General features: G+C 58.0%; 47 protein-coding genes, 1 pseudogene and 1 other annotated feature (1 of these 49 running past the window's edge). Of the genes and pseudogenes, 17 read left to right on the top strand and 31 right to left on the bottom strand.

The features are described from left to right. Positions 1 to 1,699, top strand: partial view of a ribosomal protection-like ABC-F family protein gene (gene abc-f / locus ACI5FR_RS29635; protein WP_405461206.1) — the 3' portion only. It extends 338 nt beyond the left edge of the window; the window shows 1,699 of its 2,037 coding nt (coding positions 339–2,037); its start codon lies off the left edge, out of view; it ends in the stop codon at positions 1,697 to 1,699. 317 nt (positions 1,700 to 2,016) lie between these two features. On the opposite strand, the gene ACI5FR_RS29630 is transcribed toward abc-f, so the two are convergent. From ACI5FR_RS29630 to ACI5FR_RS29600, 7 genes are all read right to left on the bottom strand, one after another. Then, positions 2,017 to 4,473 (bottom strand): hypothetical protein, encoded by a 2,457-nt coding sequence (locus tag ACI5FR_RS29630; RefSeq protein WP_405461205.1) that lies wholly within the window; start codon positions 4,471 to 4,473, stop codon positions 2,017 to 2,019. A 460-nt stretch (positions 4,474 to 4,933) separates the two neighbouring features. After that, complete coding sequence (locus tag ACI5FR_RS29625; protein ID WP_405461203.1) at positions 4,934 to 7,198, bottom strand: helix-turn-helix domain-containing protein; 2,265 nt, start codon at positions 7,196 to 7,198, stop codon at positions 4,934 to 4,936. A 149-nt stretch (positions 7,199 to 7,347) separates the two neighbouring features. After that, entirely contained in the window at positions 7,348 to 8,895 is a 1,548-nt protein-coding gene (locus ACI5FR_RS29620; protein ID WP_405461202.1) for an extracellular solute-binding protein, read from the bottom strand. A 66-nt stretch (positions 8,896 to 8,961) separates the two neighbouring features. Continuing rightward, a complete protein-coding gene (locus tag ACI5FR_RS29615) occupies positions 8,962 to 9,834 on the bottom strand; it encodes a carbohydrate ABC transporter permease (protein ID WP_405461200.1) in 873 nt (290 codons plus the stop codon). A 1-nt stretch (position 9,835) separates the two neighbouring features. Beyond that, entirely contained in the window at positions 9,836 to 10,705 is an 870-nt protein-coding gene (locus tag ACI5FR_RS29610) for an ABC transporter permease (RefSeq protein WP_405461234.1), read from the bottom strand. A 242-nt stretch (positions 10,706 to 10,947) separates the two neighbouring features. Further along, a complete protein-coding gene (locus ACI5FR_RS29605; RefSeq protein WP_405461198.1) occupies positions 10,948 to 12,966 on the bottom strand; it encodes an MGH1-like glycoside hydrolase domain-containing protein in 2,019 nt (672 codons plus the stop codon). Between the two features lie 250 nt (positions 12,967 to 13,216). Then, a complete protein-coding gene (locus tag ACI5FR_RS29600) occupies positions 13,217 to 14,809 on the bottom strand; it encodes a 2-isopropylmalate synthase (RefSeq protein ID WP_405461196.1) in 1,593 nt (530 codons plus the stop codon). A gap of 77 nt (positions 14,810 to 14,886) precedes the next feature. Beyond that, positions 14,887 to 15,171 (bottom strand) — a binding site (T-box leader). A 494-nt stretch (positions 15,172 to 15,665) separates the two neighbouring features. On the opposite strand from ACI5FR_RS29600, the gene ACI5FR_RS29595 reads away from it, so the two are divergent. Further along, positions 15,666 to 17,069: an extracellular solute-binding protein gene (locus ACI5FR_RS29595; protein ID WP_405461194.1), complete on the top strand. Its 1,404-nt coding sequence runs from the start codon at positions 15,666 to 15,668 to the stop codon at positions 17,067 to 17,069. A 25-nt stretch (positions 17,070 to 17,094) separates the two neighbouring features. Here ACI5FR_RS29595 and tsaD read toward each other — a convergent pair whose 3' ends face one another. The 4 genes from tsaD to tsaE are packed head-to-tail and all read right to left on the bottom strand — an operon-like array spanning position 17,095 to position 19,936. Beyond that, positions 17,095 to 18,144, bottom strand: a complete 1,050-nt coding sequence (gene tsaD / locus ACI5FR_RS29590) for a tRNA (adenosine(37)-N6)-threonylcarbamoyltransferase complex transferase subunit TsaD (protein ID WP_405461193.1) — start codon at positions 18,142 to 18,144, stop codon at positions 17,095 to 17,097. Continuing rightward, on the bottom strand, positions 18,125 to 18,592 hold the full coding sequence (gene rimI / locus ACI5FR_RS29585; RefSeq protein ID WP_405461232.1) for a ribosomal protein S18-alanine N-acetyltransferase: 468 nt from the start codon (positions 18,590 to 18,592) through the stop codon (positions 18,125 to 18,127). Before rimI ends, tsaD begins: the two co-directional genes overlap by 20 nt. 34 nt (positions 18,593 to 18,626) lie before the next feature. After that, positions 18,627 to 19,460 carry a tRNA (adenosine(37)-N6)-threonylcarbamoyltransferase complex dimerization subunit type 1 TsaB gene (gene tsaB / locus ACI5FR_RS29580; RefSeq protein WP_405461192.1) on the bottom strand — a complete coding sequence of 278 codons (834 nt, stop codon included), beginning with the start codon at positions 19,458 to 19,460 and terminating at the stop codon, positions 18,627 to 18,629. Beyond that, entirely contained in the window at positions 19,457 to 19,936 is a 480-nt protein-coding gene (gene tsaE / locus ACI5FR_RS29575) for a tRNA (adenosine(37)-N6)-threonylcarbamoyltransferase complex ATPase subunit type 1 TsaE (protein WP_405461191.1), read from the bottom strand. The genes tsaB and tsaE overlap by 4 nt, the downstream gene beginning before the upstream one ends. A 176-nt stretch (positions 19,937 to 20,112) precedes the next feature. On the opposite strand from tsaE, the gene ACI5FR_RS29570 reads away from it, so the two are divergent. Genes ACI5FR_RS29570 through ACI5FR_RS29560 form a run of 3 tightly spaced genes read left to right on the top strand, consistent with a single transcriptional unit; the run spans position 20,113 to position 21,735 of the window. After that, positions 20,113 to 20,556 (top strand): DUF6526 family protein, encoded by a 444-nt coding sequence (locus tag ACI5FR_RS29570; protein ID WP_405461189.1) that lies wholly within the window; start codon positions 20,113 to 20,115, stop codon positions 20,554 to 20,556. Next, positions 20,504 to 20,992: a hypothetical protein gene (locus tag ACI5FR_RS29565; RefSeq protein ID WP_405461188.1), complete on the top strand. Its 489-nt coding sequence runs from the start codon at positions 20,504 to 20,506 to the stop codon at positions 20,990 to 20,992. The genes ACI5FR_RS29570 and ACI5FR_RS29565 overlap by 53 nt, the downstream gene beginning before the upstream one ends. 32 nt (positions 20,993 to 21,024) lie before the next feature. Continuing rightward, on the top strand, positions 21,025 to 21,735 hold the full coding sequence (locus ACI5FR_RS29560) for an AIM24 family protein (RefSeq protein WP_405461186.1): 711 nt from the start codon (positions 21,025 to 21,027) through the stop codon (positions 21,733 to 21,735). Between the two features lie 66 nt (positions 21,736 to 21,801). On the opposite strand, the gene ACI5FR_RS29555 is transcribed toward ACI5FR_RS29560, so the two are convergent. Both ACI5FR_RS29555 and ACI5FR_RS29550 read right to left on the bottom strand, forming a co-directional pair. Further along, complete coding sequence (locus ACI5FR_RS29555; RefSeq protein WP_405461185.1) at positions 21,802 to 21,981, bottom strand: H-type small acid-soluble spore protein; 180 nt, start codon at positions 21,979 to 21,981, stop codon at positions 21,802 to 21,804. A gap of 35 nt (positions 21,982 to 22,016) precedes the next feature. Continuing rightward, complete coding sequence (locus tag ACI5FR_RS29550) at positions 22,017 to 22,199, bottom strand: hypothetical protein (protein WP_405461183.1); 183 nt, start codon at positions 22,197 to 22,199, stop codon at positions 22,017 to 22,019. Between the two features lie 162 nt (positions 22,200 to 22,361). On the opposite strand from ACI5FR_RS29550, the gene ku reads away from it, so the two are divergent. Beyond that, positions 22,362 to 23,216, top strand: coding sequence for a non-homologous end joining protein Ku (gene ku / locus ACI5FR_RS29545; protein WP_405461181.1), 855 nt, complete (start codon positions 22,362 to 22,364; stop codon positions 23,214 to 23,216). Between the two features lie 45 nt (positions 23,217 to 23,261). Here ku and ACI5FR_RS29540 read toward each other — a convergent pair whose 3' ends face one another. The 8 genes from ACI5FR_RS29540 to ACI5FR_RS29505 form a co-directional block, all read right to left on the bottom strand. Continuing rightward, a complete protein-coding gene (locus ACI5FR_RS29540) occupies positions 23,262 to 24,206 on the bottom strand; it encodes an ATP-dependent DNA ligase (protein ID WP_405461230.1) in 945 nt (314 codons plus the stop codon). Continuing rightward, positions 24,203 to 25,105 carry an NAD(P)-dependent oxidoreductase gene (locus ACI5FR_RS29535; protein WP_405461179.1) on the bottom strand — a complete coding sequence of 301 codons (903 nt, stop codon included), beginning with the start codon at positions 25,103 to 25,105 and terminating at the stop codon, positions 24,203 to 24,205. Before ACI5FR_RS29535 ends, ACI5FR_RS29540 begins: the two co-directional genes overlap by 4 nt. Positions 25,106 to 25,177: 72 nt before the next feature. Further along, positions 25,178 to 26,548 (bottom strand): hypothetical protein, encoded by a 1,371-nt coding sequence (locus ACI5FR_RS29530; protein WP_405461178.1) that lies wholly within the window; start codon positions 26,546 to 26,548, stop codon positions 25,178 to 25,180. 86 nt (positions 26,549 to 26,634) lie between these two features. Continuing rightward, positions 26,635 to 28,053, bottom strand: coding sequence for a HAMP domain-containing sensor histidine kinase (locus ACI5FR_RS29525; protein ID WP_405461176.1), 1,419 nt, complete (start codon positions 28,051 to 28,053; stop codon positions 26,635 to 26,637). Further along, entirely contained in the window at positions 28,046 to 28,729 is a 684-nt protein-coding gene (locus ACI5FR_RS29520; protein WP_405461174.1) for a response regulator transcription factor, read from the bottom strand. The genes ACI5FR_RS29525 and ACI5FR_RS29520 overlap by 8 nt, the downstream gene beginning before the upstream one ends. Before the next feature lie 62 nt (positions 28,730 to 28,791). Beyond that, positions 28,792 to 29,457 (bottom strand): phosphatase PAP2 family protein, encoded by a 666-nt coding sequence (locus tag ACI5FR_RS29515; RefSeq protein WP_405461173.1) that lies wholly within the window; start codon positions 29,455 to 29,457, stop codon positions 28,792 to 28,794. A 15-nt stretch (positions 29,458 to 29,472) separates the two neighbouring features. Beyond that, entirely contained in the window at positions 29,473 to 30,060 is a 588-nt protein-coding gene (locus tag ACI5FR_RS29510) for a class I SAM-dependent methyltransferase (protein ID WP_405461171.1), read from the bottom strand. A gap of 148 nt (positions 30,061 to 30,208) precedes the next feature. Continuing rightward, on the bottom strand, positions 30,209 to 31,534 hold the full coding sequence (locus ACI5FR_RS29505; RefSeq protein WP_405461170.1) for a UDP-glucose dehydrogenase family protein: 1,326 nt from the start codon (positions 31,532 to 31,534) through the stop codon (positions 30,209 to 30,211). A 160-nt stretch (positions 31,535 to 31,694) separates the two neighbouring features. Between ACI5FR_RS29505 and ligD the strand changes: the two genes are divergently transcribed. Beyond that, positions 31,695 to 32,585, top strand: coding sequence for a non-homologous end-joining DNA ligase (gene ligD / locus ACI5FR_RS29500; RefSeq protein ID WP_405461168.1), 891 nt, complete (start codon positions 31,695 to 31,697; stop codon positions 32,583 to 32,585). A 275-nt stretch (positions 32,586 to 32,860) separates the two neighbouring features. Here the strand turns inward: ligD and ACI5FR_RS29495 are convergent, their stop codons facing one another. From ACI5FR_RS29495 to ACI5FR_RS29485, 3 genes and pseudogenes are all read right to left on the bottom strand, one after another. Then, positions 32,861 to 33,235, bottom strand: a complete 375-nt coding sequence (locus ACI5FR_RS29495; RefSeq protein WP_405461228.1) for a methyl-accepting chemotaxis protein — start codon at positions 33,233 to 33,235, stop codon at positions 32,861 to 32,863. A gap of 174 nt (positions 33,236 to 33,409) precedes the next feature. Continuing rightward, positions 33,410 to 33,868, bottom strand: a pseudogene (locus ACI5FR_RS29490) (protoglobin domain-containing protein); the annotation flags it as partial. 60 nt (positions 33,869 to 33,928) lie between these two features. After that, on the bottom strand, positions 33,929 to 34,873 hold the full coding sequence (locus tag ACI5FR_RS29485; protein WP_405461167.1) for a CPBP family intramembrane glutamic endopeptidase: 945 nt from the start codon (positions 34,871 to 34,873) through the stop codon (positions 33,929 to 33,931). 215 nt (positions 34,874 to 35,088) lie between these two features. On the opposite strand from ACI5FR_RS29485, the gene ACI5FR_RS29480 reads away from it, so the two are divergent. The 4 genes from ACI5FR_RS29480 to ACI5FR_RS29465 all read left to right on the top strand — a co-directional run bounded on the left by ACI5FR_RS29480 (position 35,089) and on the right by ACI5FR_RS29465 (position 40,980). Continuing rightward, positions 35,089 to 36,177, top strand: coding sequence for an RNA-guided endonuclease InsQ/TnpB family protein (locus ACI5FR_RS29480; protein ID WP_405461166.1), 1,089 nt, complete (start codon positions 35,089 to 35,091; stop codon positions 36,175 to 36,177). 247 nt (positions 36,178 to 36,424) lie between these two features. After that, positions 36,425 to 36,718 (top strand): hypothetical protein, encoded by a 294-nt coding sequence (locus tag ACI5FR_RS29475; RefSeq protein WP_405461164.1) that lies wholly within the window; start codon positions 36,425 to 36,427, stop codon positions 36,716 to 36,718. 80 nt (positions 36,719 to 36,798) lie between these two features. Continuing rightward, positions 36,799 to 39,150 (top strand): AraC family transcriptional regulator, encoded by a 2,352-nt coding sequence (locus tag ACI5FR_RS29470; protein WP_405461162.1) that lies wholly within the window; start codon positions 36,799 to 36,801, stop codon positions 39,148 to 39,150. 201 nt (positions 39,151 to 39,351) lie between these two features. Next, complete coding sequence (locus ACI5FR_RS29465; RefSeq protein WP_405461161.1) at positions 39,352 to 40,980, top strand: type 2 periplasmic-binding domain-containing protein; 1,629 nt, start codon at positions 39,352 to 39,354, stop codon at positions 40,978 to 40,980. A gap of 101 nt (positions 40,981 to 41,081) precedes the next feature. Here ACI5FR_RS29465 and ACI5FR_RS29460 read toward each other — a convergent pair whose 3' ends face one another. Both ACI5FR_RS29460 and ACI5FR_RS29455 read right to left on the bottom strand, forming a co-directional pair. Next, on the bottom strand, positions 41,082 to 42,302 hold the full coding sequence (locus tag ACI5FR_RS29460; RefSeq protein WP_405461159.1) for a class I SAM-dependent methyltransferase: 1,221 nt from the start codon (positions 42,300 to 42,302) through the stop codon (positions 41,082 to 41,084). Between the two features lie 90 nt (positions 42,303 to 42,392). Then, a complete protein-coding gene (locus tag ACI5FR_RS29455; protein WP_405461157.1) occupies positions 42,393 to 42,716 on the bottom strand; it encodes a DUF4870 domain-containing protein in 324 nt (107 codons plus the stop codon). 200 nt (positions 42,717 to 42,916) lie between these two features. On the opposite strand from ACI5FR_RS29455, the gene ACI5FR_RS29450 reads away from it, so the two are divergent. The 3 genes from ACI5FR_RS29450 to ACI5FR_RS29440 are packed head-to-tail and all read left to right on the top strand — an operon-like array spanning position 42,917 to position 45,571. Further along, entirely contained in the window at positions 42,917 to 43,996 is a 1,080-nt protein-coding gene (locus ACI5FR_RS29450) for an ABC transporter substrate-binding protein (protein WP_405461155.1), read from the top strand. Between the two features lie 13 nt (positions 43,997 to 44,009). Further along, complete coding sequence (locus tag ACI5FR_RS29445) at positions 44,010 to 44,825, top strand: ABC transporter permease (RefSeq protein ID WP_405461153.1); 816 nt, start codon at positions 44,010 to 44,012, stop codon at positions 44,823 to 44,825. Continuing rightward, positions 44,825 to 45,571: an ABC transporter ATP-binding protein gene (locus ACI5FR_RS29440; protein ID WP_405461152.1), complete on the top strand. Its 747-nt coding sequence runs from the start codon at positions 44,825 to 44,827 to the stop codon at positions 45,569 to 45,571. The genes ACI5FR_RS29445 and ACI5FR_RS29440 overlap by 1 nt, the downstream gene beginning before the upstream one ends. A gap of 78 nt (positions 45,572 to 45,649) precedes the next feature. Here ACI5FR_RS29440 and ACI5FR_RS29435 read toward each other — a convergent pair whose 3' ends face one another. After that, on the bottom strand, positions 45,650 to 50,299 hold the full coding sequence (locus ACI5FR_RS29435) for a glycoside hydrolase domain-containing protein (RefSeq protein WP_405461150.1): 4,650 nt from the start codon (positions 50,297 to 50,299) through the stop codon (positions 45,650 to 45,652). Between the two features lie 546 nt (positions 50,300 to 50,845). After that, positions 50,846 to 51,208, bottom strand: a complete 363-nt coding sequence (locus ACI5FR_RS29430; protein ID WP_405461149.1) for a hypothetical protein — start codon at positions 51,206 to 51,208, stop codon at positions 50,846 to 50,848. A gap of 68 nt (positions 51,209 to 51,276) precedes the next feature. On the opposite strand from ACI5FR_RS29430, the gene ACI5FR_RS29425 reads away from it, so the two are divergent. Next, positions 51,277 to 52,023 carry an EcsC family protein gene (locus ACI5FR_RS29425; protein ID WP_405461147.1) on the top strand — a complete coding sequence of 249 codons (747 nt, stop codon included), beginning with the start codon at positions 51,277 to 51,279 and terminating at the stop codon, positions 52,021 to 52,023. A 108-nt stretch (positions 52,024 to 52,131) separates the two neighbouring features. Then, complete coding sequence (locus tag ACI5FR_RS29420; protein WP_405461145.1) at positions 52,132 to 52,734, top strand: thymidine kinase; 603 nt, start codon at positions 52,132 to 52,134, stop codon at positions 52,732 to 52,734. A gap of 158 nt (positions 52,735 to 52,892) precedes the next feature. On the opposite strand, the gene ACI5FR_RS29415 is transcribed toward ACI5FR_RS29420, so the two are convergent. The 3 genes from ACI5FR_RS29415 to tdh form a co-directional block, all read right to left on the bottom strand. Then, on the bottom strand, positions 52,893 to 53,897 hold the full coding sequence (locus ACI5FR_RS29415; protein ID WP_405461143.1) for a ketoacyl-ACP synthase III: 1,005 nt from the start codon (positions 53,895 to 53,897) through the stop codon (positions 52,893 to 52,895). Positions 53,898 to 54,478: 581 nt separating this feature from the next. Next, complete coding sequence (locus ACI5FR_RS29410) at positions 54,479 to 55,651, bottom strand: glycine C-acetyltransferase (RefSeq protein ID WP_405461141.1); 1,173 nt, start codon at positions 55,649 to 55,651, stop codon at positions 54,479 to 54,481. Then, on the bottom strand, positions 55,629 to 56,729 hold the full coding sequence (tdh, locus tag ACI5FR_RS29405; protein ID WP_405461139.1) for an L-threonine 3-dehydrogenase: 1,101 nt from the start codon (positions 56,727 to 56,729) through the stop codon (positions 55,629 to 55,631). The genes ACI5FR_RS29410 and tdh overlap by 23 nt, the downstream gene beginning before the upstream one ends. A gap of 216 nt (positions 56,730 to 56,945) precedes the next feature. Between tdh and ACI5FR_RS29400 the strand changes: the two genes are divergently transcribed. After that, positions 56,946 to 57,512, top strand: a complete 567-nt coding sequence (locus ACI5FR_RS29400; protein WP_405461137.1) for a helix-turn-helix domain-containing protein — start codon at positions 56,946 to 56,948, stop codon at positions 57,510 to 57,512. Positions 57,513 to 57,671: the final 159 nt, after the last annotated feature.

Below are 57,671 nucleotides of genomic sequence, written 5' to 3'. Positions count from 1 at the left end.
GGCGGACGCCAAAAAATACGAGGACGTCATGCACCGCTACAGCAGGCTCTCGGAGCAGTTCCGGGAAAAGCGCGGTTATGAAATCGAAGCCCGTGTACGCGGCATCCTGCATGGGATGGGCTTCGGGGGCTTCCCGCCGGAGACGCGGATCGATACGCTGAGCGGGGGGCAGAAGACGAGACTGGCACTCGCCAAGCTGCTACTCCAGGAGCCTGAGCTGCTCATCCTTGACGAGCCTACGAACCACCTGGATATCGAAACGCTCACTTGGCTCGAGGGCTATCTGCGCAATTACCCGGGCGGCATTCTGGTCGTGTCCCATGACCGGTATTTCCTGGACGCGCTCGTTACGGGGATCTATGAAATCGAGCGTAACGTCTGCAAGCGGTACACCGGCAACTACACGCGGTACGTGGAGCTCAAGGCGGCCGATTACGAAATCGCCATGAAGCACTACGAGAAGCAGCAGGAAGAAATCGCGCGGATGGAAGTGTTCATCCAGAAAAATATCGTCCGGGCTACGACGACCAAGCGGGCGCAAAGCCGGCGCAAGGCGCTCGAGCGGATGGACCGGCTGGACAAGCCGCAGGGCGAGCTGAAGAAAGCGTCGTTCCGCTTCGAGGCCGGCCGTTCGTCCGGTAAGGAAGTGCTGCATGTCAAAGAGCTGGCCGTCTCGTTCGAGGAGAAAACGCAGCCTCTGTTCCGGCATGTGTCGTTCGAGCTGCGCCGCGGGGAGACCGTCGCCTTAATCGGCCCGAACGGCGTCGGCAAATCGACGCTGCTCAAGACGCTGATCGGCGATCGGCAGCCGGATGCCGGCACGCTGCTGTGGGGCACCCATGTGGATATGGCCTACTACGATCAAGAGCAAGCCGGCCTGAATCCCCGGCATACGGTGCTGGACGAGCTATGGAACGCGTATCCCCACATGGAGGAGGCGCGGATCCGGACCGTGCTCGGCAACTTCCTGTTCAGCGGCGAAGATGTGTTCAAGCCGATCGACGCGCTTAGCGGCGGGGAGAAAGCCCGCGTGTCGCTCGCCAAGCTCATGCTGCAGCAAGCGAACCTGCTCATCCTAGACGAGCCCACGAACCATCTGGACTTGTTCAGCAAGGAAGTGCTGGAGTCGGCTTTGATGGACTACGACGGGACGCTGCTGTTTATTTCCCATGACCGGTATTTCTTGAACAAAATCGCCGAACGCATCATTGAGCTGTCTCCGGACGGCGTTACGAATTACCTGGGCAATTATGACGACTATTTGGAGAAAAAACAGGAGCTGGCGGAGATCGAGGCGGACCGGCAAGGGGCCGGGAAGGCAAACGGTGTAGGCGGAGGTGCCTCGGTTGGCGGGGTTGGAGGAACGGCGGGAAAAGCGGGACAGGCGGGCGCTGGGGCTGTTGGTGCAGGGAAATCCGGGGAAGGTGGAGCAGGCAGCGGAAACGCTCTGAGCGGCAGCGCCGGACTGGCGGCCGACAAGCAGCAGAAGCGTGAGGAACGCAGCCGCCAGCGCAAGCTCGAGCAGTTGGAGGCGGACATCGCCGTGCTCGAAGGCGAAGTCGCGGCACTGGAGGCCGAGCTGCTTCAGCCGGACGTATACAACGACTACATCGCCGTGCAGGAGCGCAACCAGGCGATCGAGGAGAAGAAAGCTGCGCTGGCGCCCCTTTACGAGCAGTGGGAGGCGCTGTTGGAGTAGTGGGGCTGGCTCGGTGGTGGTGGCGGGGGCGAAATAGATGACAATATTTCATCTAATTTGTGATTCAGAGCGGATTCAAGGTAAATAGATGAAAAAATTTCCTTTATTCGCTCTGAGAGGCTATATTCGGGATCGTATTTAATGAATAACTGCAAATTTTTCATCTATTGGCATTGGAATGCTGATGTCTAAGGCCATAGATGAAAAAAGATCATGAATTGAAAAACCTACCGTTTGTTTCGCCGAAGTGGACCTGAGAAGAGGAGCACTTTTGCGAGGTAACGGTAGGTTTTGCCGTTTACTGGGCCTGGTGACGGCTACTCGTCCTGAAGCTTCAGCAGCAGCAGCGGGATGGCGGCGTAGATGATCATCGTCCCGCCGGCTACGATTCCCGAATCGTTAAGGACTAGCGCTGCGATTGCCCCGATCGTAATGGCGGAGCAGCCGTCCATTAAGTAGGGATGGCTGCTCCGCCATCTCTCCTTCTCGCGCGGCCTCAATACGGCGGCCAGCATGACCAGCAGCCCGGCGAGCAGCACCTTGCTCCACGCAGAGACGCCGAGCAGGTGCAGGTTCATGCGCAGCTTGCGACTGATCATCGCTTCGATCAGGTCGAAGCGTCCCGTGCGCAGCCACTCCATGGCGTTGCCGATATGGCTCGCCCGGCCCGCAGGGGGCGGCATGACGGCGTTCAGCAACCACAGCCCGATCAGGGCTAGGGCGACGAGCGACGCCGTCAGGAGCGCTGAGCGCAGCCAGGCGCGGCCGGGCGCGGGGCGGCGCAGCCGCCGAGCGCGGGATGCGGCGCGGAGCGCGGGGCCCGCGGGCGACGGGCGCAGCAGGCGCGGCAGCGAGCGGCGGAGCGCATGGCCGAAGGCGACGGCGCCGGCGATCGCCCCGCCGGCCTCCGAGCCCAGCGCCGGCGCCGCGAGATAGAGCGCGACGCCGGCGTACGCGACCACGGCCGCCGCCGCCGCGACGCGGCTCGCGCGACGCTCGCGCCACAGGCGGGCCGCAACCGCTCGCGGGGCGAGCGGTTGCGGCAGCGCCTGCGACGCCTCGGGCGTCGCCGCGCTCGCGCTCGGCGCGCCGGGCGAGCCCGCCGGCGCCGGCAAGGCCGAGGCCGGTGCCCTACGCGCGGCGGCGCTCAATAACTGCAGGCCGGCCGACACGGCCAGCACAGTCGCCCCGAGCAACACGCCCATATACTCGTTGCCCATCCCATAAAACCGCGCGCCTACGACAGGATCGTAGCCGAGCAAGGAGCGCTTCATGCCCTCCGCGCCCGTCAGGCCATCCACCAGCAGCGCTGCCGCCGTCAGGGCGGCCAGAACGACGGCCGCCCGAAGCGGATACCGCGCACCGGCTAAGCTGCCAATTGCCACAAGCGCGAAGAACGCAGCGACAAGCACAGACGGCTCCAGCAGGCGCACGTGCACCGCCCAGCCGAGCACAAGCATCGCAAGAGGAGCCGCGAGGAGCGACAAGAGCAGCAGGCACAGCAGTCCCTTCAGCCGCCGTCCTCCCTCCCGCGGCGTCCAGACGGCCAGCAGCAGCGAGGCGAGCAGCACGATCGCCTCATAACCCGCAAAAGGCAGCAGCAGCTGCGGACGCAGCACGTACACGCTGCGAATGCCGCGAAGCTCCTGCCGCAGCGTCAGCCATGCCCCATCGCTTGCCTCCGCCACCTCAAGCGGCCGCCCCAGCATCTCTGGAGGAATCCCCATACCGTAACGGCTGAGCAGTGAAGCGGACACATCATACAAAGTCACAATTCCCGGCCGGCGGGTAGAGGTGGACTCCAAAAGCCCGCTATTCATCCCCAGCTCGTAATAGAGAAGCGGCAGCAGCGTTCCGGGTTGCTTCACCCCGTTAACTTTGCCGGCCGACATGATCCACAGCCCTTCCCCACTGGCCGAATGCTCCACAATTTCCCCGACAAATGCATCCAGCTCCCGCCAAACGACAAGCTTTTGCTCCTCATAGCGCGCCTCGGTTAACTGGAGACGCTCGGCCTCGAGCCGGCTCCAATCGCCCCACTCAATCGCCACGACCGCATCCGCCGGAGCGACCCTCCACCAGGCCGCTAGCTTCGTGCCGTCCATGCGCACGCCGAAAGGCCAATCCGCAGCCGGGACGAGAACCTCCGAACCAACATTCCCATGCTCCACACGGCCCATCCGGTCCGATAGGACAAGCGCCGCGTAGCGGGAACGGCTATCCGTATCCGCGTTGCCATACAAGAACCGGGCCGATTGCGCCCGCTCCAGCGATTCTCCTAGCAGCCCAGGCACAGCTGCGAAGCCCAGCCGCCCCGTCACCCGCTCCGTCCGGGCAAACTCGGGTACGATGACTTCCTCCTCCCCCGAACCCTCCACTCCCCGAAGGCGCGCATACAAGCGATCCGCCCGCACTCCGGCCTTCTCTTCGTTGCGATTCAGTCCGTACGCGCCTTTGTCGCTGCCGGCAGGCGCTCCAGCGCCGAGCGAGGCGTATAGATCCTCGACACCATTCCCGAGCGTACGCGCCGAGACCGCCCCCACGCCCCCAGATTGCAGCAGCCGGTGCATGTTCGGGAATAACGCCGGATCCTGATCAACCGCCTCCAACAGCGAGTAATCCAGCTCGGGAACGAGCAGCAGCATTTGCTTGCGGGCCCGGAGCTCCCATGCGGACGGGGTCGATGACGCATCCGCAATCCCGATCGTCCCCCAGGCAAGAAGGGAAAATACGACTACCAGCAAAGTACCCCGCTGCATCTGTTTGAGCTTCATAGGTGCATTCAACCTCCCGCCTACAGCCCACCCCAACGAATCCGCTTCCAGGGACAGTTCATGTTCCTGTTAGATTATCCGCATTTTCCCTTTTCTATCACGAAACCATGGCTTTATTATCCACAACCTTATCCACCGGCCGTGCATAGCTGAAGGGACGGGCTGGACTATGGATCAGCACCTTTCCACACAACCATCCACAGTATCCACAAACACGGCTGAAAAACATATCCCATTTGCAAAAGCTTAACAATGTGTCGACTACAGGGGGATTGCCGCGTTTATACACAATATCCACACCCCCTGTGGATAACATTTATCCACACGCTACGTAACGTTGCAGATTCCTCCATCCGTTTAAGTGGATGCGCCGGAGAAATAGCAACAGGCTTCACGCGAACCATTACCCATACAAAGCAAAAGACACCTGCTCGGTGTCTCTCCATGAATGCTCCGCCGCCTAAGACGGCTTGTTCCAATAGTTCTCCCTGTATTGACCCGGCGTCGTTCCCTCCAGCTTGCGGAAGGAGCGAATGAAATTCGCGGGCGAAGTATACTTCAGCTTTTCCGCAATCTCGGAGACTTTCATATCGGTCTCCACCAACCAGCGTTTGGCCATTGTCATGCGATAGTCCGATAAGTAGTCGCTGAAATTGACGCCGGTTTCCTTCCGGAACACTTTGGTCAAGTAATTCGGACTGTAATTCATACGGCGGGCGCACATCTCCAGCGTAAGATCGGTATCGAACCCAGTCTCGATCATATGAATGATCTGGCTGGAAATGCTTTGATACTGCTGCTCCTGCTTGTGCTCCAGATGCTGCAGGAACGGGGACAGGACCACATTCAGGAACCACTGTTCCACTTCTTTCACCGTTTTCAATTGAAAGAGCTGCGTAAACAGCGATTGCTCGTCGGCAAACACCTGATGAGGCGCAACACCGGCACCCTTAACAGCCTGAAGAATCTGCATGAGTAGGCGCACAAAGGACATGAACAGATCCTCATGGGTTCGCTCGTCTGCCGAAATCGCAGCAATGAATTGATTCAAGAACCGGGTGGCCTGTTCCCGATCCGCGAGCTTCAAGGCGTCGAGCAGCTGCCGCTCGATCGCATCGGGATAGTTCAGCTGCACGCTTTGCTCCGGCTGCACATCTTCGATGAAGAGGATGGACTCGTCTCCGAGCTTCATCCGGTACTTGAGTGCCTCCAACGCTTCTCGATAGGCGGGACGGATTTGTTTAATGTCACTAAACACGCGGCTGAACCCAATGCTCACTTTCAATTCCAGATACTGGCGGATCATCTGCATAATTCGATGGGCCGTCGAGTCGAGAAGGGTCTTGAACCGCTGGGCGTCGGTTTCGGTCCCCCCGAGCAAGGTAACCTGGGAATCCCCCATCACGACCGGGAGCAGTCTTTGCTCCATCGCAATCAGCTCGGCCACGATGTTATGGATGGCGAACAGCAGCAGATCGCGGTCCTGCTCTTCGAAGCGAGTGCCCATCAAGGTATCGATCTGGATCGTCATGACGCACATATGGCTCCAGGTCGTCGGGTACCCGAAGATCGCCAGCTTCTCCTGGATCTCCTGCTTCGCCATATCGCTCTGGAACAGCTTGAAGACAAAATACTCCCCCATTTGGCGGGATTGCCCCTGAGCCTCCTGCAGCAGTCGCGACTCCCGCTGCAGCAAGCCGCTAAACCGCTCGTTCAAAAATTCAAATTCATCGCGGCCCCTATCCGTGCCGACCGTTTCAGGCGAATTCAAAACCACCTCATACAATCTCCGGATGGGTTTATACATTTTCCTGGAACCCAAATAAGCAAACAGAAGGGCGATCACTAAAATCCCGATACAAATGTAAACGGTAAACCACCCGATAGCCTGGGATTCCTTACTCAGTTCATCGATCGACACCACCGACAAATAGATCCACCCGTTATAGACCGACCTCCTATAACTAATCCCTACGCGCTCCCGCTCCGAATGGGCCGTGTAAAAGCCCATCTCCGCCTCGGAAAAGGACGCGCTTCGACCGATGGACAGCTCGCGAAACGGTTTGCCCAGAAGGCCGCCTTCATTGCCGGCAAATACAACCTGATTCTGGTCCAGCACCAGGACATTTCCCATTGCGGTAGCCTTGCCGATCAGCTTATTAACCTCATAAATCGGGATCGTCATGATCAGCAGTCCGGTCGGATTGGCGGAATAGGCGGGAATTTTCTTAATCAGCTGGATACTCGTCGAACTCGTGGACCAGAAGGACGTGCTGGGATTCTTCACCCATTCCGCGTATCGTTCCATAGCCTGGGCATCCAGCGTCGACAAGCCGGTAGCGCCGATGGACCATTGGTAGTCCAGACTGATCAATTCCATGCTCATCGTGCCGAGCTCGTTGCTCTGAAGCTTAATCATTAAGGCGAGCAGGTTCTGCACCGATTGAACGTATCCGTCCGTCCCCTTCAGCTCCCCTCTGAGAGCATTGATCACAGCCGGCTGATTCATATATTGAATAGCGGAGTAATCAATTAAGCGCAGCAGCTGCTCGATCTGGGATTCCGACTGCTGCAGCATCTGTTGATTGCTCTCATAGACCTTGGTCTGCACTGCATCGGATGCCCGATAATAGGAAAATACGCCCAGCACCATAACCGGAAACGTTCCTAGGAGAAGGGTGAACCAGATGAGCTTGGTTAAAAATGTCCACGGGCGCAATTTCATAAGATAAGCCTCCGCTGATCGAGTACAAACCCCGGCTCGACCGTGTTCATCGTTTCCTTACTTGTACCTGCAACTACTCGGGAATGTCAAGATTTGCGGCACCTTCTTCCTTTACATTCCAGGAAGGAGGCGCCGCAAATCGGCAGGCTTTATTTTTTCTGGGCGTTGTTGTATTCGGCCGTAAATTCTTCAATCATCTTGTCGCCGCCTTTTTTACGCCACTCTTCCGTTACCTTGACGAAGCCGGCTTCATCGATATCTCCCATGATAAATTTGACGCGAGCATCGTTGACCAGTTTATCCAGCTCCGCTCCCAACTGCGTTTTCGTCGGGGACAGAAACGGCTCAATGACGCTTGGTACCGCATTAACCACCCCGTCGTTATACAGCTTCTTCACCTTCTTCGCCATATCGGACTCCGTCGGCCAGGCCAAGGTGGACGGAGCGATGCGCAGCTGCCCCAGATCGCCCACCTGATTCGTGAACATCTGCTCGTTCGTGAACACCGGATTGCCGTTCTCCGTTTTGTAGTGCACGCCCTCCACGCCCCACGCGAACGTTTTCAGCACATCTTCCTTCAGCGTATTCTCGAAATAACCTAAGATTCCCTTGAGGTCCGCTTCGGTCTTGACGCTGGATTTCGGGAACATGAACACCCCGGAGTAGCCGGAATTCGCGGGCAGCTTGACTCCCTTCGGCCCTTCCAGTCCGATCACGAAATCGATCTTGGCGTTCGGATTCAATTTGTACAAATCCGCGTGCTTATTGGTCGCGTCGTCGATGCTGGACAAATAGATGCCGGCTTTGCCCTGATTGATGGCTTCATGGAGCTTCGTTCCTTTGAGGGCTCCGAAGTCCTGATTGATCAGCTTTTCGTCATACATCTTTTTGAGCAGCTTGAGCGCGTCCATATATTCTTTGGTCATGAAATCCGGGATGACCTTCCCGTCCTGCACGCCCCACTGATTAAACCCGCCCATCGCGGTGACGAGGACAGCGCCCGCATCGTTAATCACGTTATCGTCCGTCATGGACAGCCCGTAGGTGTCGTTTTTGCCGTTCTTATCCGGATCGTTTAATGTAAAGGCTTTCGCCACGTTGTAGAAGTCGTCTACCGTTTTGGGCTGCTTCAGCCCTAGATTGTCCAGCCAATCTTGACGGAAGATGATGCCCTTGCGTGCGAACGGACGGTCCCGATAAATTCCGTATATTTTGCCGTCTACGGAAATATTGTTGGCGATCTTATCGTTCCAATACTTCTTGATGTTGGGGAAATCCTTGAGGTACGGACCGATTTCCCAGAAAGCGCCGGCACGAATCGCATTGATAATCGCCGAGTTCTTGGTATCGAGGACCACCACGGCCTGAGGGAGATTGCCCGAAGCGATCGTTACGTTCAGCTTATCGTTATAGGAGGAGCCGGGAACGAAGGTAACCTCGAGCTTGCTGTTCGTTTGTTCTTGAATCAACTTGAAGGCGGGGTTGGAATCATCCGTCGCCGGCGGCTGTTGCCCATAGAAGGGCGAGATCATACTGAATTTGACTTGCTTTGGCGCCGGACTTCCGGTTGCTGTCGCTCCGCCCTCCGGGCTCGCGCTGCTATTGCTGGGAGTTTCTCCTCCGCAAGCGGCTAATAAGGACGCGGTCATGGCCGCCGTGCAGATGACGGCAAACCTTTTTTTGAACGTTTTTTGCATACAACACCCTCCGTTTATATGAGTTATTATGTGAAAGACAGAAAACCGTAACCCTCCCTTGGCCTTCTATCCTTTTACCGAACCGAGCAAAACCCCTTTGGCGAAATGCTTCTGCAGGAACGGATACAAGAGCAGAATCGGGACCGCCGCCACTACGATAACCGCATACTTGATGCTTTGAGGCGGGACCGACATTTCCGCCACCGTACCGGCATCGGTGAAGCCTCCTGACGACAGAAGCACAATTTGCCGCAGCCAGACCTGAATCGGCCACATTTTCGTATCGTTCAAATACAGAATGGCGGTAAAATACGAGTTCCAATGCCCTACCGCATAGAAGAGCGCGAACGTGGCCATAGCCGGCAAGGATAAAGGAATCACGATTTTGTACAATATCTGCAGATCGTTGCAGCCGTCGATTTTGGCCGATTCCTCCAGACCGTCGGGAAGCTGCTGGAAGAAGTTTTTCAGCAAGATCAAATTAAACGCGCTGATGGCCGAAGGAATCCAGAGAGACCAGTACGTATCCAGCAGCCCCAGGTTTTTGACGACCAGGTATGTCGGAATCATCCCGCCGCTGAAGAGCATCGTAATGACGATCATCAGCATGATTTTCCCCCGGCCGCGGAGCGTTTTCCGCGCCAAAGGGTACGCCATCAGCGTGGTAACCGCGAGATTGATCAGCGTGCCTACAACGGTAATGAACACGGTGATCCCTAAGCTGCTGGAAATGATTTTGGTCGAAAAAAGAAACCGATAGGCGTCGAGCGAGAATTTGGTAGGAAAGAGGACGATTTTGCGGACCAGCAGCTCCTCGGACGACACAAGCGATCCCGACAAGACAAAGATGAACGGCAGAACGGTAATGACCGCTACGAGTAACAGCACCAGGCCATTGGCTGCGTCGAACGCTCTACTGCCCCATGTACGCTGCCTCATGCTAATAAACCCCCTCTTCGCCAAATTTCTTCGCCAGTTGATTCGCGGCTATGACCAGGATCAGGCTCACAAGAGATTTGAATAGCCCTACGGCGGTACTGTAGCTGAACTGCGCATTGACAAGACCGGACGTATATACGTACGTATCGAATACTTCCGCCACATCCCGATTCCCGGAATTGAGCATCAGGAAGATTTGTTCAAAGCCGGTGTCCAGAAAGCTGCCCAGCCTCAAAATCAGCAAAAGCACGATTGTCGCCCGAATGGCTGGTAGTGTTACATGCCACAGCTGGTGCCAACGGTTGGCTCCGTCGATACGGGCCGCTTCATATTGCTGCTGATCCACGCCCGCCAGTGCCGCTAGGAAAATGATCGTCCCCCAGCCGGTTTCTTTCCAGATCACCTGTGACGTGATCATCGAGCGGAACCAATCCTTGCTGAGCAAGAAATTGATTTTATTTGCTCCCACGAAAGCCAGCGCTTCATTGACGACACCGCCCTCGGTCGTAAACAGGGTATACGTCAGCCCCGCCACGACGACCCACGATATAAAGTGCGGGATGTAGATAATCGTTTGCACCGATCTTTTGAAAAATTCCGCCCGCACCTCATTGAGCATAAGCGCTAAGATGATGGGCAGCGGGAAGAAAAAGAGCAAATTGTATAAGGCCAGCACCAGTGTGTTGCGGAACAGCTTCCAGAAATCCGGATTCGAGAAGAAACGCTCGAAGTGCTGCAGGCCGACCCAATGGCTTTTCATGATCCCCGCGAAGGGCTGATAATCTTGAAAGGCGATGACTACGCCGAGCATGGGCAAATATTTGAACAAGAGAAAAAATAAGACACCGGGGATCAGCATGGCATACAGCATTTTTTCTTTATTGATGTCCCGCAGGAGCTTCTTCAGATACCCCTCTTGAACGGTGCTTGTTATTGAAGGTGTGGATGTTCCATCTCGCTTCTTCCAAGCCGTAGTTCTGTCCATCTGTCCATCACATCCTCCAACCATCTTCGTTAGCCCTCATGTTACTAGTCGGATTGCGTTTCCGTCGATATTCATTTCATTGGTTGTTTCGAAGGAACAATCATTTTCTGCCATGGCTCTGTCATCTTCTACACAACTTGATAGGAAACCGGCGCTCCCTTGTATACGGTCATTCCGTCGCAAACAATCTCGCAGTGGTGCGGTTTCATATGAACATCGATCCTTCGTCCCCGGAACATGTAGCCGGTGATCGAGACGTTCCCCGCAAGCGGCGGCTGCGGGAATACGATGAGCGTTCCGTCGAGCTGCGGCTTGATTCCGGCCATCCCGAATACGAGAGCTTCCGTCCCCGTGAGGCCCGCTACGATATTGCCCCTTTTGTGGCTCGGCACGGCAGGGCGGTCGCAATAGTGCTCTTGAGGGAAGTACGGCAAATGCCGGCCCATCCAGAACAGCCGCTTCAGGACGTTCCACGCCAGATCGGGCTGACCCTGCTCCCATAAAGTGAGGGCGAGAGTCGGACTCTCTCCCGTATAGCTGCCTCCGCCGGACCAGTCCGGATCGTTCAGTTCGTAATGGAGGGAATCTTCCGCCGAAATGCTGCTTACGCCGTAGGGAGCCAGAAACGCTCCGTCACGCAAATGCTTCAGGAGGGTGGTAGACATGTCCGGATTGCACACCCCCATTCTCAGCGTGTCGAAAGCCTGAATCGTATACACCCGCTCCACGTGCCCGTTCGGGTACCGGCAAATGAACCATCCGTTTTCCTCATCCCATAGGTGCTCCCGAATCGCTTCTCGGATCCGGCCGGCTTTATCCCGCCATGTTCCGGCCTCGTCCAGTTCGAGTCGTTCCGCCATATCGGCCAAACGGTCGTAACACCAGGCTCTTTCGGCGTTCGGGCTCGACACCACATGCTCATGGGCGGCGCTTCTCATTTCCAGCAGGTTGTGCTGCTTGCCGTAATCGAGTAATTCGTTCCACGCCGGCAGCCGCTCTTCGTCGGCCAGCAGCAGCTTTTTCATCAGCTCGTAAAATTCGAGTCCATCGCCGTATTGCGTCACATTGCACCAGATCAAATTGAAAAAGGACCACAGGCTGTACGAATAAGGTACATCCTTGCCCAGACCGCTGGGCGCAAATCTCGAATGACGCTCGATGCCGCTGTCCGCCATCAGCTGCGCCAGCTCCATCGTCTTGTCGCTTCCCAGCATCAAGCCGAGCATCCGTCCTGCATACCCGCCGGCGTCCCACGGATAACAGCAAATGCCGGCACCCTCCATCCCGGCCACGACCGGAAACGGCTGCATCGCGAAATCGGGATGGTCCCACAGGCAGATCAGACCGCTGATGAGCGAGCGCCGGTAGTAATCCTCCAGGCCGGGAATGTCGCTGGTCAGTCTAGGAACCGACTTGCATGTACGCTCAATACGTTGCTGCCATACCTTATTGGTCCGCTGCTCCCAGTCCGCAAGACTACCGCCGTCGAGCGTTGCGGATTCTCCGGCGGGCGTCAGCAGGAGGGCCAAGCGATACACCGCCTCTTGCCCAGGCGCCAAGCTGGCCGGCTGAACCCCCTCTTGCAGCAGCGTCATCCGAACCTGATTGTTCTCCCAGATCCCCGAACCGGTTTCTTGCGTCTGAGAGCCTAGGGGAGGATGGCCGAAATCCCAGTCGTCGAGCGATTGGATCGCGGGATGTCCGGGCGTGACCTGCGGCTCGATCCGCAGCTGTATGCCGCGATCCGTCCGATTGACCACCCTTACGGTTAGCACGAACCCGGCCCGATCCGCCAGCGGAACAAGGGCGCTTCGTACGGAGAGCGAAATCAACCGCTCCTCCACGAAATAGTGGTAGGTTCCGGTTCGCTCGATCCGATCCGGCCGCCATTCGGCTCCCGCATATAATAACCCGCAATCCCCTTTTCCTCGGTTCCCGGTATCGCTCACGGGATGCCCGTCCGCCTCGAATTGAAGCAGCACTTGAACGTCCTGCGCTGCAAACGGCGGCGAGAACAAGCCGCTGACGCCTGCTACCGTATTCGCCAGAGGCGCTGCGGTACTATATCCGCTGCACACCCAAATGTGATTGGCTGGAGCCACGCTGGCCCGCAAATCGAAAGCAAACTCATTCAATTGATAGCTCATGGTATCACCTGTCCTTTGTACTCCTATCTTAAGGACCGGTCTCCGTTTCCGTCGATATTCATGGTGTGGGTTGTTTCGGCCGAACAATCATTATCTGCCTTAAAGTTGTCATTTGCTCCACAAAAGAAAAAAGCACCCTCTCAGGTGCTTCAGATCGTTGACAACCTCCGTGCGAATCTCAAAGGGAACGAGAATCCTCTATTTCTTCGTCTCGTTCCCTTGACTACGTTTCTAGATCCTCTAATACACTTCAGCTGACCGCCCCAGCTCCTGATTGAGCCTCCACATCTGCCTGCACGGAGCGCGCCGCTTGATTGCAAGCCGAGATGCTGGCGTGGGCCACGGCCATCACTACATCTTGATCGATCGCGGAGCCCCGATAAGGGCGCCCATCTACGGCGATCTCCACCGCTGCCTCGGCCTTGGCCCGCTCCCCGTGCGCCATCGATTGCAGCTCCAGGTCGATGAACTCCATGTCGAACGGCATGGCAGATTTGATACACTGGATCAACGCCTCGATCGCCCCGTCGCCGGTTGCCGAATGAGACTGAACAGCGCCCGTGATTTGATCGGCGATCGTAACGGAAGCGACCCGGTTCTTCAGGCTGCTCGTCACGACTTGCACATCCTGGAGGACGAACCGCTCCAGCGTCTGGTTGATCGTACTGCCCACGATCCGGAGCAATTCGTCATCGGTGACGTGCTTCTTCTCGTCGGCGATCGCCTTGAAGCGGGTGAACAGCTCCTCCAGCTGCCCGTCCTGCAGCGCCACCCCGAACTCGGCCACGCGATGCTGCAGCGCATGACGGCCGGAATGCTTGCCCAGGATGATCATGTTGCGCGGAATACCGAGCGCCTCCGGGTCCATGATCTCGAACGTGTTGCGGTTCTTCAGCAACCCGTCCTGATGAATGCCCGACTCGTGCTGGAACGCGTTGCGGCCGACGATCGGCTTGTTGTACGCGATCGGGAAATGCATCGCCCGGCTGACCATCCGGGACGTCTCGTACAGCTCCGGCAGCACGATACCCGTCTCCACGCCGAGTGCTTCCTTCCGCGTCTCGATCGCCATCACCAGCTCCTCGAGCGAGCAGTTGCCGGCGCGCTCGCCGACGCCGTTGATCGTCACCTCGACTTGCGATACCCCGGCCTGAATCGCCGCGATGCTGTTCGCGACGGCCATCCCCAGGTCGTTGTGGCAATGAGCGCTGTACGCCACAGTATCCCCGCCCCGCACATTCTCACGAACCCGGCGGAACATGCGGCCGTACTCATCCGGCAGCGCGTACCCCATCGTGTCCGGGATATTGATGATCGTGGCGCCCTCGGCGATCACGGCCTCCACCAGCTCGAACAGGAACTCCTCCCCGGTGCGCGAGGCGTCCATCGGTGAGAACTCGATCCGCTCCACATGCTGCTTCGCATAGGCGACCATCTCCCGGGCCATCTGCACGACCTGCTGCTGCGACTTGCGCAGCTGATGCTCGAGCAAAATTTGCGACGAGGAGATGAACAGGTGCAGCCGACGGAAGCCGGCGTCCTCGGTCGCCCGGATCGCCGCGTCGATGTCCGGCCGGAGCGCCCGGGCGAAGCCGACGATCTCGACGCCTTGCAGCTCGCGGGAGATTTGCTGCACGGCCGCGAAATCCCCGGGGCTCGAGATCGGGAAGCCCGGCTCGATCGCATCGATGCCGAGGCGGGCGAGCTGGCGGGCCAGGACGATTTTCTCGCTCGAATGCAGCGAGGCGCCTGGCGATTGCTCGCCGTCACGAAGCGTCGTATCGAAAATCGTAATTTTTCGTTTGCCTGTGGAAGCTGTAGAAGTAGTCGAATGGGTTGTCATGGGAATGCCCTCCTGATTAGGTTGAGTATCTTACGTTCAACGTGCGGAGAGACGCCAAAAAGCCTGCCGTCTCCTGGATAAGAGACGACAGGCGTGCTGTCGCGGTACCACTCTCGTTGACCCGGATAGCCGGGCCCGCTCTGTCGCGCCGCCGAACCATGCGGATGCTGCAGGTCGGATCGACGCGAACCCGGTATCGGGGGTTGGCCGTGAAGACTTGAAGCCCGCTGCGCATCCAGCAGCTGCCGTTATCGTCTTCCCGCTCCCGGGCGAGTTCCGGAGAGGCTCCCTGCTGCGTCGCACCGACCCGCAGCTCTCTGGCAAGGAGCTCCCCCCATACTATTCCCGTTCATCACGTTGTTTTATAGGATTCATAAATAAAAAAAGCCCATCGTCTCATCAAGAGACGACAGGCTGGACTGTCGCGGTACCACTCTTGTTGGCCCGGTCAACACTTGCACCGAACCCCCTCGGAACCCGATCACAGGGGTCAACTGTCCACAGCGTACGGTCCGCCAAACTCGTGCGAACGTTCCGTAGGGCCGCTCCCGGGCGAGATTCGGATCAGGCATCGACTGCGTTGCACCACCCCGCAGCTCTCTGGACGACTCCTTCACGTACTGCTCCCGTTCCAAGCGTTTACCAAGAATAAAAGTTGTTATGTATTATAGTATGCACGGAAGTCAAATGTCAATCCCGATAATTGCATTTTTTCCGCATGTTCCGTTTCCATTGTGCACTTCGTCCTCATTTTCTGGAGGGTCCTACTATAATTGTTCCTCCCCTATGTGCCCTCTCTTTTTTTATGATAGAATGGTGAAAACGTTGCCACCACCCCTAGACAGGACGCGACCTTATGAGGAAAAACATCAACCAATACCTATACATGCAGTTAGCGGATACATTGCGCGGGCAAATTCAGACCGGCGCGATTCGAACCGGGCAATTCCTCCCTTCGGAGAACGAATTGTCCAGGCAATACGGCATGAGCCGCATCTCGGTACGCAAGGCGTTAGAGCTTCTAGTGCACGAAGGGCTGGTCATCCGCAAAATGGGGCAAGGCACCCTCGTGACCGCCCCGGTGATGGAGAGCAGCCCGGCCAAGGTGCGCACACTGCGCATCGCCAGCGCGTCTCCGTCCCATTTTACGAACCACTGCTTCCCTTGGCTCATCCAGGAGTTCGAGAAGGAAGTGCCCGACATCCGGATCGCACTGCTGAACTTCTCATCGAGTCAAATGTGGGAGTCGGTGCACGATTCGAAGCTGGCGGGCGTCGTACCCGAGATCGTGGTGGTCTCCGACCGGCTGTTCATGGATGTGGACGACTTCGGCGACTATGAGGATTTGAGCCCATCGGTGCGCATTACCGGCAATTTCTTCTACCCGAAGCTGCTGAATGCGTTTCGCCATAATCAAGTGCTGAAGGGCGTGCCGGTTACGTTCAGCCCCGTGTTCATGGTGTACAACCCCGTTCTGTTCGAGCGGGCGGGCGTCCCGCTCCCCGACTCGTCCTGGACGATTGAGGACATGCTGGCCGCGGCCAAGGAGCTGACGCTCGATACGAACGGGGACGGCATCATCGACCAATATGGAATCGGCATTTCGTCGAGCCATACCCGCTGGCCGGTCATCGCGCTGCAGAACACAGTTGATTTTGAGAGTTTGGCGGAGGAGCCGGAACAGCTAAGAGCGTCGCTCGAGATGATCCACCGCATGCTGTACCTGGACCGAACCGCCGTGCTCCATACGTTCAACATGAACCAATGGGGCCAGGATCCGTTTCTGAACGAAAAGGTCGCCATGGTGTTCACAACGGCACTCGAGCTGGCGTACTGGAGGCAGTGCGGCATGCCGTTCGAGCCTCAGGTGGCTCCGATGAAGTTCGGCCCGCGCAAGTCGACGCTTCTCGTAGCGAACGGCCTGATGATGCCGACCGACTGCGACGAGCCGGAGCTCGCTCAGGCGTTCATCGAGTTCATCATTCGCCCGGACATCCAGGAGCAGCTGCTGAAGCGGTTCGGATTCCTGTCCGTGCTGAAGCCGATCAACGACCAGCTGCTCGACCGTTCCTTCCTGGAGGCGGCCAATGTCGCGGACAGCCAACTGACCGATTCCCACTTCGGGATGACGATCTTCCCCGACAACGAGTGGCTCGACGAGCTGAGCCGGGCGCTCTCGCTGTTCTGGAACGGCTTGAACTCGGTGTCCCAGACGATCGACAAGATCCAATCGACGCAAAAAGCTCGTTCCCGCGTATAACCTACGCAATGGAACGAGCTTTTTATTACACAGACCAAGCCTCGAGCGAGAGGAGCGGCTCGGCCTTCATCGAGAGCGGGGTGAACTGGCCCCGCTCCCACTTCAAGTAGGCCGCCGCGGCGATCATCGCGGCGTTGTCTGTGCACAGGCTGAGCGGCGGCACTAGCAGCGGAAGCCCCTCCGCCTCGCAGCGCGCCGTCAAGGCGTCGCGCAGGCCCCGGTTGGCGGCGACGCCGCCCGCCAGCAGCAGCTGGCGCGCGCCGAATTCCTTCGCGGCGCGAAGCGACTTCTCGACCAGGACGTCGACGACGGAGTCCTGGAAGCCGCGGGAGAGCCGCACGGGGTGGATCATGTCGCCGCGCATCTTCGCCGAGTTCAGCGCGGCGAGCACCGCCGATTTCAGCCCGCTGAAGCTGAAATCGTACGAATCCGCCTCGAGCCAGGCGCGAGGCATCGGGGTGCCCTCGCCCGGCTCCGCCTGCTGGGCGAGCCGGTCGACGTGCGGGCCGCCGGGATACGGCAACCCCATGGCGCGGGCGACCTTGTCGTACGCCTCGCCCGCCGCGTCGTCGCGGGTCTGCCCGATGATGCGGAACCGTCCCGGCGCTTCGACGTGGACAAGCTCGGTATGGCCGCCGGAGACGACGAGCGCCATCAGCGGGTACTCGAGCTCATGGACGATCGCATTCGCATAGATATGCCCGGCGATGTGATGCACGCCGATGAGCGGCAGCCGCAGCGCGGCGGCGAGCGCCTTGGCGGCGACGACGCCGACGAGCAGGGAGCCGACGAGCCCCGGCCCCTGCGTGACGGCGATCGCCGACAAGTCGGAGAGCCGGATGCCGGCCGTGCTCACCGCTTCGTCCAGCATCAGTGTGATGCTCTCGACATGCTGGCGCGAAGCGATCTCCGGCACGACGCCGCCGTAACGCTTGTGAGTGTCCACCTGGCTCGACACCATATTCGCTAGCACATGACGGCCGTTCTCGACGATCGCCACCGACGTCTCGTCGCAGCTCGTCTCGACGGCCAGGATGAGGCCGCGTTCCTTCCCGCTACGATTCGGCTCTGTCATACGGAATCTCCACCCCTTCCACGCGGCTCAGCTCCGCCCACATGATCAGGGCATCCTCCCCGTTGTCCGTGTAATAGTTTTTGCGCAGGCCCCCGGGAATGAAGCCGAGCTTGGCGTACAGCCGCTGGGCGACATAGTTCGTCACCCGCACCTCGAGCGTCATGCGCTCGGCACCGAGGAACACGGCCGCCGCTTGCATCTGGGTCAAGAGCCGCTCGCCCAGCCTGCGCCCCCGATAGCCTTGCCGCACGGCGATATTCGTAATATGGGCCTCGTCTACGATCAGCCACATCCCCGCATAGCCGACGATCTGGCCATCGAGCTCCATGACCAAGTAATGGGCAAAATGGTTGTTGGTAAGTTCGTTGTGAAACGCGCCTTCCGACCAAGGAGTCGGGAACGCCTCCCGCTCGATCTCGCTGATCGTAGGAATGTCGTCCACGCGCATGGAGCGGAATTCGGGCTCCAGTGCTCCGGCTGACTCAGCATGCTCCGTCAAAAGGATCGCCTCCTCGCTGCTGCTTCTCCTTCTCGAGGAGCTTCGACTCCGCTTCCGCGAGCTGCGTGTAGTTCGGGATCAAGCCATGCACTTCGTCACGCTCGCCGCGAAGCGTGCGCTCCCAGGCGAGCTCGCCGACAGCACCGGCTTCGATCGCTCGGGGCACGGCCGCGATCCGATCCGGTTCGCGCGAAATGAGCGGCTCGAGGAGCGGCTCGAAGCCGGCCGTCTCGCCGATGAAGACGATCCGGTCCGGCCGGTCCGCCGTCTCTGCCTCGAGTATCCGGATCCGCTCGACCCAGTCCGGGACGAGCCGGATGCCGTCCGGGACAAGCGTCGAGCGCTCCCCGTTCCGCCATTGGTACAGGCCTGTGAACGCTTGCTTCCGCCGGGCGTCGAGCAGCGGGACGTACCAGATCGTCTTGCCCTGCACGGCCGTACCGCGGTCACGCTTCCAGGCGCCCAGCGCCATCGCTTCCAATCCGGAGACGGCCACGACCGGGATCCCTAGCGCCCACGCCATCGTCTTAGCCACGCTGACGGCGATACGGACGCCGGTGTACGACCCGGGGCCGCGGCCTACGGCGATGCCCGCCAGCTCGGCCGGTGCTACACCGTGCTCCTCGAGCAGCCGTTCGATGGCCGGCAGCAGCAGAATCGAATGGTTGCGCTCCGCTTCCGAGCTGAATTCGGCAACAGGCCGCCCTTGGTCGAGCAGCCCGATTGTCATGCACCCTGTGGAGGTGTCCAGGGCTAACCAAATGCCTGCCGATTGTTCTGATTGTTGCGTACCTTGAGGTTGTCCAGTTGCGTTCATGTTACGATTCCGTTCTCCTTCATGCTGGCGCACCACGCTTCGTAAGGCTCGCCGCTCGGTCTCAATTCGAGCACGCGTTCTTCGCCGCCCAGATTGCGAATGTAGATCGATAGCCGGTCGTCGGGGAGAATCGGCTCGATGCGGCTCGCCCACTCCACGATCGTGACGCCTTCTCCGTAGAAATAGTCGTCCAGCCCCAGGTCGTCCGCCTCTTCGAGCGACAACCGATACACGTCCATATGATACAGCGGCAGTCGGCCGCCTTCGTATTCCTTAATGATCGTAAACGTCGGGCTGTTCACGAGGCCGGGAACGTCCAGATACTGGGCCAACGCTTGAGACAGCCGCGTCTTCCCCGCCCCCAGATCGCCGTCCAAGGCCAGTACCGCCCCCGGCTGCAGCTGCGGTTCCAGCAAAGCCGCGAAGCGAAGCGTATCCGCGAGGCTGGCGGCCCGATATTCATACAGCTTGTCCATGCTTGCCGCTCCTTCGCCCTCCCGTGCCATCCGCACCGGGGCGTAATAACTTGACCTTTATTATATCGGTCCCGTCGGCAGGCCGCAACATCACCGAACAGGGATGTAAATGCGGCGCGCGTCCATTATAATATTAGATAAGAATAACCACGCTACCTATGGAAAGGATGTTGCCCATGTCCGCACCCGCTCCGCAAACGTATGCCAATCACAGACGCCTCCACCCGCTGTTCCATTTCGTATTGTCCCTCTTGGTCGTCGCCGTACTCGTGGGCTCGCTCATCTACTTGGTGAGGTCGCTAGCCGACAACGGCCAGGTAGGGATTTCGCTGCTGTTCATGGGAATCGCCTGCGCGCTCGTCATCCTGTTCCTGCTCGTGCGCAGCTATGCGGCCAAAGTACAGGACCGGGCCATTCGAGCGGAGGAGCAGCTGCGCCACTTCGTCCTGACCGGCCGGCTGCTCGATCCCAGGCTCACGATGCGCCAAATCATCGCCCTCAGGTTCGCCGGGGACGAAGAGTTCCCCGCCTTGTCCCAGCGAGCGGCCGAGGAGCAATTGGCCCCGGATGCGATCAAGCGGGCTGTCCGCGAGTGGCGCGGCGATTATCATCGTGTCTAGAACGGTCCTCCTGCTCACCATGATGCTGTTCGGCGTCGTCCTGTCGGTACAGGCGACGCCGGCTTCCGCGGGATTCATTAGCGGCGTGAAGAGCTTCTTCCAGCTTCCCGGCGAAGTGGACAGGCTTCAGACCCAATACGAGGATACGAAGCAGCAGCTCGACCGCGCCAATCAAGAGCTGGACGTCGTTTCCCGGGAGGCGAAGGAAACGCTGCAGCAATTCAAGGAGAGCGAGCAAAAGCTGATCGAGCAAAATGCGAGGCTAGCCGAGCAGAATGAGCAGCTTCAGCGATCCATTCAGCTGCTGCAGCAGGCGGAACGCGAGCGTGCGGCCAAATACCGCCGGACGATGACGATGATCTTCACCGCGGCCGGGCTGATCGTACTCTACTTCGTCTTGAACCGGGTCATGCGGGTCGTGCTCCGTACTCGATAAGAACAGTGGCACAGGAGAAAGGGAGCCAGGAAATGCGCATTTTGACGGACGACACCTCCGCCGCGGGCACGCTCGCCCGCAACACGGTGAAGCTGAAGCTGGAGCCCGACGATGCGGTCCACTTACTGCATCCGCGGCAGCTGATCGCGTTCCAGGGCGGCTCTTCGCAGCGGGAAGACCGGTTTCTCGACTTGAAAGGCATCGTACGAAAGAAGAAGTTAGTGAAGGCGAAGCTGACCGGACCCGCGATGGCGTATATAGCCCTGCCGGCCGGCTATTGCATCCAGCCGGTTCCCGTCTCGGACGCGAATCGCTTGCTGTTCGAATTCCGGCATTTGCTCTATTTCACCGACGGAATCCGCATGGACAGCGTCGTGCAGAGCGCCCGCCATCTGCTCGTGACCCGGGATTTCATCCGTATGCGATTCTCCGGAACCGGATCGATCGGCTTGTTGTCGCAAGGCCCGATCGAGACGTGGGAGCTCGACCCCGAACGCCCTACATTCGTCGAGACGCGTGCCCTCATCGCGTACCCGGATAACGCCCATCTGGAGCTGTGCGTCTATGGCAACCACCTCGCCAGCCAACATATGGCCTACCATTGGAAAATCACCGGGACCGGGACCCTCCTGCTGCAGGCCGCCTCGGCCGACCCGAGCTTCGAAGAGCAGTTGGCCGGCGACGGCCTGATCAAGCGGACGCTGCGCGAGCTGCTCCCATTCGGCAACATCTGGATCAAATAAAAATAGCTGCCCCCAGCATCGTCGCGTACGAATCGGGAAGGCAGCTATCGATTTTTCCGGGAAGCTTCACATCTCCATCAATTGATTCAAGGACACGGTCCGGGTGTCGCTCGGGTTGTTCGCCGCGTGCACCTTCGCCGTCTGACTGGTCGCATCCACTTGATCGATCCAGACGGATTGGCCGTTGTGCGTGACGTTAATAATGCTCGACGACGCCAGAATTTGCTCCGCACGTTGTATATCCATGGGCTCACCACCTCCTTCAAGTGGGGTAAATCCGGTTATTCTTCGTCTTGGAGGAGGGATTCGACATGGGTCATCGTATCCGTCGACGTCTCCTCGATCAACCCGTTGTGCACCGTAACCTGCCCGCCGCCCAAGCCTTCATTGATCATCCGGTCGATGTCCATGAAAAAGTTGTCGCGGCCTTCGTGATCGCAATCTCTGCAGGATACATCCGGCATCGTGCTTCTCCTCCTTTTGACCGTTTCTCAGATCGTGGTCCGATCTTGCTTAGATTTCCCCTCCCTCCCCCAATTCATGTGTAGACCGGCGGTTTTTTGCCCACAATGTAGAGGAGCGAACTTATTCGGCTAACACATGCAAAAATGAGGAGGGGAATGGCGATGCATACGGTGTGGAAAGGCGCGATCAGCTTCGGGCTGGTTCACGTCCCGGTCAAAATGTTCACGGCGACCGAAGATAAGGACATCTCCATGAAATACATTCATAACAAGTGCGGGACGCCGCTCAACTATGTCCGGACGTGCCAGCATTGCGAGCAGGCGGTCGAGTGGGAGGAAATCTCGCGCGGCTACGAATACGAGCCCGGGCGGTTCGTGCTGTTCAGCAAGGAAGAGATGGATTCGCTCTCGGAGGCGAGCAAGGAAATCAAAATTCTCGACTTCGTCGATTTAACCGAAATCGATCCGATCTACTTTCAAAAAACGTACTACTTGGCGCCGAACGAAACGGGCACGAACGCGTACAGCCTTCTCATGGAGGCGATGCGGCAAAGCGGGAAAATCGGTATCGCCAAGGTGTCGATCCGCTCCAAGAGCAGCTTGGCGGCGATCCGTGTCATGGAAGGCTGCATCGTGATGGAGACGATCTTCTATCCCGACGAGATCCGCGCCATTAAGCAGGTGCCGAACTTGCCGGAGAATCCGGCCGTGAACGACAAGGAGCTGTTGATGGCGAAAATGCTGATCGAGCAGCTGTCCACCCCGTTCGAGCCGGAGAAATACAAGGACGATTACCGGGAAAAAGTGATGCACCTTATCGAACAAAAGGTGGCCGGCGAGGAAATCCACATCAGACCGGAGCAGCCGGCTGCGAACGTCATCGATCTCATGGCCGCCCTGCAGGCGAGCCTCGAGGCGACCAAGCCGGTCAAGCTGCCGGCGGATGAAGCGGCTCCGGCCAAGCCGCGGGCTAAACGAAGTACGGCGAAGAACAAAGGAGCGGGCACCGGCTCCTGACCTTGGCGGGTCAGGGGGCGGGGCTCGCTCCCTTTTTTTGAGTTGTTATACTTGCTCAAACGTGCATTCCGCCGGCGGAACATCGACGAACGACTGGATGTTCGGCTGCCTGAGCGTCCCGTAGGTCGTCCATTCGAGGAATTTGATCTTCATCGTCAGCGTAGGACGCAGCCATACGGCGGTCTTGTGCCGTTCCGGGACATTGGCGAAGGGGCGCTCCTCTACTCGCATTCCTTTTACTTGCTCGGTCAGATTGCGCCAATCCTCCACAGTCATGCGCCCCGCCCCCGCGTGGCCGATGTAGACGAAGCGGCCGGCATCGTCATACAAGCCGAGGAGCACCGCGTTCACGATCCCATCCCGATACGTCACGCCGCCGACCGCCGCGATGACATCCTTGTACAGCTTCTTCTTCTGCCACCGCTTGTCCTTCCCGCCTTCCGCGTACTTGCTCGTCATGTCCTTGCACACGATGCCTTCCAGCTCATGCTGCTCCGCTACTCGGAACAGCGCTTCGCCGTCCGGGAAGTTCGCCACGAGCTGCACCCGCTCGTTTGGCTGCACGATGGAAGCGAGCAGCTGCTGACGCTCCTGCAGCGGCCTATCCGTCACCCACTGCCCGTTATAGTACAGGACGTCGAAGATCATATACGTAACGGCCACCTGCCGGCGTGCGATCTCCACTTGACTGAGCTTGCGGACGCCGTCCCGCCGCATGACCTGCTGGAACGACGGCTTCCCGTCCAGCAGGGCGATCACCTCGCCATCGAGGATGACGGTGTCCGCGGTGCAATAGTCCCGGATGGCCGTCAGCTCCGGATATTGCATCGTCCGGTCGTTCAGTCTGCGATTCACGAGCCGCACCTCGGTCCCGTCGGAATAGACGAGCATGCGGACGCCGTCCCACTTGATCTGATACACCCACTGCTCTCCTTGGGGAATCCGGTCGGCCGCGATCGGCTCGAACGGAAGGACCGGCTTCAGCTTCATGACGTCCGACCCGGGGCCGATGCCTCCGCGGCGAACCATTTGTACAACGCCTGCGTGCCGCTCTCGGACTCGCCCATCGCCGCGAGTTGATCGTACAGTGACCTCGCGAGCTTGAGGCCCGGGAGGGTGATGCCCATCTCCTCGGCGGATTGAAGCGCAATGCCCATGTCCTTGATGAAATGCTTCACATAAAAGCCCGGCTCGAAATTGCCGGTGATAATCCTCGCTCCCAGATTGCTCAGGGACCAGCTGCCGGCGGCCCCCGACTCGATGCTCTTCAGCACCGTATTCGGGTCGAGCCCCGCCTTCTCCGCGTAGAACAAAGCTTCGCAGACGCCGATCATGTTCGTGGCGATGGCGATCTGGTTGCACATCTTCGTATATTGGCCGGCACCGGCGCCGCCTTGGCGAACGATGTTCTTCCCGAGCACCTCGAAGATCGGCAGCATCGCCCGGAACGCGGCTTCGTCCCCGCCGACCATGATCGACAGACGGGCCTCCCGCGCCCCTACGTCGCCTCCCGATACCGGAGCGTCCAGGGAGGCCAGACCGCGTCCCTTCGCCTCTTCATAGATCCGCTTCGCAAGCGTGGGGCTGGACGTCGTCATGTCGATCAAGGTCGCGCCTGGCCTCGCCGAACGGAGGATGCCTGACTCCCCTAGATACACTTGCTCCACGTCGGACGGATAGCCGACCATGGTGATCACCACGTCCACGGCCTGCGCCAGCTCGCTCACGGTCGATTTCCAGACCGCCCCCGCTTGGACCAGCTCGTCCGCTTTGGAAGGCGTGCGGGTGTAGACGGAGACCGGATGTCCGGCCTTCAGCAAATGCATCGCCATGCTCCGCCCCATCACCCCGATTCCGACAAACCCGACTGCCACTTCATTCCGTTCCATTGCCGCTGATTCCACCCTTCTCCTTCGGACTAGTTACCCTGATCCCTATTATATAGGATGTCCCCGCGCTTGTCAGAATACGTAATTCAACCCGAACACGACGGTGTAGAACAAGAGGGCGGAGAGCAGCACCCAATCGATGTATGGCCTCTCGCTCGTGGTCGTCCTGCGAGCCACATAGGCGATGAACAGATAGAGCGTGAACATCCCGCCCACATAACGGGTCCCGCTGAGCAGCGCGCTCGCCGAGTACGAGATGATCAAATAAGCGAACGAATAGAGCGCGTAGGAGAGCCGGATCTTGTTCGTCATGTAGATGAGCAGCGCGAACGACACGAAGAAGACCGTGATCTGCGGCAAATAAACGCCGACATTGAACAGCGGCTTGTGATAGGTCAACGCCCGGCGCATATGCTCCGCGAGATTCTCGGCGAAGAAGCCGAACGTCTGCCCCCAATGGTCCTTCTGATGGAACAGGAAACGGAACCAGTCGCCGCTCACCACCTTGTTCACCGACAAGTAGATGCCGATGCCGACTGCCGGCAAGGCAACCGTGAAGATTCGGGGGAATAGCCCGCGCAGCCAGACGCGATAGCGCCTTTCCCGCAGCAGCCTGCCCCATTCCTGCTGAACGGCGAGCTCCACCGCGATCGGAATGGCGAGCAGCACGCCCTGATTGCGGGTCAGCGCCGCGAGCAGACCGAACAAGCCCGCGATCCACCATCTCGACTGCCGCATGTGATAGAAGCACAGGATGCAGAGCGTGACGAATACCGACTCCGTGTACACGATACTGAAGAAGAACGAGACCGGATAGAGCAGCCAGTATTTGACCGACGCAAGCGCAAGCTTTCCATCCTGCCACTCGCGCTCCACGAGGCGCACGAGGTAATACATGCCGACGAGCAGGAAGGCGTTGGAGATCACGATCGCAGCGACGTAATAGTCCCCATTCACGATATATCCTTGGAAAAATTCCACATAGAAATCCGGAATCACAAAATGCAATAGCCGGATCAACCAGGGGTACAACGGGTAGAACACGATCAGGTTCTGGTCTTCGCCGGTGGACTGATAGCCGTTCACGGCGATGTTGATGTAGTGGTACGAATCGTATTCATACCACCAGCTGCCAAGCGTGAAGCCGAGATTGCCCGCTCCGGAAGTGGCCGCGGCATAGCTCAGCGAGGCGAGGAAGATGAGAATACGGGTGACCAGGAACAGCCCGATGACCGTGAGCCATACTTTCTTGCGAGGAAGCGGCTCATAGCGTTCCGATAGGACCGGCTGATATACAAAATGCCGCATCGCCCGGACGTCTCTTAGCCTGGACCCCTCCGGGAGCAGCACTTCGCCCCACACCTTGACCAACAAATAAACCGCGCTCACCAGCACGATCGTCAAGCTCAATCCTTTTACGAGTAAAGGCAATAAATCTTCCATGATGGTTTGAAATCCTCTTTCACAGGTTGCTTTATTGTAGATAACTCTCCTAAATTAACGCAAAAAAGCCCCTTTTGGTTTCAGGTTCAACGGGGAAACGGCAGGGCGATCCAGAACTGGAACCGTCCCGCTTCGTGGATGAGCCACACTCGGCCGCCATGCAGCTCGACGATGTTCTTCGTGATGGAAAGGCCGAGCCCCGCTCCAGGCTGCGGCTCTTCACCAGGCGTTGCTTTGTAGAACCGGTCGAACAGCTGCTCCGCCTGCTCCTTCGTAATCGGCCGTCCCCGGTTCTCGATGCACAGGCAAGGCCCGTTATAGTCCGTCCCTGCCATGATACGGATTTCCCCGGGCTTAAGCGAGAACTTCAGGGCGTTGATGAGCAAGTTGTCAATCGCCCTCGCGATGAGCTCGCTGTCCGCCAGCACCGGCAGCGGCTCCGTCTTCCACTCGCTGCGGATCGCCACGTCTTGCAGCTGCGCGATCGGCTCGAACTCGTTCAGCATCTGCTTAAGCAGGTTAATGAGATCGAACTCCGTCTTGCGGAGTACGACCTCGCCGGCGCTAAGCTTCGTATATTCGAACAAGTCGTCGATCAGTCTTCGCAGCTGGTCGGTTTTGCTGTATGTATTCTCGATGTAGCGCTTCCGCTCCGCCTCTGCGGCGTCGGGCTGGTCCTTCAGAATCGTCAGGTAGCCGATAATGCTCGTAAGCGGCGTTCGAAGATCGTGGGAGACGCTGGTGATGAGCTCCATGCGGGACTGCTCCAGCTTCCGCTCCCGCTCGAGCTGCTCCTCGAGGCGCCGCGCCATCCCGTTGATGTTCTTGGCGACCATCCCAAGCTCGTCCCGGCTCGCCACGTTCAGCCGGACGGACAGCTCCCCGTCGGCGATCCGGTTCAAGCCTCGGTTCATCTGCCGGATATTCCGCATCTTGCGCAGCGTGAACAAGTAGAAGTAAAACACGAACAGCACGATCACCAGAATGAAATTGAACAGCTGGTGGTCGGGGAATGTGTACGCTTGCTCCGGTACCAGGGGGCCGCTCACGATCAGGTAGGCCTCGGCTCCGCGATACCGGATCGGCGAGAGCAGCGTATACGGCTGCCCCGGACGAGGCTCCGCGATCGCGTCCTTCGTCGCGATCAGCGCTTCGTACACGTTCCATTGCGTGCGCGCGGCTCCCGGCGAATGCAGCAAGACGCGGCCGGACGTGTCGGCCACATAGGCCTCCATGCCGCCCGCCCCCGATGTCTCCGTTAAAACAGCGGCAGCCGCTCCAGGTTCGGACTCGAGCTGCAGCTCCAGCTCCGAGAGCAGCTCCTGCACGTTCCGCTTGCTCGACTCGTAGCTGATGTACGGCTTCTTCTGAAACTCCTTGGAGATCCGGTCTATGGCCACCGCCGTGAAGAAGCTAAGCAAGGCGCAGACGACGAAGGTCAGCATCAGCTTGACCCGCAGCGTCGTTTGCAAACGGTTGGACAATTGAAGCAGACGCTCAATCAATTTTGTAGCCCACTCCCCACACGGTACGGATGATCTTCGGCTCCCTCGGATTGCGCTCCAGCTTCTCGCGAATGTTCCGGATATGCACCATCACCGTATTCTCCGAATAAAAGTCCTGCTCCTTCCACACGCGCTGATAAATCTTATCGACGTTAAAGACATGGCCGCGGTGCGAGGCGAGCAGCTCGAGGATGGAAAATTCGATCGGGGTGAGCGCGACCTCGCGCCCCTCCACTGTAACCTGGTGCCGAGCCGTATTGATGATCAGGTCGCCCACTTGAATTTCGTGCTCCAAGACCTGCGCCGGTCCGGGGGACTGCGCCCGGCGCAGCAAGGCCTTCACGCGGGCCAGCAGCTCGAGCGGATTGAACGGCTTGGCCATATAGTCGTCCGCCCCGAGCGACAGTCCGGTAATCTTGTCCATATCGTCGCCTTTGGCGGAGAGCATAATGACCGGGGTGTGATCGGTCTCCCGGATGCGGAGGCAAGTCTGGATTCCGTCCAGCACCGGCATCATCACATCGAGGATGATGAGCTGCACCCGCTCCCGGGCCAGCACGGCCAGCGCCTGCTCGCCATGCTCGGCCTCGATGACTTGGAACCCGTCGTTGCGCAGGTAGATGTGAATGACGTCGCGAATTTCGCGATCGTCGTCCACGACCAGCACCGTCGTCATCCCGACTCCCCCTTCGCTTAATGCTTACTCTAGTTTGGAATGGATGTCTCTCTCGTATACGACTATTCGACGGCGAGCGGCCGGCGCTTCTTCTGTCGCAGCGGAAGCAGCCGCCTCATCCCGGCGAAAAAGACTTCGACGAGCAAGATCGCTCCGGCGGCGTCGAGCAGCACGTGCTGCTTCACGAAGACCGTAGAAGCTATGATGCTCCAGGCCACCGCGATCAGCAGCCCCCGCGCTGCCGGCGGCAGGGCGTCGTTCCGATGAAGCCCTTTGATCATGGAATAGCAGGTCAACACGTGAATGCTAGGGAAGCAATTGAACGGCTGGTCATTCGAGTAGACGAACCGGACGATGTCGATGAGCCACCCGTCTCCCTCCAGAACCGGCCTCGGTACGGTCGTCTGGAACACCGCGTATACGATGTAGCAGCCGACCATGCCCAGGCATAACGTCGCGAGCGTCCGATAGTACATACGCCGGTCTCGGAAGAAAAACAGCAGCAAGGTCCCGGCAATGTAAGGATACCAGATGACGTAGGGAATAATAAAGACCGGCAGGAACGGAATGAGCCGATCGAGATCGGATACCAGGCTGGACACGTCCGGCACGGGCTGGTTCAGCATCGCATAGAAAATATTCAAGAATGGAATCCACAGCAGCCACAACAGCGGTAAATACGCGCGCAGGCCGCGAGTCGTTTCGGTTCTTACGGAAGTTGGTAGCATCGGGAACACCTCACTCTATTTTTTGACGCAAACGTAGACGAAGGCCGGCGGAACGTTGAGCGGCACGAAGCGGATCGCCCGCAGCTCGAACATCCGCTCGAACTGCTCCCGCATCTGCAGCGAATATTGGAACGCGACAAAGGTGCCGCCCGGCTTCAGGGAAAGATCCAGCTGATGCAGAATCCGGTCTCTCAGGCTCCGGGGAAAGTTGGCGAACGGCAGGCCGCTTACGATGCAATCGGCTTGAACGATCCCTTCCTTGCGGATCGCGTCATACAGCTGCAGCACGTCCGGATAGCAGGCCAGCTCCGGGAATCGGGATTCCAGTTCCCTGCGCAGGAGCGGCTCCTTCTCGAACAGGACGAGCTTCGCGCCAGGCCGCAGCCGGTCCCGGAGGACCGACGTAATCGGCCCGGTACCCGCCCCCAGCTCGGCGACGCTCGACACACGCTCCCAGGGAATGGCGTTCGCCATCGCCCTGGCCAAGTAGGACGAGCTCGGCGTAACGCTGCCGATTTGTCCCGGGTGACGCAGGAATTGCCTCAGGAATAATAGCTTCTCTTGACAGAGCTCTTGAACCCGAGCCGTGATTGACATCAACATGGCGGCGCCATCTCCCTTTTAAGCTTCGTTTTGGATCTGAACTCATCCTACCGAAAACTTCTGCGGAAAAAGTGAAGGGAATTCTGAATGTTTTCTTAAGAAACAAAAAAACTCCGGAGCAGATCGCTCCAGAGTGGTTTAGTTTGTGCTAGGCGCGAGACCCGGTCCTCTCCTCGGACCGACCCGGTCTCCCGATCGAATAATACTGGAATCCGTAAGCCCGCATCTGACGCGGCGTGAACACATTGCGTCCGTCGATCATCAAAGGCAGCTTCATGTTCGACCTGACTTCCGTTAAATCGATCCGCTTGAACTCGTCCCAATCCGTCAGCAGACAGACAGCGTCCGCCTGGTCGGCGGCATCGAGGGCCGAGACGCACCATGTGACGGAAGCGGTTCCCATGAGCCGCCCGAAGTTGCTCGTCGCGATCGGGTCATAGGCTCTTATCGCCGCGCCGGACTCCAGCAGCAGCTTTATGATTTCTAGAGCCGGCGATTCCCTCACGTCATCCGTATTCGGCTTGAAGGCCAGCCCCCAGATCGCAATCGTACGCCCGCGCAGTGGCCCCAGCGTTTCCCTCAGTTTCCGGACGATGTTGAACCGTTGTTCTTTATTCACCTCTACAACCGCTTTTAACAGCCGGAAGTTATAGTTCTCGTTCCCGGCGATTTGGATCAAGGCTTCCGTGTCCTTGGGGAAACAAGAGCCGCCGTACCCAATGCCCGCCTGCAAGAAAGCCGGGCCGATCCGTTTGTCGAGCCCCATCCCTTTGGCTACCTCAGTCACGTCCGCCCCCACTTTTTCGCAGATGTTGGCAATCTCGTTGATGAACGATATTTTGGTCGCCAGAAACGCATTGGAAGCATATTTGATCATCTCGGCACTTCGAATGTCCGTCACGACTATTTCATCCGTAAAGGGGCGATACAACTCCCGAAGCACGGCTTCCGTCGTTCCGGATTCCACGCCGATCACCACGCGGTCCGGATGCAACGTATCCTGCACGGCCGAGCCCTCCCGCAGGAATTCCGGCGCTGCCGCGATCTCGAAGGGAAAGGAGGTTAGGCCCGCCACAATCGCATGAATTCTATGATTCGTTCCGACGGGAACGGTGCTCTTCGTCACGATGATTTTGGGCTCGTTCATGCCCAAGGCGATGTCGCGGGCCGCCTCTTCGACGTGGCTCAAGTCCGCTTCCCCCGACGGCAGAGACGGGGTTCCTACCGCAATGAAGATCAAGTCCGAGCGCTTGACCGCTTCCCGGATATCGGTCGTGAACTGCAGATTGCCCCGCTCGGCATTCCGAATCAGCAGAGGCTGCAGACCAGGCTCGTAGATCGGCACTTCCTGATGGCGGAGCCTTTGAATTTTGGACGGATCCCGATCCGCGCATGTAACGTTGTTCCCCAATTCGGCCAAGCAGATCCCGGTTATCAGTCCTACATAACCGGTTCCGATCACACTGATCCGCATCCTGAGTCCTCCTCCATTTTGGATATCCAGCCTGTTTCTAAAGAGTTAGATGCCGGCCTCCGATTTCCTTTCCATGAAGGCGTGCATATAAAATCTTAACAATCCGGGTATACCGGGTACCGGCTAAAGAAAAGCTAGTCCTAGAAGGGAGGGGTGTCGAATGGCAGCTGGAACGCCGAATAAAGGGACCGTCCTCGCGGAGGGGCACGAAATCACGATTACGAATCCGACCAAGGTGCTTTGGCCCGAGAAGGGCATTACAAAAGCGATTTACTTGGAGAAGCTGCTCGAGCTGGCTCCTTACTTGCTGACGTATTGCTCCAACCGTTACTTGACGACAATCCGCTACCCGAACGGGATTCATGACAAATCGTTTTACCAGAAAAACTGCCCGGAGCCGAAGCCGGCCTTCGTGCGTACCGCGGTCATGGAAGGCATCGAGTATGTCGTGCTGGATTCGGTTCCGACCTTGCTGTGGCTCGGCAATCTCGCCTGCCTGGAGTTCCACGCCTCCTTCCACTACGTGAACGACCAGCTGCCCGCGGAATGGATCCTGGACATCGACCCCTCGCTGGATTACGAGCCGCGCATCATGCAGGCTGTCCTGCTCATCGGCGAGGCGCTCGACAAGATGGGCATCCAGAGTGTACCGAAGACGTCGGGGGCGACCGGAGTTCAAATCTTCGTCCCGATCCAGCCCGGGTATACATTCGAGCAGCTGCGCACGATCGGCCAGTTTATCGGCACCTACATGGTCCAGAAGTATCCGAAGCTGTTCACGATCGAACGGTTGAAAAAGAACCGCGGCGATCTCATCTACGTCGACTACCTGCAGCATTGGTACGGCAAGACGCTGTCGTCTCCGTACACCCCGCGCGCCCGGGCGGCCGCTTCCGTCTCGACGCCGCTCGAATGGAGCGAGGTCGAGCTGAACGTCGACCCGCGCGATTTCCATCTGCTGAACATCAAGGAACGGCTTACGCAAAAAGGAGACCTTCTCTCGAAGGTCCCCCGCCAAAATCTCGACCGCGTCTTTAGTATCCTTAAGTAACCTTCCCTCAAATGGGAGGTCAACCGACATCCCCCTCCTCGTCTAGGAGGGGTACTACCTATACCCCCCTCCCAACGTTGGAGGGGAAGCGACTCGAACGAAGTGAAGAGTGGAAAGAGAGTGGAAAAGAAAAAGATAGGTTCCGGCGAGTTTTGGCTTGAAGCTCCTACCACCTGCACTTATATAATCCAAGGAGCTTCAAACAAGATGTCTGAGCGGAAGGAACCTACTTTTACTTTGGAACGACCGCCCACTCGTAACGGAGTACGCCTTTCTTACACCGACTTCTTCAAGCTCTCCAGCTCCAACGTCACCTTCTCGATCATCTGCACGAACGAAGTCAATTCCTGCGAGCTCGCCGCCTGCGTACGCGCATGGTGCGCCGTCTGCTCCGACTCCTGCATCACTTGCTTCAGAACGATCGAGATGCCGTTCAGCTTTTGCTCGATCTGCTCCATCGCCGTCTTCGAGCGGGCGGCCAGCTTGCGCACCTCGTTCGCCACGACATTGAAGCCGCGCCCCTGCTCCCCGGCACGCGCCGCCTCGATCGCGGCATTCAAGCCGAGCAAATGCGTCTGATCCGAAATCTCCTGCATCAGATTGCCCATCGTATAGATCTCCCCGATCTCCTGAGAGAGGCTGTTCACCATCTGGTGCGCGTGCTCCTGCGAGTCGGCCGTCTGCAGCGCGGTATCGGCGACCGCTTGGCTGCTGCTGCTCAGCTGGACCATCATGGCGGCGAGCTCCTGGACCGCCCGCGTGACGCCCTGCAGCAAGTTGCCCTGATCCTGGGTAAGCGTCTCGAGCTTCGCCTTCTCCTCGCGCTCGTAGGCTTCCAGCACCAGGCTGGAATCCAAGTTGAACATTTTGGCCAGAGCATGGGTCACTTCCACCCATTCATGGGGCAGCACTTGCTTGAAGTGAGCGGTCGCCAAATCCAGATACAGCATATATGTACCCAAGTACCACTGCGTCGTGAGCCCGATCTTCGAATGGACATGGCCGATAAACAGCCTCTTCTCAATGAAAGCCTCGTCGATCTGGCCGCCCGCCAGCGTCAGGAAATACCAGCGCTGCGTCTCCTTCAACCGATCCAGCGTGCTGTGCTTTTGAATAATGGCGGCCAACTCCGGCTCTCGAATAATGCGAGCGTACAGCTCGTCCACCAAGACGTTCACCACTTGCTCGAATTGCGCACGCTTGCCGGCCAGCAAGCTCAAATCCTGCTCCGTCAAACCGATATAGTCCAACTGCTTCTGTCTTGCGGCGGTTAACCGAATCATGAAGGTCTCCTCATTTTCTGTACGAAGTAAGTAGGTCTTAAGAGGCAATTCGACACGAAGCTACATTTTTCCTGCATCTTCCTGTGAAAATTGCCCCGCCGGCTGAGCGGGATCCGGGCGGGACACCCCGTCAACACGCCGACGGCGCCACAGAGTGAGGAGGATGCCGATCGCCAGGAGCCCGGACACGAACACACTTCCCTCCGCCCCGAAGGAACCGCCGGACAGGAGAGGAGACGCTCCCAGCTCCGGCACCCAGATCGACGGGACAGGCGTCCCCGAGATGGGAAAGCCGAACACGGCCCCCTGCCCCGCATACCACGTCCCGTGAAGGCCGATCGGCATCCAGAGGCTGCCGGTGCGCTCGCGGCATAACGCCAGCAGCACCCCGAACAACGCCGTATTCCACAGCGGCAGCCCTCCTTGCCCATAGGCGCCGGGATTCAGCCCGTGCATAAGCGTGAACAGCAAGGCGGGACCGAGAATACTGGCTGCTAGTCCAACCCGGTGTCTCAGCACCCCTTGGGTGAAGCCTTGCAGGAACACTTCCTCGTTGACCGTAACGAGCCCGAGCAGCAGCGCATGCCACCCTATCGCCCCCCAAGAGAACTCGGCTGTGCGGTGAAAGCCTGCGACAGCCCCGCTCCCGCTCATCACCAAGAGGACGGTCAGCAGCAGCAGGAGGCCGAGCAGGCTGCCTTTCACGAATCCGGCCACACTGTGAACACCTTCAGCCGCCCCCATCGGCCACTCCCGATTGCCGCCCCTTCTATGGATCAGGACCGAAGCCGCTATGAAGCCTACCGCCTGGGCGATCGTGGATCCGTAATAGAAAAGCGGATCGTTCCAGAGCGCCGAGATCCGACCCTCATCAGAACCGGCGGGGAGATGTATGGCCGCTAAAACTACGACCGGGATCATTAGGATCAGCGTGAGAACGAACGCAGCCGCGAACACGAGCGCGATCTGTCCCCAGGCTGGCCAAAAGCGAGCGAATCGATGCAACGGCACCCCTCCTGAATCTGGCTAATGTTTCCATTGTATCGCGTTCTCCGTCTGTCTTCAAAAAACACAGAAATAAGTTGTTATAGAACAAGCCGTAAAACCCATGCCTTAGGCGTTTTGGCCTTCGGATGCTGGGCGGCTAAAGCCGCCTCAAGCATCTGAAAAAACCAAACATTTGTTCCCTTTCTGTGGTATACTCGATCTGAGGTGACGTCATGTTACGAACATACAAGTTCCGTTTGTATCCTACAGCCGAGCAGCAAGAAAAGATCCGTTTTACACTGGAACGCTGCCGATTGCTATACAATCGTTTGTTGGAGGAACGAATTTACGCCTACAAAACAGAAGGTAAAACACTCTCATACGGTCAGCAAGCGAACACGTTTAGCGAACGCAAACAGCATATCCCTGCCTTGAAAGAAGTCCATTCCCAAGTTTTGCAAGACGTCGCCAGACGGCTCGACAAGACGTACCAAGCCTTCTTCCGCCGTGTCAATAGCGGCGAAAAGGCGGGGTTCCCGCGATTTAAGTCGAGAAGCCGCTACGACTCGTTCACCTATCCGCAAAGCGGATTTACTTTAGAGGGAACTCGTCTCCAACTATCCAAGATCGGAGAGGTGCGAATTAAGCTGCATCGGCAGCCGCACGGGGCAATCAAAACATGCACGATCAAAGTAAAAAACGGCCGCTATTACGCTTGCCTGTCGTGCCAAGTCGAAGCGCAGCCACTTCCCAAAACAAACCGCCGAGCGGGTGTCGATCTCGGCGTCAGGCAATTGGCAGCAACCTCGGACGGACAAGTTTTTGAAGCGCCGAAGCATCTGCGAAACAGCGAGGCGGAGCTCAAACGGCAACAAAAGAAGGTATCCAGGAAACAGCGTGGCTCAACCCGCAGACGTAAAGCAGTCATGGTCCTGGCACGGCAGCATGAGCGCGTAGCCAATCAGCGCAAAGATTACGCGCACAAAATAAGCAGGAAGCTAGTCAACAACTACGATCTCATCGCCTTCGAAGATCTGAACGTGCAAAAGATGACGAGGAATCATCATCTTGCCAAAAGCATTGCGGATGCGGGATGGAGCGGACTCGTTCAATTCGTGACGTACAAGGCTGAGAGCGCCGGTCGTCAGGTTGTACGAGTTGATCCGCGCCATACATCGCAGAATTGCTCCTCTTGCAACAAAATCGTGAAGAAGACACTTGCTGAACGTGTGCATCACTGCCCGCATTGCGGCACAACATTAGACCGGGACGTGAATGCGGCGATCAACATCCTGACACGTGCGAAGTGGCAAGTCTCGTAACCGAACCAATAAAGGTCAGGCTCGGACGGAGCCTTCGCGGAGGGAGGAGGTTACGAGTCCCAATGATTCGAGAAGCCTGCGGCTTTAGCCGTGTGGAGTCGTCACACCTAGTATTCTACTAGTGGGAGGAAGTCGCAGCATGTGAAGGTGCATCAAGCTCGCCGAGCAGTCGAGCTCCTCGGCGGACCAGATCCGTATCGAAGCCACCCGGCAAGGCACCGCCGCCGTCGCGGACGGCATCGTAGCCGTGAACGAAGCGGGCCGCTCGTTCCGCGACATCGTGGACCGCGTCACGAACGTGTCCGGCCAGACGGAAGAGGTATCCGCGGTCGTTCAGCAGCTGAGCGGCGGCGCCCAGCTCATGCTCGCGTCGATCCAGCAGATCGCGCAGGTGTCCGAGCAAGCGGCCGACAATACGCAGCACATCGCGGCCGCTACGGAGGAGCAGACCGCCTCGATGGAGGAGGTGTCCGCCTCGGCGCAGGCGCTGGCCAAGATGGCGGAGGACCTCCAGACCGCCGTCTCCCGGTTCAAGCTCTAGATCTATCATAAAGCGTATAACATTTGGTACGGCTCAAGCCCCCTCCTGTGTGATATGATGCAGAGAGGGGGTTGTTGCGTATGAATATCGCCTTCAGGTATCAGTCCAGGAAGTATTTGATGCGGCTCGTCTTGTCCGTTTCCCTGCTCTTGATCGTACTGCTGACGGCTTCGTCGGCGGTTCTCTATGTGCACACGGAGCGTACGGTCCTGGATATCCAGCAATCGGCCAGCGAGAAGATGCTCGGCCAGACGATCTATAACCTGGACTCGATGAACGAGATCCTGAAGACTACCATCATTTCTTCCTATTACGACACGGATGTAAGCGACTTCATGTATGCCGATCTCCGTGACACCTATACGCTGTACCAGCATCTCGCCGCCTTGGAGCGTATGATGAAAGCCGCGCCGTTCCTTCATTCCATTGTCATCTTTAACGAGCGCAACCAGTGCTATTATTCGTATTCGCCCTCCGCCATCCAGGCTTGTCAACCGGACGGAGGCGGCCTTCTGACGGCGCGCTACGTCGCGGAGCACCCGTCCCTCCCCAAACTCACCTTGCTGCCGGTGTCCGCCGCCTTGGACGGCGGCGAGCGGAGGCCGATCGATTATTTCTCTTATGCGATGTACAGCGACAAGCCAACGGGCGGCCAGCAAAAAGGAATGCTGATCTTGAACGTCCGACCCGACTGGCTGTTCGCGCAGCTCTCCGGGATCAACCGGCTCAAAGACAGCGGAACCGGCAGAATGCTGCTCATGAACGGAGCGGGTGAGCTGTACGACCCGTCCCGCCGCAGCTGGTCGGCCGGCGGAGAGCTGTATGAGTCTGTGCTCCGCGAGATGAGCAGCTCCGGGAAGAACGCCGATCTGTACGTACACGGAGCGGGCGGGAACAAAGAAATCGTGTCCTACATGCAGTCCGAGAACTATGATTGGGTCGTCGTAAGCGTCCAGCCCTATGCGCAAGTATTCCGGGACATCCTGCGGATGCGCACCGTATCGTTCTATATTATCGCGATCTTCCTGGCGCTCGCGCTTGCAGCCTCGGGGGCCGTCGCACTCCGGCTATACCATCCGATCGAGATTTTGCTGCGGAAGGTGCGCGGGAGCCTGCTCGCTGCCCAGCCGGAATCCGGCGCCGATCGGCGCGATGAGCTCGCCTATATCTCGAGCGCCTTCGACCGAACACTGGAGCAGGTCCACCTGCTGGAGCGGAGCCAAGACGACCAAGGCCGCATTCTGCGGGACTATGCACTAAAAACGATCGTGCTCGAAAGCGCGGTTACCGCACCCGAGGAGCTGCTGGAGCTGATCCGGCACCATCGATTGAGGATCGTTCCGGACCTTCCGTATGTGCTGATCGGCTTCCATGCGGACGACATTCGCCCGCAGCAGGCGGACCCGGTCGACCGTCTTGCCTATGCCGGCGCCCACGCCGTCCCCCTTATCGCAGCTGAAGCGCTCGAGCCTTGGGATCGCCTCGAGCTCATCGGAATGGAGAACGGCTGTACAATTGCCATAGCCGGCTTGTCCGGCCCAGATGACGCCGATCGGGAGGAGCTGATGACGCGGGCGCGCGCCGTGCAGGCACAAGCCCAAGCCCGGCTCGGACTCTCCCTGACCGTCACGGTCAGTCCGCGTGGGCTGCAGCTCGAGGAGATGAGCGGTCTGTACGCACGGCTCCTCGATTATGCGAACTATCGGATGATCGCCGGCCGGATGGCCTTCCTCACGCCGGAGCAGCTCGGGCCGAATCTACACTCCGGCCAGTTCCTCTCCTCGCCGGAGCTGGAGCGTCGGCTCTCAGAAGCGGTGAAGGCCGGGCATGAGGAGAGGGCTTACGCCTGCCTTGCGGAGTGGTTCCGCTCCCTCTGCGGCCTGAAGTACGAGCAGATGCTGTACGGCATGTTCCATCTGCTCGGCACGCTGCACAAGCTCGTCGAGGAGATCAACGCCAACCGGCTGCACCCGGTCGCGCTGGATACGCGCGAGATGTACGGTCTGCTAGCGGAGGTCGATACGCTTGAAGAGGCCGAGCAGCTGTTCCGCGACCGGATGGGGGCGATCGTAGCCGGGCTGAACGAGCCGGGCGGCGAACAGACGCACCAGTTAGTAGCTCAGACGGTCCATGAGATTATCCATACGCGCTACATGGACGCGAACCTCTGCCTGCCGGAGATCGCTTCGATGGTTCGGCTGTCGAGCGCTCATGTTAGCAAGCTGTTCAAGCTGAAGTACGGGGCAGGCATCCCCGACTATCTCAACGAGGTGCGGCTGCAGCAAGCGATTGTGCTGCTCAGCCAGCAGGACTACAGCGTGAACCAGATTATGGAGCGCGTCGGGTTTACGAACCAGAGTTATTTTTTCCGGCTGTTCAAGAAGCGGTACGGCACCACCCCGAAGGAATACCGGCTGCGGCAAGTGTTATGACGATGCGTACCGCACATTCCCGGCGTGGAGTACAGTCCATTCCGCAAAGTACAGTCCGCGCGGTCAGTCGATTCCGGATATTACAGTTTCGTAAACGCTCTCTTCATGACAAGATGAAGGCAGATTCCCGCGGCCGGCATGCCGATGGCGGATCGATCGCTTGGAATCCCCGGTGATCCAAAAATGAGGAGGTCATGCTTTTTGAAGAAGAACACGAAAAAATGGAAGCCCTTACAGCTGGCAGGGGTAAGCGCGGTTGCGCTATCGCTGTTCGTTGCAGGGTGCTCGACCGGCGAGAAAGGCTCGTCCGGTGCGACTCCGAGTCCCGGATCCGCATCTGCGGCACCAACCGCCAGCGCGTCCAAAGAGAAGCTGCAGCTGCGCTGGTTCGTCTCGGGCAAGGCGAACAGCACGCTGCCAAAGGATGATTTCGTCAAGCAAGCGATCGAGGAGAAATTCAACGTTACGCTGAATCTCGAATACATGGCGGCGGGCACCGACTATGACAACAAGATTAGCGTTATGCTCGCCGGCGGGGACGCTCCCGACATGTTCATCGCCTCCGGCACCGCTTCGCAGAAGTACGCGACCGACGGGCTCCTCGCGGATATGACGCCGTTCGTGAGCGCCAAGACGATGCCCAACTACTTCAAATATTGGTTCAGCGAGAAGGAATTGCCGGGGTATGCGGTCGAGAAAGGCACGTTCTGGCGCGCGCCGCTCCCGTTCGCCAAGAAAACGTACCGCTCCTATTACGTGCGCAAGGATTGGCTGGATAAGCTCGGCCTGAAGGTGCCGACCACATATGACGAGATGCTGAACGTGATGCGCAAATTCACCTTCGACGACCCGGACGGCAACGGCAAAAAAGATACGTACGGACTGAGCGCAGCCGGCAATGGCAATTCGCTGTCCTACGACTTCCCGGATTGGCTGCAAAACGGGCTGATGGGCGCTACTATGATGGTAGGCGATCAGATTATCGATACGCAGACCGATCCGAAGATCCAAAACGTCATCGACGGCGTCGTGAAGGAAATCGCCGAAGGCATCGTCGATCCCGACTGGTTCCTGAACAAAGGCACCCAGCATCTGGACAAGGCGGCACAGGGCAAAGTCGGCATCGTCCTCTCCGACGAGACGTTCGCGCTCGACAGCATCCCGACCAGCTATCAGAACAAGACGAAGGCCATCTCGCCTCAGGCGAACTGGATCGCCTTCTCGCCGTTCAAGGATTCGGGTGTGTGGGTCGAGAACATCCCAGGGTTTCCGTTCCTGTTCTCCAAGACAACGGCGACCAAAGCACCGGCGAAGATCACCCGTTCCGTAGAAATTCTCGACTGGCTGGCCAGTCCGGAAGGGTATCAGCTGACCCACTACGGCAAGGAAGGGGTCCACTACACGAAGAGCGGCAGCACATTAACGCTGAACAATGCCGCAATCAAGAAGGACATCATCGATCAGGGCGACTTCCTCAACATCTGGAACTTCTTCACCCGTCTGGATGAGCCGGAGCGGCTGGGGTTGACGGTCGTCGATCCGTCCCAAACCGATCGCGACCGCGAGATCCTGAAGACGGTGAAATCCTACAAATACCTGCCTTCCATCGGCGTAAGCACCGCGCCGCCGGCCGGGATCAACATCGGCGACTTCCGGACGAAGATGCGGGAATTCCACGTGAAGCTCATCTTCGAAGAGAAGTCGGGCGCGAATTGGCCGAAATACCGCGCGGAGCTCATGACGAAGTACCAAGGCAAGGCGATCTTCGACGAGTACGCCGTGCAGGTCAGCGCCGCTCAAGGGAAGACGTTCAAGTTCGTGTCGAATTGATTGGGTTTATACAAAGGAAAGCGGGCCCTCTTCGGGGTCCGCTTTTGGCATTGCGATTATAGGGATTGATTAGCGCGTAGCGTTATCCGTCTATGCCATGCCTACGTTCGCCCGGCTCCAGCGGCGGCGAAGACCGGCGCCAGCTCGTCCCGCAGCGCGCGCTCCAGATACGGGTCGGCGCCCAGCTCCGACACGAAGCGGCGGTACGCCGCCGCCTTCGCGTCCAGCGCTGCGCCCGGCGCGCCCCGGCCACCCCCCGCAGGCTTCACCGCGCGGATGAGCAGGTTCTTCGGCGTATGCTCGAGATCGATGAACTCGAGAATCTGCGTCTTGTAGCCGAGCAGCTCGAGCAGCGAGGCCCGGATCGAGTCCGTCGCGAGCGCCGCGAACCGCTCGCGAATGATGCCATGCCCGAGCATCGGGGCGAGCGTCGCGTTGTCCAGCTGCCGGAACAGCTCGTGCTGGCAGCACGGCACGGACAAGATGACGTCCGCCCCCCAGCGGACGGCTTTCTCCAGCGCCGCGTCCGTCGCGGTGTCGCAGGCGTGCAGTGTCACGACCATATCCACGCGGTCAAGCCCTTCATACTGGGCGATGTCGCCCACGAGGAACTGCAGGCCGCCCAGCCCGAGCTTGTCCGCCAGCGCCTGGCAATGCGCGATGACGTCGGCCTTCAGGTCCAGCCCAACGACCCGGATGTCGAGGCCGCGCAGCTCCTTCAGGTAATGGTACAGCGCGAACGTCAAGTACGACTTGCCGCAGCCGAAGTCGACGATGTGCAGTGTCCGCCCGGTCGGCAGCGACGCCACCACATCGTCGACCATCTCCAAGTACCGGTTGATCTGCCGGAACTTGTCGTACTTCGCCGCCAGCACCTTGCCTTGCGCGTTCATCACGCCTAGCTCCACGAGGAAGGCGACCGGCGTCCCCTCCTCGAGCAGGTACTGTTTTTTGCGGTTGTGCGTCATTTCGGCTTGCCCGGCCCGCGTCGGGGGCTTCCGGAGAATCGAGGCTTCGCCCCTTTTGTTCATCAGAATATGATAGTCCGCATCGGTCGCCTGCACGAGCCCCTGCTTAAATCCGTCCTGCAGCAGCAGCTGCGCCATTGCCGCGACGGCCTGTTCCGGCAGCATGTTCGCATGCGTCACTTTTTGCGCGTAGTGATATTCGAACTGTATGTGTGTACCCGATTTCAGCTGAACCGGCTTCACCTTCACCTTGGCGTACCCGTCCGCCGTCTTGCGCCGCGGTCCGGAAATAACCGCCTGTACTAGTTTATGTTGCCCAATCAGCTCATTCAATAAAGGTGTTAACGTATCCATCGTGAAGCCCGACCCCGTTCCTGCAATATGAGCGCCGACTAGCGGCCATGGCTCCCATTATACCCCAAACCCGGCCGGTTATCACTTCACCTACTTCAAAAACCGGATGCAGAGCGGATACCGATAGTACTCGCCTTGTGCGGCTTTAATCGTAGCGATAAGGATGACGATGAAGGCGAACACCCCGAGCGCGAACAAAAGCACAATGCCGATGAGAATCACCACAAGAATGCTTGAGACGATGCCGTAGATGTACAAGGAAATTTGGAAATTCAAAGCTTCCTTCGCATGATGATCGATGTAGCCGGACTGGTCCTTTTTCATGAGCCAAATGATTAACGGGGCTAAAAAGGCAGTCACGAACGTCAGCAAATGCGCGAGCAAGGCCATATTTTTCTCGTCCTGGGTTACCATCCCGCACCTCCATCCTAGAAATCAACCAGCCCCTCGAGGCCTCCTCCCATCCTATTCGCGGCACACCGGCGTTATTCGAATGCAGCAGCCTTCGCTGGAAAAAAGTCTGGAAATGTCTTGACGGTTCGCGACTGGACTTTTATAATCCTATTAAAACAGTAGGAATTATGGTTTTAATATGGATAGGGGGACTTATAGAAATGTCGATTCGCAATGCCCGGACCAGAGGCAAATTACCCAAGCTGCTGCTGGGCTTAACATTAGCGGCGTCCATGCTGGCCGTCAGCGCCTGCGGGGAGAAAGCATCCGATACGAAGACTCAAGGCGGAGCGGCTACGCCGGCAGCTAGCGCCAAGAAAGAAGTGAAGGATCTCAAGATCGGTTACCTGAACGTGATGGACGATGCCCAAGCGATGGTGGCCTTCGATGCGAAGCTGTACGAGAAGAACGGGCTGAATGTGAAGATGCAGGCGTTCGAGAGCGGCACGGACCTCATCAAAGCGATGGTGGGCGGAGATGTGGACGCCGGCGTGCTCGGCTTCACGAATGCGGTCGCGTGGGCTTCCAAGGGCGCCGGGCTGAAGGTTGTAGGCGGAGCGCAGATGGGCTTCCATAGCATTCTGGTTCGGAACGACAGCGGCATCAACAAGGTCGAAGACCTGAAGGGCAAGCGCCTCGGTTCCCAAAAGGCCGGCAGCACCGCCGATACCGTGTTGACCGGCGTGACGCTTAAGAATGCCAAGCTGACCAAGAACGACCTGCAAATGGTGTACGTCGAGCCGGCCCAAGCGATCCAATCCCTCGCCGGGGGCGCGATCGATGCGGCGTTCGTGTTCGAGCCCTACGATAAGATCGCCACGAAGACGATGCCGGTGAAGCAAATATACGAGGTCGGCAAAGTGTGGCCGTTCCCGTGCATGGTCGTCATCACGACGGACGAAGCGCTGAAGAAAAACCGCGAAGGCGTGAACCGGATGCTCGATTCCCAGAAGGAAGCGATCGAGCTGCTGCAGAAGGATCCGCAGAAGGCGGCCGATCTCATCACGAAGCGCTTCATCGAAGGCGATACGTTGAAGACGGATAAAGGCGAAGTGAAAGCAACCTCCGTCATCAAGGAATCGATCGAATCTCAGCAGTTCAACTGGGAGATCAATGCCGATCATATCAAACGCATGCAGGAAATTTCCGATCTCTTGTTAGAGCAAAAAGCGCTGGATAAGCCGGTTAAGGTGGAAGACATTCTGGATCTGACCTGGCAAAATCAGCAAAAAAAATCGTAAGGAGATTTAGTCGGTGAACTCATCTACACCCGCTACCAAGAACAAGACTTCCAAAGCCGGCTCCTCCATACGCAAGGTGCTGCCGTTCGTCGCTGCGATCGGCAGCCTTCTTGCTATATGGCAGATCGTAGCGTTCTTCTTGCCGGTGTACCTGCTGCCGGACGTGCCGTTCGTATTCAAGCGGCTCTTCCGCAGCTTCACGAATCCCGATTTCATGAACGGGATCAAGAGCAGTCTTCTGCGTCTCGCGGTCGGTTATCCGGTCGCTTGCCTGTTCGGGGCCGTGCTCGGCCTCCTGGGCGGCGCTTCGAAGGCGTTCGCGCTGTACCTGCGCAGCCTCATCTCCATCCTGCAGTCCATTCCGCCGATCACATGGGTGCCGTTCTTCGTCATTCTGCTCGGCTTCGGGAACGCCACGATCATCACCGTCATCACAATCGCGAGTTTCTTCCCGATGGCGCTCTCCGTGCTGAACGCCACCGAGGGCGTGAACCGGACGCATCTCGAGCTCGCCCGCGTGCTCGGGGCGTCCAAGTCCCAGCAAGTGACCAAGGTGTTCGCCCCCGAGTCGCTGCCGGCGTTCATGACCGGCGCCCAAGTGGCGTTCGGCAACGCGTGGCGCTCGCTCATCGCGGCCGAGATGGTCGGCGGCGCGACGTCCGGCCTCGGCTATTACTCCAGCTGGCGGGGCGAGATCGCCGATATGGAAGGCGTGCTGCTGAGCATCATGTGCATCGGCGCGATCGCCGCCATCCTCGACCATCTGGTGCTCGAGCGGCTGAAGCGCAAGCTGCTGCACTGGCGCTATGTGCAGGGAGGGAATGAATAATGCAGACGATCCAGATCGACAACATCACGAAGCAATTCGGCCCGCTCGAGGTGCTCTCGAACCTCAATCTGACGATCGAGAAGGGCGAGTTCGCCGCCATCGTCGGCCCGTCCGGCTGCGGCAAGAGCACCGTGCTGCGCATGATCGCCGGCCTCGAGCACCCGTCGACCGGCCAAGTGCTGGCGAACGGTCAAGTCATCCGCGAGCCCGACCCTCAGCGCGTACTGATTTTTCAGGAGCACGCCCTGTACCCTTGGCGGACAGTCGAGGACAACGTCGGCTTCGGCCTGGAGCTGGCGAAGGTCGCTCCGGCCGAGCGCAAGCAGCGCGTCGACGCCATGCTGGAGAAGGTCGGCCTGAGCGGCTTCCAGAAGTATTACCCGCACCAGCTGTCCGGCGGGATGAAGCAGCGCGCCTCGATCGCCCGCGCGCTGGTGATGAACCCGGAGGTGCTGCTGCTCGACGAGCCGTACGGGGCGCTCGACGCCATCACCCGGCTCACGATGCAGAACGAGCTGATCAAGCTATGGCGCGGCTCCGGCAAGACGGTGCTGCTCATCACCCACGACATCGACGAGGCCGTCTATCTGGCCGATACGATCTACGTGATGAGCCCGCGGCCCGGCCGCATCGTGCGGACCGTGAAGGCCGACATGGAGCGGCCCCGCAACCGCAACAGCGCCGAGTTCGTCAAGCTCCGCGAGCAAGTGATGGACAGCCTCGACATCGGCACGTATACGATTTGAACAGTTGTAAAAGTAACGCAATCAACCCGATCTTATTGGATCGGGTTGATTGCGTTAGAAACTGTATCCTATCAGGGGCTAGTTGAAATCCGCGATTAAGTTCACCAGAGGCGTTCCGGCTGAATCGTTTCCGCTCCACACCTGGATGGAAACGACGTCTTTTTGGGGTCTGGTCGAGTGGCTGACACTCACTCGCACTGTATACTCGATACCACCTACTTGCATCTTGCCTTGCAAATATTCGTTATTACCTGTAACGATTACCCAATCCACCGAAGAAATGTTCAAGTCTACGCCCTGCGGCTCCACATGCATACGCCATTGCTCATCATTCGCAGTACCCAGTTCTACGTTAAAGTGCATCTTCTCCCCGATTCCCCCGAACAAACTATCAGCAGGCAATCGAATAAACCCATTCAATTTTACTTCTTCATCCATTGTGCTTCTTACTGCCAAGTCTGCAGCAGAAGTTGCCGTTTTATAGAATCTGTTATCCAACAAATCCACTTGAACGTCATACAAGCCGGCGGGCAGCCTAATGGTTGTAGTTACCTTGCCCTGACTGTCCGTTGTGTACACCTTCTTCAAGTCCGGCACAGAAACCGGCGTTCGCGAACCATCTGTGCCGATCGATTGAATCGTGAAGCGGATCGGCAGTCCTTCCAGATTCCCGGGGGTCCCGTTCTGTCCCCGCTGCACTTGCGCAGCCAGCTGCAGATCATTCGATTCGTCGGCAACACGGTCACCCGCATAAGTGACTGACGCGTTCTCCTTGTATGGTTCCAGGCCGATGATCATGTTCGCAACCAATTCCCGCCATTGACGATACACTACAGGATCCTTCGTGTAGTGGGTTTCGTCGGCTGCTACTGCGCCGGTATGGAGCAGATCCCTTGCCTGTGCAATTACTGGATCGGGTACGCCTGCAGTCTGGTTAAGCCGAATTTCCAACTCAGAGAGCAGATTATAATCCTCCATGCCGTCACGGAAGTTATTCAGCCTCTGCGAGGCTAACGGGCCCTCCGGTCCGGGATAAAACAACGATCCGTCCCCGTCGGCTCCCGGGAAGGTTCTCGGGTTCCAATTGCTTAGAATGCCGTCGGACATAGGCAGATAATTGTTCCACCGTGAAATATTATAATAAAGGAAACCATCGACATCTCTCTTATACGATAACGGCCCCATTAAGACCCTTGTATCACTCGGCTGGTATCCGTTGAACCAGTTCGGGAACGGATCCCGCACTCCTACTGCGATATACCAATATACTTTATCCCCACGCTGCTGAGCCCTTACCTTTGCATTATGATCGATATCATCCACCAATGGAACCCAAATATCGAATAGCCCGCTCAAGCCGCTTGCTTCGCCATACGTTCGATCTCCCCAATAGGTCGTCATGACAGGAAGATTCGGAAATCTGTCATTGAGCTGCTGTAAAATGGTCTTCGCCAAGGTGGCGTACTGCCCTGTAGCCTCATCAAAGCCATATACATAAGCCCTGTCGGCAAACCCGGCTTGCTCATATTCCGCCAAAGCCGTGCCGATCTTGGTCAGGAACATATCAATCCGTGCTTGCCATGTTTCCGGCTTGCTCAGATCGAAACCGACGCGGGGGTCGATATAGAGAATATTAAATTGCTTCAATCCCCATTTATCGTCGATTCTCTGCAATTCCTCAACGGTTGGAGGGGTACCGCGATAAATTAAATCCGGCTCGATCTTATAGGTTTCAAGGAAATCGACATATTTGTTCCACATTTGTTTTTTCTCGTCCGGGTCGGTAAGGCCGTAAGTACTATAAATATTTACGGGATTCGAAGACATGGATGTCGGCAATATAGGTCTCTCCTGAATCGAAAACGGCCATACGGTTACATCAATATCTAACGTTTGGACGGGAATACCATCCGCTTCGAACGTCACAGTCACGCGGTAATTACCCGGTTGGGCATGACTCGCGGCATGGATCTCAACCCAGTATGGCTGTATTGTACCGGCGGGAATGTCCACGGAAGCTAAATCCGAACGGATCGGATCCGGTGTCCAGCTGTGGTAATTGCCGGGACTATTGGCTAGCTTCGGCAACGTATACCCTGCCGGCCTTATCATGACCGAACCAAGCGGGGCCACCGTTGCTTCCAGCATGGACGAGGCAACTGCTGCTCCATCCGGGCCTGTAATGGATTGTACAGCCGATTTCACATTATGGAGGGTCTTATCGTATGCCAGGACAGCGGCTTGGATATTCTCGTATTCGCCTCCGGCCAACGAAAGTCGGTTCGGCATCGTCGAACATAGGCAAGGAAGGTCATTCGGATATACGATCGTCATGGAGTCTGAAGCGGCAAGCCCAAACGGTGCAGTCGGGCGCGCTTTCCGGGCTTCAACGAAATTGGCGAGACGCTTGACCTCCCATATCATATCGTCTGCATCATCAATGAGATCAAAAAGGATATCCATGCTGATGTCCGGTTGACCTGACTGTTGCACTAGCGTTATCAGCCTCTGATCCAGTTGGGCCGCCTGCGTCGCAAGAGACACATCCTCGGAAGCGCTGCCAGGTAATAGGTTCGCTTTCACGTGGTCAAGTTCGCTGCGTACCTCTGCGATCTTCCCATTCAGTTTATTTTTGTATTCATCCAGCACGTCTAACACAAGAGAGACTTGAATAGGCAGCATATGATAACCGCCTGACTGCCCGTTCTTTCCGGATACCTGTAGCTTCAATCGATGAAGGCCAGGATCTAGAGCAGCGGAAACGTCCAACACGCTTTCCCCTTCCCCGACTTCCCCAGACCCATAGAAGTCGAGCGTTCCCATCGTTTGACCGTCGATTTGTATGTCAGCCACACCCCCATGAGGGGAGGTTGCTCCGGTTAAGCGGATCTTGTATCGCCCTGAGACGACTACAGGAAGCTCAAATTCAGCATATTGCCCCACAGCGGTGCTTTCGATCCGTAGCGATTCTCCCACCGAACCCATGATGAGCCCCGGAGATCGGTCCGATTGTTTCATTTCCTCGAATACATAATAACTAGGGATGACCGTAAGCTCGACGTCGTCATAATAGGTGATCCCTTTATTCCCGGTAGTTTGGTAAAGCAAGACCGTAGCGGTAACGGTGCCTACCGGTGCCGACATAATATTTTCCGTATAAACCCATTTGCCGATTTCATTGTTATTTGCTGTTTTAACCCCAATTCGTTGATTGTTCGCATTCCAGAATTCCAGATACAGGCTAGAGACACCGCTTTGGTTGTACGAATAGCTGGAAGCTTTATACGTAACTCCCGGCACTACTTTTATAGGTGCGCTCCTAAGGCCGTTGGCTCCGTTGCTGGTCAGTTTGACACTAGAGCTCCCAGAATGAACCGGGTTGTTAACCGTCGCGAATACGGAATCATTGTTATAGCTGACCCAACCATCCGGCTTGCCGTTAGTCGCTTTCTCCAAACCTCCGTTAAAAAGAATATTGTCCGCTTTACCCGCCGCGCTTATCATTCTAACCGGAAGGGATGCGTTGCGAGTAACTCCATCCTTCGTCACCGTGACCTTAATGTTCGTACTGCCCGCGCCGACGGCCGTCAGCTTGCCCGCTCCGTCGACCGTGACAAGATTGGTATTGCCGGATTCGTATACAATTTGTGCTGTGGCCAAATCCCCTAGCCCACCATCGGTCATCTTCCCGCTCACCGTAATGGAATCCGTATCCCCTACGGCAAGCTTTGATTTTCCGGATGCTAATCGGAGTGAAATGCTTTCTAATGCATTATCATATTGCTTAAGCGTGAGTATAATCCTCTTGGGCCAAAGACGATAACCTTCAGACTCCGCTTGTTTTACCTTCGATACCAGCTTCAGTTCACGAATTCCGGAGGATAGATGCACCGTCTTGGCGATCGGCAGCGTATCTCCTCCGCTGCTCCCGTAGAAATTCATCGTTCCTATGGAGTTGTCGTCCACGGATACGTCCGCTATCCCTCCGGCCGCATCCGTTCCTCCCTCGATTCTCACCTCATATTGCCCGGCCAGCTCTACGGGAAGCTCGAATACGGCGAATTGGTCCGGACCCGTGGTCTCGATGATCCTTGCCTCGCCGTAAGTGCTTTCTGTTACCCCAGGCGAAAGACTAGACAACTTCAAAGCGGCAAAAGGGGTGCTGACCGGTTTGGACATCACGAAGGCCGCATCGTCAATATAAGTGACGCCTGTATTCGCAGCCCCCTGATACTGCAGGACCGTAGCCGTCACGGCACCGGCTGGCGCCTGCATCATCAGCTTCTGCTGTATCCATGTCCCTCGCTCAAGATTATCCTGTGTTTTGACGGCAATCCTCACATTGCTGCTATTCCAAAACTCCAAATATAGCGAAGATGCTCCGCTTTCATTAAAGGAGTGAAGGGTCGCCGTGTAAATGTTGCCTGCTGTGACGGGAATCTTGGCGCTTCGTACTCCATTCGCGCCTTTGCTCGTAAGCTTTACGCTTAGGTTGCCGCCATGTACCGGACTGCTCACGGACTCGAATACACTTGCCGGTTGGAACGCTGACCAATTGAGGGGCTTCCCGTTGGCACCTTGTTGTTCGAAGTCTCCGTTGAGCAGCAAATTGTCGGCATCTGCCGCGCCGGCAACAGAGAAGGAGCCTGGCCATGACAAGGAATTGACTAGCAGGCAAACAAACAAAAGCATGGATACCCCTTGTCGCCGTTTCAACTTGTTGAACATCTAAATCCACCTCACTCATCATATAGGATGAACTCTCAACCTTTCACTGCCCTACCGTTTTTCGTCCGCTTTCGCGGGAGTCTGATTTGCTGAAGACGCTGGCGGCTCGCTCTTACTGGAACAACCCGTTGCCACAATACTCGATAACAACACAAAAGCCATGTGTACTGATACCGCTTTCTTTTTTCTAAGCAATGGACACCCTCCTAGGACTCAATAGCATCGGATCGATTTCGAGAGCCTATATTATCATAGAGCACGAATACGCCTTCTAGCGGTCAGGATTATCCATGATTTGGACCAAGATTGACCGAGGTTTCCAATCACCCGTCCGGATTTTCGGATGATTTCTAACTATTTAGCGGACAATTATGCACCCTCTTCCTCATCGGTGATCGGAATAAGCAAGACAATGGAAGTTCCGATGCCTGGTTCGCTGGTAATGTGAATCGGTCGCTATTAAAATTCAAGTAGAAACACGGAAGGACTGCCAAACGGCAGCCCTTTCAGTAGGTACTACTATAGACAAAATACAAATCCGGAAAGCTACCGGAAGAACGATTTCTTCGGCTTCTGCTGCTTGTATTTCTCCACGCGTGATAAAATAAGGGGAGTCGCCGGTTCTGAAGCGGCTTGCACCGGCTCCCCCGACGCTGCCGTCTCTTGGAGCGCAGCCGGTTCTGCCTCCGTCTGGCCAGCCAAGACGGATAGCCGGTATTCCAGCAGTTCCACTCGCTGCAGCAGGTTAAGAATGTCCAGCTCGAGCTGCCGGATGCGCTTCTGAGCTTCCTCAGATGCAGGGGCGTGCAGCTCTCTCGGTTGTCGATCGGCGGCGGCAAGCTCGGACACTTGCTCCGGGGAGAGCAGCTCGTTCAATTCTTCCGTGGACAACAAGGACTTGTACAACATTTCCGCCGCTCCTTCCGGTTTTCCGATGTTCCAGGTTCTTCCTCTAATTTTACTCCAGGAGGTGCAACATGTCTACATACGAAGCCCGCTGCCGCGTACGGCTCGCCGCATGGGAACAGTCGCTGCTCAAGCCGCCTGGCGTCGTAGCTCGCACGTCCAAGCGCATCCAGAGCCGGATCAACCAGGTCCTTCCCGCAAAGGTGCACCAGACGCTAACGGCCGTGGTAAAAGGCATCGTGCAATCCGTTCAAGTCGGGCTCGATTATGCACCCGCCACCCCTCCCTTGACCGGGCTCTCGCTGCAGGAGCGGGATGAGCGGGCCGCGGAGTGCCTGTCCACATACAAGAAGCTCGCTGCGGCAGAGGGCGCCGGCACCGGGGCGGGCGGCTTCGTGCTCAGCCTAGTGGATTTTCCTGCGCTGATCGCGATCAAGCTGAAGTTTCTGTTTGAGCTGGCGCACGTGTACGGGTTCTCGACCAAGGAGGAGAGCGAGCGGGTGTTTATTTTGCATATTTTTCAGCTCGCCTTCTCCGGCGGGGATGTACGGGCTGAGACGTACCGGAAAGTGCGGGACTGGAATCACGTGTCGCTGCTGCCGCCGGGCGATGGCTCGGTGAACGCGATGTCGCTCCGCACGTTCGATTGGGAGAAGTTCCAGACCGAATACCGGGACACGATCGATTTTCGCAAAACGCTCCAGCTGATCCCGGGCGTAGGCGCGGCGGTCGGAGCATGGGTGAACTACAGCCTGCTCGAAGAGCTCGGCGAGGTTGCGATGAACAGCTATCGGCTTCGTTGGCTCACATTGGAATGATCTTCCTGGCCAATTCTAGCCAAGCCTGTACACTTGCCTCTTTGCGGCTCGTACATTTTCCGGTATGCTAGGATAGAGAATTCAGGGACAGAGAGGAATGCGGGCAACTTGGCAAAATTATATTATCGTTACGGCGCCATGAACAGCGGGAAGTCGATCGAGGTGCTGCGGACGGCTCACAATTACGAGGAGCAGGGCAAGCGCGTCATGCTGTTCACGCCCTCCCTCGATAAACGGTTCGGAGAAGGTCTGATCACGTCGCGGATCGGCCTGCAGAAATCGGCATATATCTTATCGGAGCAGACCGACTTGTTAGCCCTGGCCAAGGAAGGCCGGCCGGACTGCATCCTCGTGGACGAGGCGCAGTTCCTGAAGCGGGAGCAAGTGCTGGCTTTGTGCGAGATCGTAGATGAATTGAACATTCCCGTCATCGCGTACGGGCTGCGGGCGGATTTCCGGGGACAGCTGTTCGAGGGCAGCTACCATATGCTCGCGCTGGCGGATAAAATCGAGGAAGTCAAGACCGTCTGCTGGCATTGCCAGCGCAAGGCGACGATGAACATGCGGCTGCACGACGGCGTCCCGGTGTTCGAAGGCGCCCAGATCATGCTCGGCGGCAACGAGAGCTACTTGCCGGTGTGCCGTAAGTGCTATGGGAAGGCCCGCAAAGGACAGCTGGTCACAAGAGAACACCACTCCAAGCACGTTTAGTGCGGAGTGGTGTTTTTTTTTACCGATTCAGAATGTTTAAGTGCTTCACCGCATAAAGGCGTGGAACTAACATCGGAGCTAACACTTCGTGAATCGGCATAATAAGCTACCGCTAAGGATGAACCCGCTTCCTCGAACTGCATCGATAGGAGCTTATTTTATTTCTCGAGCGTCCATTCCAACAGCTGTCCCGCCTGGACGAGCCCGGCCCCGAAGCCGTACAGCAGCAGACGATCGCCGCTCTTCACTCGGCCATCGCGGACGCCCCGGTCGAGCGCAAGCGGGATCGAGGCGGCGGACGTGTTGCCATTCTGTACTAGGCTGTACAGCGTTCGGTCCAGCGGGAATCCGAGCTTCTCGCAGACCGGCTCGATCATCCGTAAGTTGGCGCTGTGCGGGATGAACCAGTCGACTTTGGACTCCGTCAATCCTTCGCTGTCGTCGTTCAGAAGTTGGCGGATCTCTTCGGGGAGCGTGCGGACCGCCCACTTGAACACCTCCCGTCCATTCTGGACGATATACCCCGTGTCGGTAAGCGTCAGCTCGTTGATGCGGCGGTCAGGCGTGGCGTTGAGGTAAATATGCTGGCCCTTGCCTCCGTCGCTCATAAGCCGGTAGGCTAGGAAGCGGTCTCGTTCCTCGTCCGCCTCGACGAGGACGGCCCCCGCCCCGTCTCCAAACAGCACACAGGTAGAGCGGTCCGTGTAGTCCGTGATCTTCGTCAGCGTCTCCGCGCCGAAGACGAGGATTTTGCGGTGCAGCCCGGAGAGAATGAAGCTGTGCGCCATGTGCAGGGCGTACACGAACCCGGCGCACGCCGCGCTCAAGTCCATCGCTCCTGCCGTCGTGGGGATGTTCAACCGATGCTGCACTAGCGCTGCCGTGCTCGGGAACGAGAAGTCCGGCGTCGTTGTAGCCACGAGGATCATGTCGACATCGTCCAGCGATTTGTCGTATCTCTGCATGAGGTTGCGCGCAGCGGCGACACACAAGTCGCTCGTGTACTCGTCCGGCGCGCTGATCCGGCGTTCGCGGATCCCCGTGCGCGTGACGATCCACTCGTCGTTCGTGTCTACCATTTGCTCCAAATCCGCGTTTGTCAGCACCTTCTCGGGCACGTACGTTCCGATTGCGGTGATGCGGGCTCTTGCGGGGTTTGACATTGGGACCACCTCCATTTATTTGTAGGACTAGGTATTAGTATCTGGTACTAATATTGTAACGCAGGTGGCGCTTGTCCGTCAATCTGGGCGGTTTGGCGATTTATGGGGTGGCGCATCAGGGGGTTGGCGGGGCTGTAGAGTTGAAAAGTTACTTTCGAACGTTGGGATTGGGCCGATGGCGGGCTGCAAAGTAGAAAAGTTACTTTCGAGCGTGAGATTGGGCCGATGACGGGGCTGTAGAGTAGAAAAGTTACTTTCGAGCGTGAGATTGGGTGGTTGGCGGGGCTGCAAAATAGAAAAGTTACTTTCGAGCGTGGAATTGGGCGGATAGCGGGGCTGCAAGGTAGAAAAGTTACTTTCGAGCGTGGGATTGGGCCGATAGCGGGGCAGTAGAGTAGAAAAGTTTCTTTCGAGCGCGGGATCGGGCGGTCGGCGGGCTGCAAAGTAGAAAAGTTACTTTTGAGCGACCAACATGACGGACGCAGGCGCAAACCAAAAAAGGCTGCATGCCCGATCCTTGAGAGCCGTGGGAACCCCGTTCCTCCGACTCCGGTCGAACTTGCAGCCTGCTCCAACTAAACCTACAGCAGCCCCAGCTGCCGCCCCGCGTGCTCGAGCGCGCCCAGCGCGTGATCGAGATCGTCCCGCGTATGCTTCGCGGTGACGATGAACCGCACGCGGCCTTTGTCCATCGCCACAGTCGGGTACACGATGCCTTGGGCGAACACGCCCTCCTGCAGCAGCAGGTCCGAGAAGCGCATCGCGCGCGCCGGCTCGCCGACGATGACCGGCACGATCGGCGTCTCGCTCGCCCCGGTGTCGAAGCCGAGCTCCTGCACCTTCGTGCGGAAGTACCCCGCGTTCGCCCACAGCTGCTCCATCAGCTCCCCGCTCTGCTTCAGCACGCGGATCGCCGCCAGGCATGACGCCGCGACCGACGGAGGCTGCGAGGTGCTGAATAGGAACGGGCGCGCCTTCTGGATCAGGAAATCCTTCAGCACCTGGTCGCCCGCCACGTAGCCGCCGACCGCACCGACGGCTTTGGACAGCGTCCCCACTTGGATATGGACGCGGCCGGTCAAGCCAAAGTGGTCGGTCGACCCCTTGCCGTTGCGGCCGAGCACGCCGCTGGCGTGGGCATCGTCGACATAGACGATGGCGTCGTACTTCTCCGCCAGCTCTACAATAGCCGGGAGCGGCGCGATGTCGCCGTCCATGCTGAACACGCCGTCGGTCACGACGAGGCGCTTCGCGAACCCGCCGCACTCGCGCAGCACGGCTTCGAGCTGATCCATGTCCTTGTGCGCGTAGATGCGCCGCTGCGCCTTCGTGAGCCGGATGCCGTCGATGATACTCGCATGGTTCAGCTCGTCGCTGATGACGACGTCGTCCGGACCGAGGATCGTCATCACCCCTTGGTTCGTGGTGAAGCCGGATTGGAACACGAGTGCCGCTTCCGTCCCCTTGAACGCCGCGAGCTCCCGCTCGAGCTGATCATGAATGGAGAGCGTCCCGGTAATCGTCCGCACCGAGCCGCTGCCGACCCCGTATTGCTCAATCGCCGCGATCGCCGCCGCCTTCATGTCCGGGTGATTCGTCAGCCCGAGGTAGTTGTTCGAGGACATCTGCAGGACGCGGCGGCCTCCGATCGTCATCCACGTGTCCGAACCGCTCTCCCATACGGAGATCGGACGGTACCGCCCCTCTTGCTTCAACTGCTCCAATTCCCGCTCAAGCGAGCTCCAGCTGCCCATAGTCGATGGCCTCCTCTTTGAGTCCTGTTCCCGGTACGGGATCATGGATGAAAATCACTTTGCCGCATTGCCCCGAGGCCATCAGCGCGAACGCCTCTTCATACCGGTCCAGCGTAAACGTATGCGTGATCAGCGGGCGCAGATCGATCCGCTTCTGGTCGAGCAGTCCCTTCAACTGGTACCAGGTCTGGTACATGCGCCGGCCGGTAATCCCCTCGATATGCAGCCCTTTGAAAATAATATGGCGCGACAGGTCGAGCGAGACCTCACGAGTCGGAATGCCGAGCAGCGATACGCGACCTGCCGGAGCGGCCGCCTCGAAGCCGCCCCGAATTGCGTCCGGGTGCCCGGACATCTCCAGCACGACCTCGACTCCCTCCCCGCCGGTCGCCTCCATGAGCGCGGCCGAGAGCGGCTGCGAAGCGCTGTTGACCGTGCGGTCCGCCCCCATCCGCTCGGCCAGCTGCAGCCGATACGGGTTCACGTCGGCTGCGATCACTTGACCCGCGCCGCTCGCCTTCGCCACGGCGACGGCCATCAAGCCGATCGGCCCGACGCCGATGACCGCGACCGACTTGCCGACGATGTCGCCGGAGAGGACGGTCTGCACGGCATTGCCGAGCGGATCCTGCAGACAGCCGATCTCGAACGGCATGTCGGCCCGGTTGTGAATGACGTTCGTCGCCTTCACGACGGCATATTCCGCGAAGCAGCCCGGAGCCGTAATGCCGAAGCTGCGCGTATTCGGGCAGACGTGGGCATTGCCGGTCCGGCACGCCTTGCACACGCCGCAGACGATGTGACCTTCGGCCGACACGTGCTCGCCGAGCTTCACGTTGGTGACGTCGCGCCCTACTTCCTCCACGATACCCGCGAACTCATGCCCGAACACATTCGGCGTTAGGACCGTGCTCTCCGCCCAAGCGTCCCATTTGTAGATATGCAGATCGGTCCCGCAAATTGAAGTGGCCTTCACCCGCACCAACACTTCATCCGGGCCGCATACCGGGATCGGCACCTCCTTCAATACGGCACCCGGTGCCCGCTCGGCCTTAACCAGCCCCATCATCGTTCCCATGCACAGCGCCTCCTGATTCATCGCACCATAAGTACAAGATCACATCTTTTTGTGCGTTATCATATCCTTATATTCCATATTATACACATGTGCGTTATCTTGTACATAGGGCGGCTGCCTAACATTTTTTTACTTTGTCGCGAATCGGTTGCCAATATACATGGTTGGTTTATAATGAGGAGTGAATCGAGCGGCTGAATGAGGAGGCACGACAGCGTGGAGCAAGAGCACGAGCAAATACATAGAAAAATCGGTAAAAGTCTGCAGGCAATCCGCAAGGCGCGAGCGCTCAGCCTAGACCAAGTGGCCGAATTAACCGGCGTCAGCAAGGCGATGCTCGGTCAGATCGAGCGGGGCGACTCCAACCCGACGATCTCCATCCTGTGGAAGATCGTGAACGGTCTTCGTATTTCCTTCACGTCGTTAATTGAAGAAGATGCTCCGAAGGTGACGCACTTCCGCTTCGCCGATATAGAGCCTTTCGAGGAAGAAGACGGGCAGTACCGGGCGTTTCCGCTCATCCCGTTCGATCAGAAGAAGCAGTTCGAGATCTATACGGTCGAGATGGACCCTGGCATCACCCACGCCTCGGAGCCCCACAACGAGGGGGTGGAGGAATACATCCTCATGATGAAAGGCGAGCTAGAGGTCACCTTCCACCAGGAGACATACACGCTCACCGTCGGGGACGCGATCCATTTTTCGGCCGACCAGCCGCACACGTACAGGAATACCGCCGACGAGAAGACGATGTACCACACGATTATCGTGTATCCTTCTTGATAATGAGCCAATAGGTGAAAAAATTGCCGTTATTCTCCGAAACTTCGGTTTTCCAAGCCAATAAAAGAAAAATTTGCATCTATTCTTCAAAGCCCCATAATTGGAATGGAGTCATCATAGTGAAATGAATTACACTATTGGTGAAGGGGGCTGATGATC

Origin of the sequence: Paenibacillus sp. HJGM_3, assembly GCF_045062745.1 — a bacterium.
Taxonomy (GTDB): domain Bacteria; phylum Bacillota; class Bacilli; order Paenibacillales; family NBRC-103111; genus Paenibacillus_AA.
This window is presented reverse-complemented; position numbering and strand designations above follow the sequence as displayed.

Excerpts from the sequence above, each read along its gene's own strand:
- ACI5FR_RS29470 (WP_405461162.1), top strand. The coding sequence starts at position 36,799 with ATGAATATCGCCTTCAGGTATCAGTCCAGGAAGTATTTGATGCGGCTC.
- ACI5FR_RS29600 (WP_405461196.1), bottom strand. The coding sequence starts at position 14,809 with ATGACAACCCATTCGACTACTTCTACAGCTTCCACAGGCAAACGAAAA.
- ACI5FR_RS29410 (WP_405461141.1), bottom strand. The coding sequence starts at position 55,651 with ATGGGCAGCTGGAGCTCGCTTGAGCGGGAATTGGAGCAGTTGAAGCAA.
- tsaE (WP_405461191.1), bottom strand. The coding sequence starts at position 19,936 with ATGGACAAGCTGTATGAATATCGGGCCGCCAGCCTCGCGGATACGCTT.
- ACI5FR_RS29505 (WP_405461170.1), bottom strand. The coding sequence starts at position 31,534 with ATGCGGATCAGTGTGATCGGAACCGGTTATGTAGGACTGATAACCGGG.
- ACI5FR_RS29535 (WP_405461179.1), bottom strand. The coding sequence starts at position 25,105 with ATGGAACGGAATGAAGTGGCAGTCGGGTTTGTCGGAATCGGGGTGATG.
- ACI5FR_RS29430 (WP_405461149.1), bottom strand. The coding sequence starts at position 51,208 with ATGTTGTACAAGTCCTTGTTGTCCACGGAAGAATTGAACGAGCTGCTC.
- tsaB (WP_405461192.1), bottom strand. The coding sequence starts at position 19,460 with ATGAACGCAACTGGACAACCTCAAGGTACGCAACAATCAGAACAATCG.
- ACI5FR_RS29595 (WP_405461194.1), top strand. The coding sequence starts at position 15,666 with ATGAGGAAAAACATCAACCAATACCTATACATGCAGTTAGCGGATACA.
- ACI5FR_RS29520 (WP_405461174.1), bottom strand. The coding sequence starts at position 28,729 with ATGACGACGGTGCTGGTCGTGGACGACGATCGCGAAATTCGCGACGTC.
- rimI (WP_405461232.1), bottom strand. The coding sequence starts at position 18,592 with ATGCGCGTGGACGACATTCCTACGATCAGCGAGATCGAGCGGGAGGCG.
- ACI5FR_RS29435 (WP_405461150.1), bottom strand. The coding sequence starts at position 50,299 with ATGTTCAACAAGTTGAAACGGCGACAAGGGGTATCCATGCTTTTGTTT.
- ACI5FR_RS29625 (WP_405461203.1), bottom strand. The coding sequence starts at position 7,198 with ATGAAATTGCGCCCGTGGACATTTTTAACCAAGCTCATCTGGTTCACC.
- ACI5FR_RS29565 (WP_405461188.1), top strand. The coding sequence starts at position 20,504 with ATGCGATCAAGCGGGCTGTCCGCGAGTGGCGCGGCGATTATCATCGTG.
- ACI5FR_RS29440 (WP_405461152.1), top strand. The coding sequence starts at position 44,825 with ATGCAGACGATCCAGATCGACAACATCACGAAGCAATTCGGCCCGCTC.
- ACI5FR_RS29425 (WP_405461147.1), top strand. The coding sequence starts at position 51,277 with ATGTCTACATACGAAGCCCGCTGCCGCGTACGGCTCGCCGCATGGGAA.
- ACI5FR_RS29510 (WP_405461171.1), bottom strand. The coding sequence starts at position 30,060 with ATGTTGATGTCAATCACGGCTCGGGTTCAAGAGCTCTGTCAAGAGAAG.
- ligD (WP_405461168.1), top strand. The coding sequence starts at position 31,695 with ATGGCAGCTGGAACGCCGAATAAAGGGACCGTCCTCGCGGAGGGGCAC.
- ACI5FR_RS29540 (WP_405461230.1), bottom strand. The coding sequence starts at position 24,206 with ATGAAGCTGAAGCCGGTCCTTCCGTTCGAGCCGATCGCGGCCGACCGG.
- ACI5FR_RS29630 (WP_405461205.1), bottom strand. The coding sequence starts at position 4,473 with ATGAAGCTCAAACAGATGCAGCGGGGTACTTTGCTGGTAGTCGTATTT.
- ACI5FR_RS29450 (WP_405461155.1), top strand. The coding sequence starts at position 42,917 with ATGTCGATTCGCAATGCCCGGACCAGAGGCAAATTACCCAAGCTGCTG.
- ACI5FR_RS29530 (WP_405461178.1), bottom strand. The coding sequence starts at position 26,548 with ATGGAAGATTTATTGCCTTTACTCGTAAAAGGATTGAGCTTGACGATC.
- ACI5FR_RS29550 (WP_405461183.1), bottom strand. The coding sequence starts at position 22,199 with ATGCCGGATGTATCCTGCAGAGATTGCGATCACGAAGGCCGCGACAAC.
- tsaD (WP_405461193.1), bottom strand. The coding sequence starts at position 18,144 with ATGACAGAGCCGAATCGTAGCGGGAAGGAACGCGGCCTCATCCTGGCC.
- ACI5FR_RS29455 (WP_405461157.1), bottom strand. The coding sequence starts at position 42,716 with ATGGTAACCCAGGACGAGAAAAATATGGCCTTGCTCGCGCATTTGCTG.
- ACI5FR_RS29555 (WP_405461185.1), bottom strand. The coding sequence starts at position 21,981 with ATGGATATACAACGTGCGGAGCAAATTCTGGCGTCGTCGAGCATTATT.
- ACI5FR_RS29515 (WP_405461173.1), bottom strand. The coding sequence starts at position 29,457 with ATGCTACCAACTTCCGTAAGAACCGAAACGACTCGCGGCCTGCGCGCG.
- ACI5FR_RS29415 (WP_405461143.1), bottom strand. The coding sequence starts at position 53,897 with ATGTCAAACCCCGCAAGAGCCCGCATCACCGCAATCGGAACGTACGTG.
- ACI5FR_RS29460 (WP_405461159.1), bottom strand. The coding sequence starts at position 42,302 with ATGGATACGTTAACACCTTTATTGAATGAGCTGATTGGGCAACATAAA.
- ACI5FR_RS29620 (WP_405461202.1), bottom strand. The coding sequence starts at position 8,895 with ATGCAAAAAACGTTCAAAAAAAGGTTTGCCGTCATCTGCACGGCGGCC.
- ACI5FR_RS29605 (WP_405461198.1), bottom strand. The coding sequence starts at position 12,966 with ATGAGCTATCAATTGAATGAGTTTGCTTTCGATTTGCGGGCCAGCGTG.
- ACI5FR_RS29480 (WP_405461166.1), top strand. The coding sequence starts at position 35,089 with ATGTTACGAACATACAAGTTCCGTTTGTATCCTACAGCCGAGCAGCAA.
- ACI5FR_RS29610 (WP_405461234.1), bottom strand. The coding sequence starts at position 10,705 with ATGCTGTATGCCATGCTGATCCCCGGTGTCTTATTTTTTCTCTTGTTC.
- ku (WP_405461181.1), top strand. The coding sequence starts at position 22,362 with ATGCATACGGTGTGGAAAGGCGCGATCAGCTTCGGGCTGGTTCACGTC.
- tdh (WP_405461139.1), bottom strand. The coding sequence starts at position 56,729 with ATGGGAACGATGATGGGGCTGGTTAAGGCCGAGCGGGCACCGGGTGCC.
- ACI5FR_RS29615 (WP_405461200.1), bottom strand. The coding sequence starts at position 9,834 with ATGAGGCAGCGTACATGGGGCAGTAGAGCGTTCGACGCAGCCAATGGC.
- ACI5FR_RS29495 (WP_405461228.1), bottom strand. The coding sequence starts at position 33,235 with ATGGTGAACAGCCTCTCTCAGGAGATCGGGGAGATCTATACGATGGGC.
- ACI5FR_RS29560 (WP_405461186.1), top strand. The coding sequence starts at position 21,025 with ATGCGCATTTTGACGGACGACACCTCCGCCGCGGGCACGCTCGCCCGC.
- ACI5FR_RS29570 (WP_405461189.1), top strand. The coding sequence starts at position 20,113 with ATGTCCGCACCCGCTCCGCAAACGTATGCCAATCACAGACGCCTCCAC.